General features: G+C 72.4%; 55 protein-coding genes and 1 pseudogene (1 of these 56 running past the window's edge). 18 read left to right on the top strand and 38 right to left on the bottom strand.

Annotated features, from left to right (window positions below; all coding sequences use genetic code 11):
- The first annotated feature begins 218 nt into the window (after window positions 1–218).
- The gene (locus ACFWJB_RS15880; protein ID WP_385473591.1) at window positions 219–1,136 is read left to right on the top strand and encodes an alpha/beta fold hydrolase; all 918 of its coding nucleotides are present in this window, start codon (window positions 219–221) and stop codon (window positions 1,134–1,136) included.
- On the opposite strand, the gene ACFWJB_RS15885 is transcribed toward ACFWJB_RS15880, so the two are convergent.
- On the bottom strand, window positions 1,133–2,029 hold the full coding sequence (locus ACFWJB_RS15885; RefSeq protein WP_386922807.1) for an NYN domain-containing protein: 897 nt from the start codon (window positions 2,027–2,029) through the stop codon (window positions 1,133–1,135). The genes ACFWJB_RS15880 and ACFWJB_RS15885 overlap by 4 nt on opposite strands.
- A gap of 245 nt (window positions 2,030–2,274) precedes the next feature.
- On the opposite strand from ACFWJB_RS15885, the gene ACFWJB_RS15890 reads away from it, so the two are divergent.
- Window positions 2,275–2,427 carry a hypothetical protein gene (locus ACFWJB_RS15890; RefSeq protein ID WP_385473596.1) on the top strand — a complete coding sequence of 51 codons (153 nt, stop codon included), beginning with the start codon at window positions 2,275–2,277 and terminating at the stop codon, window positions 2,425–2,427.
- 78 nt (window positions 2,428–2,505) lie between these two features.
- On the opposite strand, the gene ACFWJB_RS15895 is transcribed toward ACFWJB_RS15890, so the two are convergent.
- From ACFWJB_RS15895 to ACFWJB_RS15905, 3 genes are all read right to left on the bottom strand, one after another.
- Window positions 2,506–3,111 carry a MarC family protein gene (locus tag ACFWJB_RS15895; RefSeq protein ID WP_385469230.1) on the bottom strand — a complete coding sequence of 202 codons (606 nt, stop codon included), beginning with the start codon at window positions 3,109–3,111 and terminating at the stop codon, window positions 2,506–2,508.
- 72 nt (window positions 3,112–3,183) lie between these two features.
- Window positions 3,184–4,041: a PHP domain-containing protein gene (locus ACFWJB_RS15900; protein ID WP_386922810.1), complete on the bottom strand. Its 858-nt coding sequence runs from the start codon at window positions 4,039–4,041 to the stop codon at window positions 3,184–3,186.
- Between the two features lie 157 nt (window positions 4,042–4,198).
- On the bottom strand, window positions 4,199–4,840 hold the full coding sequence (locus ACFWJB_RS15905; RefSeq protein ID WP_385469233.1) for a DUF6758 family protein: 642 nt from the start codon (window positions 4,838–4,840) through the stop codon (window positions 4,199–4,201).
- Window positions 4,841–4,999: 159 nt separating this feature from the next.
- Between ACFWJB_RS15905 and ACFWJB_RS15910 the strand changes: the two genes are divergently transcribed.
- A complete protein-coding gene (locus ACFWJB_RS15910) occupies window positions 5,000–6,259 on the top strand; it encodes an MFS transporter (RefSeq protein WP_385469235.1) in 1,260 nt (419 codons plus the stop codon).
- A 30-nt stretch (window positions 6,260–6,289) separates the two neighbouring features.
- Here the strand turns inward: ACFWJB_RS15910 and ACFWJB_RS15915 are convergent, their stop codons facing one another.
- Window positions 6,290–6,886 carry a suppressor of fused domain protein gene (locus ACFWJB_RS15915; protein ID WP_385469237.1) on the bottom strand — a complete coding sequence of 199 codons (597 nt, stop codon included), beginning with the start codon at window positions 6,884–6,886 and terminating at the stop codon, window positions 6,290–6,292.
- 537 nt (window positions 6,887–7,423) lie between these two features.
- Between ACFWJB_RS15915 and ACFWJB_RS15920 the strand changes: the two genes are divergently transcribed.
- Entirely contained in the window at window positions 7,424–8,539 is a 1,116-nt protein-coding gene (locus tag ACFWJB_RS15920; RefSeq protein WP_385469239.1) for a magnesium and cobalt transport protein CorA, read from the top strand.
- A 33-nt stretch (window positions 8,540–8,572) separates the two neighbouring features.
- Window positions 8,573–9,100, top strand: coding sequence for a hypothetical protein (locus tag ACFWJB_RS15925; RefSeq protein ID WP_386922813.1), 528 nt, complete (start codon window positions 8,573–8,575; stop codon window positions 9,098–9,100).
- On the opposite strand, the gene ACFWJB_RS15930 is transcribed toward ACFWJB_RS15925, so the two are convergent.
- The gene (locus ACFWJB_RS15930) at window positions 9,097–9,834 is read right to left on the bottom strand and encodes a hypothetical protein (RefSeq protein WP_386922815.1); all 738 of its coding nucleotides are present in this window, start codon (window positions 9,832–9,834) and stop codon (window positions 9,097–9,099) included. The two genes, ACFWJB_RS15925 and ACFWJB_RS15930, sit on opposite strands and share 4 nt — an antisense overlap.
- A 212-nt stretch (window positions 9,835–10,046) precedes the next feature.
- On the opposite strand from ACFWJB_RS15930, the gene ACFWJB_RS15935 reads away from it, so the two are divergent.
- Genes ACFWJB_RS15935 through ACFWJB_RS15945 form a run of 3 tightly spaced genes read left to right on the top strand, consistent with a single transcriptional unit; the run spans window position 10,047 to window position 13,115 of the window.
- Entirely contained in the window at window positions 10,047–11,345 is a 1,299-nt protein-coding gene (locus ACFWJB_RS15935; protein WP_386922817.1) for a magnesium transporter MgtE N-terminal domain-containing protein, read from the top strand.
- Complete coding sequence (locus ACFWJB_RS15940; protein ID WP_385469247.1) at window positions 11,335–11,937, top strand: DUF1003 domain-containing protein; 603 nt, start codon at window positions 11,335–11,337, stop codon at window positions 11,935–11,937. Before ACFWJB_RS15935 ends, ACFWJB_RS15940 begins: the two co-directional genes overlap by 11 nt.
- 44 nt (window positions 11,938–11,981) lie before the next feature.
- Entirely contained in the window at window positions 11,982–13,115 is a 1,134-nt protein-coding gene (locus ACFWJB_RS15945) for an Mrp/NBP35 family ATP-binding protein (RefSeq protein WP_385469249.1), read from the top strand.
- Between the two features lie 66 nt (window positions 13,116–13,181).
- Here ACFWJB_RS15945 and ACFWJB_RS15950 read toward each other — a convergent pair whose 3' ends face one another.
- The 5 genes from ACFWJB_RS15950 to sigE all read right to left on the bottom strand — a co-directional run bounded on the left by ACFWJB_RS15950 (window position 13,182) and on the right by sigE (window position 18,311).
- Window positions 13,182–13,856 (bottom strand): hypothetical protein, encoded by a 675-nt coding sequence (locus tag ACFWJB_RS15950; RefSeq protein ID WP_385469251.1) that lies wholly within the window; start codon window positions 13,854–13,856, stop codon window positions 13,182–13,184.
- A 247-nt stretch (window positions 13,857–14,103) separates the two neighbouring features.
- Window positions 14,104–14,553: a sec-independent translocase gene (locus ACFWJB_RS15955; protein ID WP_385469253.1), complete on the bottom strand. Its 450-nt coding sequence runs from the start codon at window positions 14,551–14,553 to the stop codon at window positions 14,104–14,106.
- A 155-nt stretch (window positions 14,554–14,708) separates the two neighbouring features.
- Complete coding sequence (locus ACFWJB_RS15960) at window positions 14,709–16,571, bottom strand: trypsin-like peptidase domain-containing protein (RefSeq protein WP_386922820.1); 1,863 nt, start codon at window positions 16,569–16,571, stop codon at window positions 14,709–14,711.
- A 94-nt stretch (window positions 16,572–16,665) separates the two neighbouring features.
- Complete coding sequence (locus tag ACFWJB_RS15965) at window positions 16,666–17,643, bottom strand: zf-HC2 domain-containing protein (RefSeq protein ID WP_386922822.1); 978 nt, start codon at window positions 17,641–17,643, stop codon at window positions 16,666–16,668.
- On the bottom strand, window positions 17,640–18,311 hold the full coding sequence (gene sigE, locus ACFWJB_RS15970; protein ID WP_385469259.1) for an RNA polymerase sigma factor SigE: 672 nt from the start codon (window positions 18,309–18,311) through the stop codon (window positions 17,640–17,642). Before sigE ends, ACFWJB_RS15965 begins: the two co-directional genes overlap by 4 nt.
- Window positions 18,312–18,598: 287 nt before the next feature.
- Here sigE and ACFWJB_RS15975 point away from each other — a divergent pair, with 287 nt between their 5' ends.
- Complete coding sequence (locus tag ACFWJB_RS15975; protein ID WP_308032459.1) at window positions 18,599–19,297, top strand: O-methyltransferase; 699 nt, start codon at window positions 18,599–18,601, stop codon at window positions 19,295–19,297.
- Window positions 19,298–19,443: 146 nt separating this feature from the next.
- Here the strand turns inward: ACFWJB_RS15975 and ACFWJB_RS15980 are convergent, their stop codons facing one another.
- Complete coding sequence (locus ACFWJB_RS15980) at window positions 19,444–19,611, bottom strand: DUF3117 domain-containing protein (protein ID WP_003966491.1); 168 nt, start codon at window positions 19,609–19,611, stop codon at window positions 19,444–19,446.
- 351 nt (window positions 19,612–19,962) lie between these two features.
- Between ACFWJB_RS15980 and ACFWJB_RS15985 the strand changes: the two genes are divergently transcribed.
- Complete coding sequence (locus ACFWJB_RS15985; RefSeq protein WP_385469261.1) at window positions 19,963–20,766, top strand: enoyl-CoA hydratase/isomerase family protein; 804 nt, start codon at window positions 19,963–19,965, stop codon at window positions 20,764–20,766.
- A 43-nt stretch (window positions 20,767–20,809) separates the two neighbouring features.
- Here the strand turns inward: ACFWJB_RS15985 and ACFWJB_RS15990 are convergent, their stop codons facing one another.
- Together ACFWJB_RS15990 and ACFWJB_RS15995 are read right to left on the bottom strand one after the other, a co-directional pair.
- Window positions 20,810–21,394 (bottom strand): DNA-3-methyladenine glycosylase I, encoded by a 585-nt coding sequence (locus ACFWJB_RS15990; RefSeq protein ID WP_386922825.1) that lies wholly within the window; start codon window positions 21,392–21,394, stop codon window positions 20,810–20,812.
- Complete coding sequence (locus ACFWJB_RS15995) at window positions 21,391–21,738, bottom strand: DivIVA domain-containing protein (RefSeq protein WP_385469273.1); 348 nt, start codon at window positions 21,736–21,738, stop codon at window positions 21,391–21,393. The genes ACFWJB_RS15990 and ACFWJB_RS15995 overlap by 4 nt, the downstream gene beginning before the upstream one ends.
- 230 nt (window positions 21,739–21,968) lie before the next feature.
- On the opposite strand from ACFWJB_RS15995, the gene folP reads away from it, so the two are divergent.
- Window positions 21,969–22,829, top strand: coding sequence for a dihydropteroate synthase (folP, locus tag ACFWJB_RS16000; protein ID WP_385469275.1), 861 nt, complete (start codon window positions 21,969–21,971; stop codon window positions 22,827–22,829).
- Window positions 22,830–22,906: 77 nt separating this feature from the next.
- On the opposite strand, the gene ACFWJB_RS16005 is transcribed toward folP, so the two are convergent.
- Window positions 22,907–23,665 (bottom strand): TIGR00730 family Rossman fold protein, encoded by a 759-nt coding sequence (locus ACFWJB_RS16005; RefSeq protein WP_385469265.1) that lies wholly within the window; start codon window positions 23,663–23,665, stop codon window positions 22,907–22,909.
- Window positions 23,666–23,773: 108 nt separating this feature from the next.
- Window positions 23,774–24,853 (bottom strand): succinyl-diaminopimelate desuccinylase, encoded by a 1,080-nt coding sequence (gene dapE, locus ACFWJB_RS16010; RefSeq protein ID WP_386922827.1) that lies wholly within the window; start codon window positions 24,851–24,853, stop codon window positions 23,774–23,776.
- Between the two features lie 94 nt (window positions 24,854–24,947).
- Between dapE and ACFWJB_RS16015 the strand changes: the two genes are divergently transcribed.
- Window positions 24,948–25,922 carry a heavy metal transporter gene (locus ACFWJB_RS16015; RefSeq protein ID WP_385469269.1) on the top strand — a complete coding sequence of 325 codons (975 nt, stop codon included), beginning with the start codon at window positions 24,948–24,950 and terminating at the stop codon, window positions 25,920–25,922.
- Between the two features lie 308 nt (window positions 25,923–26,230).
- On the top strand, window positions 26,231–26,617 hold the full coding sequence (locus tag ACFWJB_RS16020; protein WP_385469271.1) for an ATP-binding protein: 387 nt from the start codon (window positions 26,231–26,233) through the stop codon (window positions 26,615–26,617).
- 519 nt (window positions 26,618–27,136) lie between these two features.
- Here the strand turns inward: ACFWJB_RS16020 and ACFWJB_RS16025 are convergent.
- Window positions 27,137–28,252, bottom strand: coding sequence for a bifunctional succinyldiaminopimelate transaminase/glutamate-prephenate aminotransferase (locus tag ACFWJB_RS16025; RefSeq protein WP_385472598.1), 1,116 nt, complete (start codon window positions 28,250–28,252; stop codon window positions 27,137–27,139).
- A 115-nt stretch (window positions 28,253–28,367) separates the two neighbouring features.
- Window positions 28,368–28,688 (bottom strand): ferredoxin, encoded by a 321-nt coding sequence (gene fdxA / locus ACFWJB_RS16030; protein WP_003973842.1) that lies wholly within the window; start codon window positions 28,686–28,688, stop codon window positions 28,368–28,370.
- Window positions 28,689–28,828: 140 nt separating this feature from the next.
- Between fdxA and ACFWJB_RS16035 the strand changes: the two genes are divergently transcribed.
- Both ACFWJB_RS16035 and ACFWJB_RS16040 read left to right on the top strand, forming a co-directional pair.
- A complete protein-coding gene (locus tag ACFWJB_RS16035) occupies window positions 28,829–29,842 on the top strand; it encodes a GNAT family N-acetyltransferase (protein ID WP_386922830.1) in 1,014 nt (337 codons plus the stop codon).
- Window positions 29,843–29,952: 110 nt separating this feature from the next.
- On the top strand, window positions 29,953–30,807 hold the full coding sequence (locus ACFWJB_RS16040) for a tetratricopeptide repeat protein (RefSeq protein WP_385472603.1): 855 nt from the start codon (window positions 29,953–29,955) through the stop codon (window positions 30,805–30,807).
- Between the two features lie 161 nt (window positions 30,808–30,968).
- Here ACFWJB_RS16040 and ACFWJB_RS16045 read toward each other — a convergent pair whose 3' ends face one another.
- The 9 genes and pseudogenes from ACFWJB_RS16045 to ACFWJB_RS16085 all read right to left on the bottom strand — a co-directional run bounded on the left by ACFWJB_RS16045 (window position 30,969) and on the right by ACFWJB_RS16085 (window position 39,935).
- Window positions 30,969–31,583, bottom strand: coding sequence for a response regulator transcription factor (locus ACFWJB_RS16045; RefSeq protein WP_386922833.1), 615 nt, complete (start codon window positions 31,581–31,583; stop codon window positions 30,969–30,971).
- Window positions 31,580–32,746: a sensor histidine kinase gene (locus ACFWJB_RS16050; protein ID WP_386922835.1), complete on the bottom strand. Its 1,167-nt coding sequence runs from the start codon at window positions 32,744–32,746 to the stop codon at window positions 31,580–31,582. The genes ACFWJB_RS16045 and ACFWJB_RS16050 overlap by 4 nt, the downstream gene beginning before the upstream one ends.
- Complete coding sequence (locus ACFWJB_RS16055) at window positions 32,743–33,483, bottom strand: ABC transporter permease (RefSeq protein WP_386922837.1); 741 nt, start codon at window positions 33,481–33,483, stop codon at window positions 32,743–32,745. The genes ACFWJB_RS16050 and ACFWJB_RS16055 overlap by 4 nt, the downstream gene beginning before the upstream one ends.
- Window positions 33,480–34,388 (bottom strand): ABC transporter ATP-binding protein, encoded by a 909-nt coding sequence (locus tag ACFWJB_RS16060; RefSeq protein WP_386922839.1) that lies wholly within the window; start codon window positions 34,386–34,388, stop codon window positions 33,480–33,482. Before ACFWJB_RS16060 ends, ACFWJB_RS16055 begins: the two co-directional genes overlap by 4 nt.
- A gap of 151 nt (window positions 34,389–34,539) precedes the next feature.
- Window positions 34,540–36,798: a hypothetical protein gene (locus tag ACFWJB_RS16065; protein WP_386922841.1), complete on the bottom strand. Its 2,259-nt coding sequence runs from the start codon at window positions 36,796–36,798 to the stop codon at window positions 34,540–34,542.
- A 156-nt stretch (window positions 36,799–36,954) separates the two neighbouring features.
- Window positions 36,955–37,377 (bottom strand): DUF6113 family protein, encoded by a 423-nt coding sequence (locus tag ACFWJB_RS16070; RefSeq protein ID WP_385470823.1) that lies wholly within the window; start codon window positions 37,375–37,377, stop codon window positions 36,955–36,957.
- Window positions 37,374–38,249, bottom strand: a complete 876-nt coding sequence (mshB, locus tag ACFWJB_RS16075) for an N-acetyl-1-D-myo-inositol-2-amino-2-deoxy-alpha-D-glucopyranoside deacetylase (RefSeq protein WP_386922843.1) — start codon at window positions 38,247–38,249, stop codon at window positions 37,374–37,376. Before mshB ends, ACFWJB_RS16070 begins: the two co-directional genes overlap by 4 nt.
- 138 nt (window positions 38,250–38,387) lie before the next feature.
- Window positions 38,388–39,026 (bottom strand): Uma2 family endonuclease, encoded by a 639-nt coding sequence (locus ACFWJB_RS16080; RefSeq protein WP_385470819.1) that lies wholly within the window; start codon window positions 39,024–39,026, stop codon window positions 38,388–38,390.
- Between the two features lie 52 nt (window positions 39,027–39,078).
- Window positions 39,079–39,935, bottom strand: a pseudogene (locus ACFWJB_RS16085) (helix-turn-helix domain-containing protein).
- Window positions 39,936–40,412: 477 nt separating this feature from the next.
- Here ACFWJB_RS16085 and ACFWJB_RS16090 point away from each other — a divergent pair.
- Complete coding sequence (locus ACFWJB_RS16090) at window positions 40,413–41,297, top strand: helix-turn-helix domain-containing protein (protein WP_386922846.1); 885 nt, start codon at window positions 40,413–40,415, stop codon at window positions 41,295–41,297.
- Window positions 41,294–41,503, top strand: a complete 210-nt coding sequence (locus ACFWJB_RS16095) for a DUF397 domain-containing protein (RefSeq protein ID WP_386922848.1) — start codon at window positions 41,294–41,296, stop codon at window positions 41,501–41,503. Before ACFWJB_RS16090 ends, ACFWJB_RS16095 begins: the two co-directional genes overlap by 4 nt.
- A gap of 11 nt (window positions 41,504–41,514) precedes the next feature.
- Here ACFWJB_RS16095 and ACFWJB_RS16100 read toward each other — a convergent pair whose 3' ends face one another.
- Together ACFWJB_RS16100 and ACFWJB_RS16105 are read right to left on the bottom strand one after the other, a co-directional pair.
- Entirely contained in the window at window positions 41,515–42,948 is a 1,434-nt protein-coding gene (locus tag ACFWJB_RS16100) for an amidase (protein WP_385470813.1), read from the bottom strand.
- Window positions 42,949–43,142: 194 nt separating this feature from the next.
- On the bottom strand, window positions 43,143–43,337 hold the full coding sequence (locus ACFWJB_RS16105) for a hypothetical protein (RefSeq protein ID WP_385470811.1): 195 nt from the start codon (window positions 43,335–43,337) through the stop codon (window positions 43,143–43,145).
- Between the two features lie 206 nt (window positions 43,338–43,543).
- Here ACFWJB_RS16105 and ACFWJB_RS16110 point away from each other — a divergent pair, with 206 nt between their 5' ends.
- Entirely contained in the window at window positions 43,544–45,658 is a 2,115-nt protein-coding gene (locus ACFWJB_RS16110) for a prolyl oligopeptidase family serine peptidase (RefSeq protein ID WP_385470809.1), read from the top strand.
- Window positions 45,659–45,788: 130 nt separating this feature from the next.
- On the opposite strand, the gene ACFWJB_RS16115 is transcribed toward ACFWJB_RS16110, so the two are convergent.
- The 9 genes from ACFWJB_RS16115 to ACFWJB_RS16155 all read right to left on the bottom strand — a co-directional run.
- Window positions 45,789–46,904, bottom strand: a complete 1,116-nt coding sequence (locus tag ACFWJB_RS16115; protein WP_385470807.1) for an ABC transporter ATP-binding protein — start codon at window positions 46,902–46,904, stop codon at window positions 45,789–45,791.
- The gene (locus ACFWJB_RS16120; RefSeq protein ID WP_385470805.1) at window positions 46,897–47,889 is read right to left on the bottom strand and encodes an ABC transporter ATP-binding protein; all 993 of its coding nucleotides are present in this window, start codon (window positions 47,887–47,889) and stop codon (window positions 46,897–46,899) included. The genes ACFWJB_RS16115 and ACFWJB_RS16120 overlap by 8 nt, the downstream gene beginning before the upstream one ends.
- A gap of 9 nt (window positions 47,890–47,898) precedes the next feature.
- Entirely contained in the window at window positions 47,899–48,882 is a 984-nt protein-coding gene (locus tag ACFWJB_RS16125; RefSeq protein ID WP_386922852.1) for an ABC transporter permease, read from the bottom strand.
- Entirely contained in the window at window positions 48,875–49,798 is a 924-nt protein-coding gene (locus tag ACFWJB_RS16130; protein ID WP_386922854.1) for an ABC transporter permease, read from the bottom strand. The genes ACFWJB_RS16125 and ACFWJB_RS16130 overlap by 8 nt, the downstream gene beginning before the upstream one ends.
- Before the next feature lie 9 nt (window positions 49,799–49,807).
- Entirely contained in the window at window positions 49,808–51,439 is a 1,632-nt protein-coding gene (locus ACFWJB_RS16135) for an ABC transporter substrate-binding protein (protein WP_386922856.1), read from the bottom strand.
- A gap of 267 nt (window positions 51,440–51,706) precedes the next feature.
- Window positions 51,707–52,852 carry an ABC transporter ATP-binding protein gene (locus ACFWJB_RS16140; protein WP_385472974.1) on the bottom strand — a complete coding sequence of 382 codons (1,146 nt, stop codon included), beginning with the start codon at window positions 52,850–52,852 and terminating at the stop codon, window positions 51,707–51,709.
- 27 nt (window positions 52,853–52,879) lie between these two features.
- Window positions 52,880–53,941, bottom strand: coding sequence for an ABC transporter ATP-binding protein (locus tag ACFWJB_RS16145; RefSeq protein ID WP_385472977.1), 1,062 nt, complete (start codon window positions 53,939–53,941; stop codon window positions 52,880–52,882).
- Between the two features lie 10 nt (window positions 53,942–53,951).
- Entirely contained in the window at window positions 53,952–54,929 is a 978-nt protein-coding gene (locus tag ACFWJB_RS16150; RefSeq protein WP_385472980.1) for an ABC transporter permease, read from the bottom strand.
- 113 nt (window positions 54,930–55,042) lie between these two features.
- Window positions 55,043–55,199, bottom strand: the 3' end of a protein-coding gene (locus ACFWJB_RS16155) for an ABC transporter substrate-binding protein (protein WP_385472983.1). The gene runs 1,646 nt beyond the window's last position; the window shows 157 of its 1,803 coding nt (coding positions 1,647–1,803); its start codon lies beyond the right edge, outside the window; it ends in the stop codon at window positions 55,043–55,045.

A 55,199-nucleotide genomic window follows, 5' to 3' on the forward strand; every position in this document is an offset into this window, starting at 1 on the left:
CCTCCCTCGGCTGGGTGGTGGGTTTTTTTCCCCCGCGGCGCCCCCCGCGCGGGGCGCCCGGCCCCCCCGGGGGGGGGGGGCGCCCCCCACGGCGTGTCCGCGCCGGTATGCGGGCGTGCGGTGGGGTGGGCGGGCACGGCAGCGCGCGACTGCCCGCAGGCTGGGCCGGTGGGGTGGGCAGGGTGGGGCGGGGTCGGGGGCGCGGATAGTCTCTGGTCGTGAGCACGAACGCCCGCTTCACCCCGCCGCCCGACGCCCGCACGTACCGGCTGCGTACCGCGCGCGGTGAGTTCGCCGTCGTCGATTCGCCCGCGGCGGGCGACGTCGTGCCGAGGGGCGTCGTGCTGATGCTGCCCGGGTTCACGGGCAGCAAGGAGGACTTCACCCTGCTCCACGAGCCGCTCGCCGCCCGCGGGTACCGCACGGTCGCGGTGGACGGGCGGGGACAGTACGAGTCCGACGGCCCCGAGCACGACGAGTACGGCTACGCGCAGCCCGAGCTGGCCCGGGACGTCCACGCACAGGTCGCCGCGCTCGGAACGCCCGTGCATCTCCTCGGGCACTCGCTCGGCGGCCAGATCGCCCGTGCCGCCGTGCTGCTGGACCACTCCCCCTTCGTCTCCCTCACGCTGATGTCGTCGGGGCCGGCGCGGATCTCCGTCTCGCAGCAGCAGCGCGTGAAGCTCCTGCGGGACGCGCTCGACACCATGACGATGGCGCAGGTCTGGGAGGTGATGCAGGCGATGGGTCCGCCCGAGGAGGCCGGTGCCCCGGTCCCCGCGCACGGCCCGGACGGCCCGGAACGGCTGCGCGAGCGCTGGCTGGGCACCAGGCCCGCCCAACTGCTGGCCACGGGGCGCCAGTTGTGCACCGAGCCGGACCGTGTCGCCGAGCTCGCCGCCGTCCCGCTGCCGTTCCATGTGCTGTCGGGCGCCTACGACGACACCTGGCCCGTCCCCCTCCTGGACGAGATGGCCGTACGGCTGGACGCGCGCCGGACCGTCGTCCCGGGGGCCGAGCACTCCCCCAACACGGACCAGCCGCTGCCGACCGCCCGGGCCCTGGCCGACTTCTGGGACGCCGTCCCCGCGCCACACCCGGACGGCGGGCCGGACCGGTCCCGGGGCCCGGCCTAGTACTGCGAGCGGAGGTGCTCCCAGAAGCCGTCCCGCAGCGCCCGGCGCAGGTCGGCCTGGCCGCGCAGTGAGTACTGCAGCAGCCCCTCGGCCTCCACCAGCAGGTCCTGGTCGACCGAGCCGGGGAGGTAGGGGTGGCCGGGGAGCAGCTCCAGCAGGGTGTCGCGCCCCCGGGCCGCCAGCCACTTCGCCGCGATCTGGGCGCCCACGAAGCGGACGTCCTCGCGGGCCGGCCGGACCGTGCCGGCCGCTTCGTAGGCGTGGGCCGTGCGCCGGGAGACGTACGGCTTGAAGTAGTCCAGCTCGAAGGTGCGCTGGCTGTCGACCTCCCAGAGCAGCGGGTCGGCCTGGTTGCGGCCCTCGGGGGCCTCGATGCCCCACAGGTGGACGCGGGCGCCGTACCCCTGGGCGGCCTCGACCGCCGACACCAGGTCCTCGTCGCCGCCGAGCAGCGCCGCGTCGCTGATGGCGCGGTGCCGGGCGAGGGACTCCAGGTCGGAGCGGATGAGGGAGTCGACGCCCTTCTGCTGGTTGTTGGCATTGAGGTTGCCCAGGCGGACCTTGACGTCGGGCAGCTCGGCGATGGACTGCTGCTCGGCGGTGTGGATGCGGCGCCGCGCGCCGTCGTACCAGTAGACCCGGAGCAGGCGGCTGTCCGCGAAGATCGTGCGGGCCGTGTCGATGAGTGCCTCGATCAGCCCCTCGGCGTCCAGGTCGAAGGCCCTGCGGTCCTCGGTGCCGGCGACCAGCCGGCCCGCCGCCGCGTACAGGTAGCCGGCGTCGACGAAGATCGCGTGGGTGGAGGGCGTCTTCGCCACCTCGACGAGCATGCGCTGCAGCAGCTCGTTGGTGCGGTCGATGCGGGCGTTCAGGGCCGCGAGGTCGTCGTTCATCACCTCCATTGTCCCGGCGGTCACGCTGCGAACACAACCGGTCCCGGTCAGTCTTGTGCCGTACACGGATCGCCTGGGCTCGATCTTCTTACGTGTCAGTAATTAGTTGTTCGAAAAATTTCCTTAGCGTAGGGAATGTTCGTAACACCCAGCCCGTTGACTCGTATGGACGCCCGGGCACCGACGACCCGGGGCCCACACCAGTAGTTCTCCTCAGGAGGATGACCAGATCAAGGGAGAGGCCCATGCGCTTTGAAGTCATGCGACTCGACGACAACGACGGAACGCCCGTCGACACCACCGTCGTGGACGCCGCCTCCGTGAACCGCATCGTTCAGCAGGCCGCCGCCATCGGGCAGCGCCTGTGGATCCGCCCCGCCGACACCTCGGCCTTGTAACGCGGACCGTTCGTACGCCGCGAGCCCCCGTGCGGCACCGTCACCGGTGCCGTACGGGGGCTCTGCCGTCTCCGGGGCTCACGCGCCCTGGATCACCTGCGTCACGCCGTTGATGATCTGCTGCACGGCGATCGCGGAGAGCATCATGCCCGCGAGGCGGGTGACCAGGACGACACCGCCGTCCTTGATGACGCGGATGATCAGCAGCGAGTACCGCATCACCAGCCACAGCACCACATGGATGGCGAGGATCGCCGACCAGACCGACACCTGCGAGGTCACGCTGCCGGCCTTCTGCACCGCCAGGATGACCGACACGATGGCACCGGGTCCCGCCAGCAGCGGCATGCCCAGGGGCACCAGCGCGACGTTGACGTCCTTGGTCTGCTTGGGCTCGTCCGTCTTGCCGGTGAGCAGGTCGAGCGCGATCAGCAGGAGCAGCAGTCCGCCGGCGATCATCAGCGCGGGCACGGACACGTGCAGGTAGTCCAGGATCTGGTGCCCGAGCAGTCCGAACACCGTGATCACACCGCCGGCCACGCAGACGGCCTGGAAGGCCATCCGCTTCTGCACCTTGGCGGGCCGGCCGGCGGTCAGCGCGAGGAAGATCGGGGTGATCCCGGGGGGATCCATGATGACAAAAAGGGTCAGGAAGAGGGAGCCGAAGACGGCGAGGTCGAACATGAGCGTGCCAAAGCCTTGCGCTGAACAGGAACAACGAACGGGGATGTGAGGCGGGAGCGGCCCGCGCGGGCCTCAGGCTCCGCCGGCGCCCGGCACGGGGAACGCCCCGAACGCCCGCCGCGTGATCTCCCCGTAGACCTCGGGGTCGGTGGTGTACTCGCCCAGCTCGCAGGTCTTGCGGCTGCCGTGGTAGTCGCTGGAGCCGGTCACCAGGAGGCCGAGCTCGGCGGCGAGTCCGCGCAGCCGCGCCCGCGTCGGCGCGTCGTGGTCCATGTGGTCGACCTCGATGCCGTCCAGCCCGGCGGCGGCCAGCTCGGCGATGGCGGCCTCCGGCACCGTACGGCCCCGCTTGGCGGCGGCCGGGTGGGCGAACACCGCGACGCCACCGGCGCCCTTGATCAGCCGGATCGCCTCGAAGGGGTCGGTCTCGTGCTTCGCCACGTGGGCCCGGCCGCCGTCGGCCAGCCACTCCTCGGTGAAGGCGTCGCTCACGGTCGGCACGACGCCGAGCTCCACGAGCGCGGAGGCCACGTGCGGGCGCCCGACGGAGCCGTCTCCGGCGATCCGGGCGACCTGCTCCCAGGTGACGGGGACGCCCAGCTCGTTGAGCTTGGCGACCATGCCCCGCGCCCGCGGCACCCGGTCGTCCCGGACCAGCTCGCGCTCGGCGAGCAGGGCGGGCTCCTCGGGGTCGAAGAGGTAGGCCAGCATGTGCATGCTGACGCCGTCGAGGCGGCAGGAGAGTTCGGCGCCGGTGACCAGCGTCAGTCCCTCGGGCAGCGCGGCGACGGCCTCGGCGTGGCCGCGGGTGGTGTCGTGGTCGGTCAGCGCGACGACGTCCAGTCCGGCCTTCGCGGCGTTGCGCACCAGCTCGGCCGGGGTGTCCGTGCCGTCGGACGCGGTGGAGTGGGTGTGCAGATCGATGCGCACGACGCTGACTCCAGGCGGTGACGGGACGGAAGGGGACGCTCAAGGATAACCGGCGCTCCGCCTTCCGGTGTCACACCCGAAGCGGCCTCGCGCCCCCTACGCACAGCGCGCCCACCGCCCCGCGGACGCGGTGCGTGCCGCGGCCTCCGGGCCGGGCCTACGGCTGGAGGAGCCGCGGCGACAGGGCGCCGCACGGCACCAGGTCCACCTCGGCACCGGCGTCCCGGAGATCGGTCAGCACCAGCTCGTCGTACATGAGCAGCCCCGACTGCTCGGGCCAGAGCACGGCCCACAGCCACACCCCGAGGGCCTCTCCGGCGAACACGGCCCGGTCGACCGGGGCGCCGGAGACGTGCCAGAGCGGGGTCGGCCGGCCGGCGGCGAGGACCTTGGCCTGGGGCGGCTTCCCGACGTCCAGGTAGGGGCCGGGGTCCGGCGCTTCGATCCCCGCGTACCAGGCGCCGAGTCCGACACCCAGCTCCTCGGCCACCAGGATCAGCTCGCCGGCGCCTCCGAGCGGGCCGGGTCCCGAGCAGGCCACGGCGGTGGCCCGGCCGCCGCTGCGGTCGTCGCCCGCGCAGGCCACGCCGGTGAACAGCCAGCCCACCGGAAGGGGCCACGGCATCCACACCGGCACCTGGGTGCGGTGCACCACGACGCCGAGCGCCTCGACGCTGGGCGGTATCACGGGCTGCAGCGGGTGCACCGGCCCGTGCACGTCGCACTGCCATGAATCGGCGAAGAGACCGGGAGCCCTGACCCGGCCACCACACTTCGGGCAACTGGGTTCGCCCCTCATACAGCCCCACGGTCCTACCCTCGCTCCCCCACGTCAAGGACGATCACCCATCCGGACCGAGGGCCTGACCAGGAGGAAGTAGATGCGTATTGCATTAATTAGCCACGCTAACTTACTATGTGCAAACACCAACCATCTACTGTCGGCATTGGAGCAACCATGGACCCCTTCGACGCGGGTGCGGGCGGCATCCTGCGCCAGCCCAAGGCCGTGTGGGCGACCGCCGGCGCGTCCGTCGTCGCCTTCATGGGCATCGGGCTCGTCGACCCGATCCTGCCGTCCATCGCCAAGGGCCTGGACGCGAGCGCCAGCCAGGTCTCCCTGCTGTTCACCTCGTACTTCCTGATCACGGCCGTCGCGATGCTGGTCACCGGCTTCGTCTCCAGCCGCATCGGCGGCCGGAAGACCCTGCTGCTCGGGCTCGCCTTCGTCGTGGTCTTCGCCGGCCTCGCGGGCACCTCCGACAGCGTCGGCCAGCTCGTCGGCTACCGGGCGGGCTGGGGCCTCGGCAACGCCCTGTTCGTCTCGACGGCCCTCGCGGTCATCGTCGGCGCGGCGGCCGGCGGCAGCGCCGCGGCGATCCTGCTGTACGAGTCCGCCCTCGGCCTCGGCATGGCCTGCGGCCCGCTGCTGGGCGCGCTGCTGGGTGACGCCAGCTGGCGCTACCCGTTCTTCGGCACCGCGTTCCTGATGGCGATCGGCTTCCTGTGCATCACGGTGTTCCTGAAGGAGCAGCCGAGGCCGGCCCGCAAGACCTCGCTGCTGGACCCGATCAGGGCGCTGGGCCACGGCGGCCTCGCCTCCGCCGCGGTCTCGGCCTTCTTCTACAACTACACGTTCTTCACCGTGCTGGCCTTCACGCCGTTCGTGCTGAACATGACGCCGTACAAGTCCGGTGCGGTGTTCTTCGCGTGGGGCGTGCTGCTCGCGGTCTTCTCGGTCCTCGTGGCGCCGCGCATGCAGAGGCGGTTCGGCTCGCTGAAGGTGCTCGGCGGCTCACTGGTGCTGCTCGCGGCCGACGTCCTGGTCCTCGGGTACGGCAACCACACCGCGGCGATCGTCTGCACCATCCTGTCCGGCGCCTTCATCGGCGTGAACAACACCGTGTACACCGAGCTGGCCCTCGGCGTGTCGGACGCGCCGCGCCCGGTGGCGAGCGCCGGTTACAACTTCGTGCGCTGGTTCGCGGCGGCCGCCGCCCCGTACTTCGCGCCGAAGATCGAGGAGTGGACCGACATCCACATCCCGTTCGTGGTGGCCGCGGTCACCGCCGTGCTGGGCGCGGTCGTGGTCGCCGTACGCCGCCGCGCCCTCACCCTCCCCCACTCTCGGCTTCGCTCGAGCGGGGGGACCCCCACTGCCGAGGAGCAGCAGCCGGCGCACGCGACCGAGGACGGGGTCACCGTCTTCGCCAACTGAGCCACGTCCGAAAGGCGTTGGTGACTTCGGTCACTCCAGTGGCACGGACCTGCGGGACGGATCCCGCAGGTCCGTCCCGTGCGTCAGCCAGCGCTCCTGGAGGGCCTGGGCGCCGTGCACCCGCTTCCAGGCGGCCTCGTTCGGTGTCATCGGCAGCAGCGGCAGGAACCGTACGGGGTCCAGCGGCGCGTCCAGCTCCAGGTCCTCCACCAGACCGCCCGGCTCGGCCACCAGCACCGAGGTGAAGGGGGCGCCGGGCCACAGCGGCTCACCGACGTCCAGGGAGGCGCCGGGCGCCACGACGACGCCCTCCACCTGCGGGGACGCGCCCAGCACGGCCAGCGGGCGGAGCACCTTGCCGGTGTCGGCGCGGCCCGCCCGGACGGAGAGGACCAACTCGGCGCGGGGGCCCTTCACCGGATCGGCGAGCACGGCCGTGGGGTCCGCCATGGGCTGCGCGGACATGCCGAGCGTGGCGTAGCGGACGATGTCGCCCTCCGGACCGCCGCCGGGGAAGCGCAGCACCTCGATGCGGTCGGCGCCGAGGAAGGTGACCGCCGCGCGCGCGTCCGGTTCGCCCAGTGCCGTACGCAACCGGGCTTCGACCAGAGGAAGAACATCAGCCATGCGGCGAGCATAGAACTCGTCAGTACGCGGCAAAGCGGCACCTTGACACGTCGAGTCACTGATACTCTGGGCCAGCGGTTTTGGGGCAGCACGCAGCTGGGGGTACCTCCCTGGCCCTCCAGGCACTGGGGGAGGCGTGATCATGACCCCGACGCTATGAACACTCCCCTACGGGGAACCCCTTCAAACGGGGTATGGATCGTCCCTCACGAGGGACCGGCCGGAGGAGGTGGGCGGCATGGACCGAAGTCGACCGTGCAGTACCACTCGCTCTTCCGGACGCTGACGCAGCTGCTCCGGTTCTTCCCGCCGCCGCTTCCTGCTCGCGCGCCTCTCCTCGGAAGAGCACTTCGTCTCGTTTTGCCTGATCTGCCTGCCTGCAACAGCAGTGCTGCATCAGCAGTGAAGCCGGCCACCGCGACGGTGCGGTGCCCCCCGCTTTGTGGACGCGCCGAGCACGCGTGATCTGGACGTCCTCATTCCGGGTGGTTCCACCCCTCGCCGGCACGCTCGCTGCCCGTCGCGAAGGAGCCTGCCATGTCGATGATCCGTGACCTGCGCGCCGCGGTCCGCCCGTCCCGCGTCTCACTGCGCAAGGACAACGGCGTCTACGACACCACCCGCGACCCGGGGACCGCCTCCGCCGTCGTCGACTGCGCCGTCTACCGCGACGGCACGCGCGTCGTGACCGACGCACCGCTGAGCCCGCACCAGGCGATGCGGCAGGTGCGCCGCGACGGCGGGTTCGTGTGGATCGGTCTGCACGAGCCCACCGAGGACGAATTCGCCGGTATCGCCCGGGAGTTCGGGCTGCACCCGCTGGCCGTGGAGGACGCCGTCCAGGCCCACCAGAGGCCCAAGCTGGAGCGCTACGACGACTCCCTGTTCACGGTCTTCAAGACGATCCACTACGTCGACCACGACGAGCTGACCGCGAACAGCGAGGTCGTCGAGACCGGCGAGGTCATGTGCTTCACCGGACGGGACTTCTTCATCACCGTCCGGCACGGCGGGCAGGGCTCGCTGCGGGCCCTGCGGTGCCGGCTGCAGGACGAGCCCGAGCTGCTGCTGAAGGGCCCCTCCGCGGTGCTGCACGCCATCGCCGACCACGTCGTCGACGGCTACATCGCGGTCGCCGACGCGGTGCAGGACGACATCGACGAGGTCGAGACCGAGGTGTTCTCGCCGGGCCGCAAGGGCAGCCCGCGCGGCACCGACGCCAGCCGGATCTACCAACTCAAGCGCGAGGTACTGGAGTTCAAGCGGGCCGTGGCACCGCTGCTGCGGCCCATGCAGCTGCTCAGCGAGCGTCCCATGCGGCTGATCGACCCGGAGATCCAGAAGTACTTCCGGGACGTCGCCGACCACGTGGCGCGGGTGCAGGAGCAGGTCATCGGCTTCGACGAGCTGCTGAACTCCATCCTCCAGGCCAACCTCGCCCAGGCGTCCGTCGCGCAGAACGAGGACATGCGCAAGATCACCTCGTGGGCGGCGATCATCGCCGTGCCGACGATGGTGTGCGGGGTGTACGGCATGAACTTCGACTACATGCCGGAGACGCACTGGAAGTTCGGCTACCCGCTGGTCCTGTCGATCACGGTCGGCATCTGCCTCGGCATCCACCGCACGCTCAAGCGCAACGGCTGGCTCTGAACCGGCCCGCGGGCTCGTGGATAGGCTGACCGCATGACACGCGAGCTGCTCGACCAGGCCCTCGTCGAGGAGGCCACGAAGAAGTCCGGCCTCATCTGGGTCAAGGGCCCCGGGGTGCCCGCCCGTGCGCTGTGGCACGTCTGGCACGAGGGCTCGGCCTGCGTCGTCGGCGACGGACCCGGTGAGCAGCCGCTGCCGGGCCTGGCCGACGGGGCGGTGGCCGAGGTGACGGTGCGCAGCAAGGACAAGGGGGGCCGGCTGGTCTCCTGGGCGGCGAGGGTCGTTCAGCTGCCGTCCGGCTCCGAGGCGTGGCAGGCCGCGGTCGCCGACCTCAAGGGCAAGCGGCTGAACGCCCCGGACGGCGAGGCGATGACCGGCCGCTGGGCCCGTGAGTGCCGGGTGCTGCGTCTGGAGCCGACGGGGACGCTCGCGCCGCTGCCCGACGGTTCGCTGGCCGAGGCGCCGCTGCCGAGCCCCGCGACGACGCGTGAACCGCTCCCGGAGGGCCTGCCGCGCCTGCTGCTGAAGCGCCGCGGGAAGAGCCGGCGGGGCCGGAGCTAGGACGTCGGCAGCTGCTTGCCGTAGTCCAGGGTGTCGTCCTTGGCCGGCGCCGTGAGCGCGAAGTCCTTGTTCCAGTCGGAGAAGCTGAGCGTGCCCGCGCTGCCCGCCCGCACCAGGCGCAGCGGATAGGGCGCGCCCTCCAGGGAGACGTCCAGCGAGCCGCCCGAGCCCTCGTCGCCGGTGACGCGGACGGTGCGGACGCCCGCCTGCTCGTGCCGCCCGTCGGTCTCCACCGTGCCGTGCAGGGTCAGCAGGCCGTCGAGGAGGACGTCCTTGTCCGTGAAGCCGCTGAACTTCTGGTACGCGGGGTCGCCCTCCGGCACCTTCACGTACTTGCCGGCGAGCTTGTCGGCGGCCGCGGCGTCGCCGCCGTCGTGGGTCCAGAACCCGGCGTCGGCCTTGAGGAAGAGCTGGTCGCCGACGCGCAGCAGCCGGAAGGTCGTCCCCTCGGCGGCGACCGACCCGGTGCCGCCGTCGGACTTCAGGCGCATGTCGAGGGTGTACGTGGCGCCGCCGGCGGCCACCGTCCCGTGCAGCCGGACCGCGCGGGCGGACGAGGCGGCCGCGCGCGTCTTGGCGTGGATCTTCGCGGCCGGGAGCTTGCCCACCCCGTTGGTGCCCGCGTCGGGGTCCTCGCTGCTGCATCCCGTCAGCCCCGCCCCCGTCACGGCCAGGGCGCACACCGCGCCCAGCCAGGCGGCCCTGCGGATTCGGCGCCGGGGAGTCACGGTCACAGGTGGGGCTGCCTTTCTGACGGGGGTCCAAGCGGCGTACGGCAGCGTACCGGGGCCTGGCACCATGATCGGAGCCAGTCCGTCCGGACCGGCCGCCAGGGCGGACCTCTTCGGGACGGGCTAGCCTGAAGGCCGTCCGAGTGGGCAATTCGGAAAAGAGACACAGTACGAAACACCTCTCACGGACTGACTGACGAAAAGGAGCCGCGGCCATGGCAGCGGGCGCCCCCCGGATCTTCGTCTCGCACCTCTCCGGCATCGCCGTCTTCGACCCGGCCGGCGACCAGGTGGGACGGGTGCGCGACCTGGTCGTCATGCTCCGCGTCGGCCGCAAGCCCCCGCGGGTGCTGGGTCTGGTCGTCGAACTGTCCACCCGCCGCCGCATCTTCCTGCCGATGACCCGGGTCACCGGGATCGAGTCCGGGCAGGTCATCACGACCGGGGTGCTCAATGTGCGGCGCTTCGAGCAGCGGCCCACCGAGCGCCTCGTCTTCGGCGAGCTCCTCGACCGGCGGGTGACGCTCGTCGAGGACGGCGAGGAGGCCACGGTCCTGGACCTGTCGGTGCAGCAGCTCCCGGCCCGCCGGGACTGGGAGATCGACAAGGTGTTCGTCCGCAAGGGCCGCAGGAGCAGCGCCTTCCGGCGCAACAAGGGCGAGACGCTGACCGTCGAGTGGTCCGGCGTCACCGGCTTCTCCCTGGAGGAGCAGGGGCAGGGCGCCGAGAACCTCCTCGCCACCTTCGAGCAGCTCCGCCCCGCCGACCTCGCCAACGTGCTGCACCACCTGTCCGCCAAGCGCCGCGCCGAGGTCGCCGCCGCCCTCGACGACGACCGCCTGGCCGACGTGCTGGAGGAGCTGCCCGAGGACGACCAGATCGAGATCCTCGGCAAGCTCAAGGAGGAGCGCGCCGCCGACGTGCTGGAGGCGATGGACCCGGACGACGCGGCCGACCTGCTCGGCGAGCTGCCGGAGGCGGACAAGGAACGCCTGCTGAGCCTGATGCAGCCCTCCGACGCGGCGGACATGCGGCGCCTGATGGCGTACGAGGAGCACACGGCCGGCGGCCTGATGACGACCGAGCCGATCGTGCTGCGTCCCGACGCCACCGTCGCCGACGCCCTGGCCCGCATCCGCAACCCGGACCTGTCGCCGGCACACGCCGCCCAGGTCTACGTGTGCCGTCCGCCCGAGGAGACGCCGACCGGCAAGTACCTGGGCACGGTCCACTTCCAGCGCCTGCTGCGCGACCCCCCGTACACGCTGGTCGGGGCGATGCTCGACGACGACCTCCAGCCCCTGGAACCGGACGCCGCGCTGCCCGTGGTGGCCGGCTTCTTCGCCACCTACGACATGGTGGCGGCGCCTGTCGTCGACGACTCCGGGTCGCTGCTCGGCGCGATCACCGTGGACGACGTACTGGACCACATGCTGCCCGAGGACTGGCGGGAGACCGAGTACCACCTCGACGAGACGGACGAGGGAAGGGAGGTGGGTGCCGATGGCGCCTGAGCGCGAGACGACGGCCCGTGAGCGCGCGGTGTCGGGGGCCACGGCGGCCTCCCGGCCCCGCGGTGCCCGCCTGGACCAGCCCCGGCCGCCCCGGCGCCGGCTCCTGCCCGAGTGGGACCCGGAGGCCTTCGGGCGGCTGTCGGAGCGCATCGCGCGCTTCCTGGGCACCGGGCGGTTCATCGTCTGGATGACGGTCGTCATCATCGTCTGGGTGCTGTGGAACGTGTCCGTGCCGGGCAGTCTGCGGTTCGACGAGTACCCGTTCATCTTCCTGACGCTGGCCCTGTCCCTCCAGGCCTCCTACGCGGCCCCGCTGATCCTGCTCGCGCAGAACCGGCAGGACGACCGGGACCGGGTCAATCTGGAGCAGGACCGCAAGCAGAACGAGCGGTCGATCGCCGACACCGAGTACCTGACCCGGGAGATCGCGGCCCTGCGCATCGGGCTCGGCGAGGTCGCCACCCGGGACTGGATCCGCTCCGAGCTCCAGGATCTGATCAAGGAGATGGAGGAGCGGCAGGACGGCCACCGCCACCGGGACGGGGTATTCCCGGCGGATCGGTCCACCGGGCGTGACGTACACGACCGCTGACGGGGCTTTCCGCGTCCCCCGTGCGGCGCCGTACCATCGTCTCTATGGCTACGGAAGACGCGGTGCGCGAGGCACTGGCGACGGTGAACGACCCCGAGATCAACCGGCCCATCACCGAGCTCGGGATGGTCAAGTCGGTGGAGATCGGCGCGGACGGAGCGGTCGCGGTCGCGGTGTACCTGACGGTCTCCGGGTGTCCCATGCGGGACACCATCACGCAGCGGGTGACCGACGCCGTCTCGCGGGTCGAGGGCGTCACGCGGGTCGACGTCGAGCTGGACGTGATGAGCGACGAGCAGCGCCGTGAGCTGGCCTCCGCGCTGCGCGGCGGCCAGACCGAGCGCGAGGTGCCCTTCGCCAAGCCGGGCAGCCTGACCCGGGTGTACGCGGTCGCCTCCGGCAAGGGCGGCGTCGGAAAGTCGTCCGTGACGGTGAACCTGGCGGCGGCGATGGCGGCCGACGGCCTGAAGGTCGGTGTCGTCGACGCCGACATCTACGGCCACTCCGTGCCGCGCATGCTGGGCGCCGACGGGCGGCCCACCCAGGTCGAGAACATGATCATGCCGCCGTCGGCCAACGGCGTGAAGGTCATCTCGATCGGCATGTTCACCCCGGGCAACGCGCCGGTCGTCTGGCGCGGCCCGATGCTGCACCGCGCGCTCCAGCAGTTCCTGGCGGACGTGTACTGGGGCGACCTGGACGTCCTGCTGCTCGACCTGCCGCCCGGCACCGGCGACATCGCGATCTCCGTCGCGCAGCTCGTCCCGAACGCCGAGATCCTCGTCGTGACGACGCCTCAGCAGGCCGCCGCCGAGGTGGCGGAGCGGGCCGGCGCGATCGCCGTGCAGACCCACCAGAAGATCGTCGGCGTGGTCGAGAACATGTCCGGCCTGCCCTGCCCGCACTGCGGCGAGATGGTCGACGTGTTCGGCACGGGCGGCGGCCAGGCGGTCGCCGACGGCCTGACCCGCACGACCGGCGCCTCGGTCCCGGTCCTCGGCTCCATCCCGATCGACGTCCGCCTGCGCGAGGGCGGCGACGAGGGCAGGCCCGTGGTCCTGTCCGACCCGGAGTCCCCGGCGGGCGCGGCCCTGCGGTCGATCGCGGGCAAGCTGGGCGGCCGTCAGCGCGGCCTGTCGGGGCTGTCGCTGGGGATCACGCCCAGGAACAAGTTCTGACGTCCCGTACGGACCTGGGGCGCTGTCCTGAGGGACGGCGCCCCGTGTCGTACGCCCGGCCGCCGGTCAGGCGTCGTAGGCGGTGATGTCCTTGACCACGGAGAAGGCGAGCCCGTAGGCGCTCATGCCCCGGCCGTACGCCCCGAGGTGGACGCCCCGGTCGGTGGAGCCGGCGAGCACCCAGCCGAACTCGGACTCCCGGTAGTGGAAGGACGTCGGCACACCGTCCACGGGCAGGGAGAGCGTCGTCCAGTCCTCCCCGTCGAGGTCGTCGGCCAGCACCCACGCGGTCTCGGTCTGCTGCTCCAGCCAGTTGTCCCGCAGGGAGTGGTCCATCTGTCCGGGCCAGGTGAAGGACAGCAGCCCCACACCGGCGAGCCACGCCGCCGAGGACACCGAGGTGGCCTCCAGCAGCCCCGTGCCGTCGGCGCTGTGCCGGTCGGGGTTGGCGGCCACCGTCACGACCACCGCGAACTTCTCCCTGGCGTCCTGCTCGTCGCCCGCCACGTGCTCGTTGCGCACCGACGGTTCGTCGCCGTGCCCGATGGAGCCGTGTTCCACGGCCCCGTCGGCCGCGGTGCCGACCTGCATCAGCCACCGCCGGCCCGTGAACGCCTCGTCGAGGCCGTACCACGGGAAGTGCGCCCGCAGATAGCCGTCGACCGTACGCCGGGCGGAGGGGACCGGTGGTCCGTCCTCCGCGGCCGGCGCCTGCGCGACCGCCGCGTTCGTCGTCTCCATGTGCCCGGACGCCTCCTCGCTCTCGTCGGAGCGGATCGGCCCGCCCCCCTTCGGGCGCACTCGTCCGCTCCGCACAACAACTCGGCAGCATAGCCACACGATTGCGGACAGCCGAGAAAGCGCCCGGCGCGTGGGGCGCACCGGCACCGTGATCAGGCCGCACGCGACCGGTTCGGAGTATGAGACGCGTCACGTTCGGCGGTGGGGAGGGTGCCCTTCCCCCTGTACGGCGGGGGGTGTGCCGGGCTCAGGTGGCGTCGGCGTCGAACGGCGGGCGGTCGTCCCGGGCGGGGGCCTCGGGCTTCTTGGCCATGTCGATCTTCTTGGTCATGTCGATGGCCCCGCCGGAGGAGGTGGACGGCGACGTCTCCGACTCGCGGCCGTGGACCGCGTCGGTGACCTCGGCCATCTCCTTCTTCAGGTCGAAGGTGTTGCGGATCTCCTTGAGACCCAGCTCGTCGTTGTCGAGCTGCTTGCGGATGAACGTCTTGGGGTTGAGGTCCTCGAACTCGAAGTCCTTGAACTCGGGGCCCAGCTCCTCCCGGATGTCCCGCTTGGCGCTGTCCGAGAACTCCCGGATCTTCCGGATGGTCCGCGTCACGTCCTGGATGACCTTGGGGAGCTTGTCCGGACCGAACACGAGCACGGCGAGGACGACGAGCGTCACCAGCTCGAGTGCGCCTATGTCATTGAACACCTGAAGCTCCTTGCGATGTCCGGGCCGCAACCACGGTACCCGCCGATCCTGCCCTGCCGGTACCGTCCCGTGACCGTCGGCTGTGCGTATGCGAGCGCTTTCCCGATTGTTTGCCTTCCGGGCCCCTCTCCCGGCCTCGCGCCGGTCCGTCCGTCTCAGCCTCCGCCGGAGGAGCCGAGCACCAACGAGACGTTCGTCTCCCTGCCCTCGCGCTCCACGGTCAGCTCCAGGCGGTCGCCGGGGCGGTGGGCGCGGGTCCTGACGATGAGTTCCTCACCGGAGTGCACGCGCCGGCCGTCGACCTCCGTGATCACGTCGCCGGCCCTGAGGCCGGCGTCGGCGCCGGGTCCGCCCGGGGTGACCGGGGAACCTCCGTCGCCGCCCCGCGTGCCCACGCGGGCGCCGTCGCCGGCGTAGCTCATGTCGAGGGTGATGCCGATGACCGGGTGCGTCGCCCGGCCCGTGCTGATCAGCTCCTCGGCGACGCGCTTGCCCTGGTTGATGGGGATGGCGAAGCCCAGTCCTATGGAGCCGGCCTGGCCGCCGCCGGACTCGGTGCCGCCGGCATCGGCGGACCGGATGGCGGAGTTGATGCCGATGGCGCGGCCCCGGGAGTCGAGGAGGGGGCCGCCGGAGTTGCCGGGGTTGATGGGCGCGTCGGTCTGCAGCGCGTCGACGTACGACACGTCGCTGCCGTCGCTCTCCTCGCCGCCCGCGGTGATGGGCCGCTCCCTGGCGCTGATGATGCCGGAGGTGACCGTGCCGGCCAGGTCGAAGGGGGCGCCGATGGCGACGACGGGGTCGCCCACCTGCACGTTGTCGGAGTTGCCGAGGGGCAGGGGGGTGAGTCCTTCGACGCCCTTCACCTTCACCACGGCGAGGTCGTATCCGCTGTCGCGGCCGACGACCGTGGCTTCGGCGGTGTCACCGCTGTTGAAGGTCACAGTGATCTCGCCGCCGTTCCCCGCGGGCTCGACGACGTGGTTGTTGGTGAGGATGTGGCCGCGCCCGTCGAGGACGAAGCCGGTGCCGGTGCCCGCCGCGTCGCTGCCGCTCACGTGCAGCGTCACCACGCTGGGCAGGGCCCGCGCGGCGATCCCGGCGACGCTGTCCGCCGCCCGGTCGGCCGGTTCCCTGCCGGCCTGGGGCAGCTCCACGCTCCCCATGCCGCCGTTGCGCTCCAGATAGGTCCCCACGGCGCCGCCGATGCCGCCGGAGACGAGGGCCACCAGCACGATGCCGACGGCGAGCGTGCGCCGGGTCCGCTTGCGCGGCCGCTCCGGCGTGCCGACGGCGCCGCCGGCCTGCTGGAGCGGCCCGGCGGCGGCCCACGGGTCGTAGCGCCGCCAGGGGTCGGGCACGGGGGCGCCCGGGGGCGGGGTGCCGCCGGGGGGCGGGGACGCGGCGGGTGCGGTGGGCGTGCCCGTGGCGGGCGTGCCTGCGGTGGGCGCGGGGGGTGCCGGGTGCTGGAGCGGCGGGGCGGGGGGCGGGGCGTCCGCGTAGGCGGGGTCGGGCACCGGGGTGCCGGGGGGCGGCGCGGAAGCCGGGGGCGCCGGCGGGCCGTGGGGCGGTGTGGTGGTGCCGTGGGGTGGCGTGGTCGCCGGATGCTGGACCGGCGGGGCGGGGGCCCAGGGGCCGGGCTCGCCGTACGGCGGGGTGCTGTACGGGTCGGGATCGTGCAGCGGCCGGGGGCGCTCGGCGGCGTCCGGCGCGTCCGTCGTGGCGGGGCGGGGGTCCGGGACGGTGGCGGGGCTGTCCGGGGCGGCGTCGGGGTGCGTCGCCGGTGCCTGGGAGCGGGGCGCGGGACCGTCCAGCTCGTAGTCGCCGTCGTGCCGCCGCTCGTCGCCTGCCAGGGGTGCCGCGGGGCGCTCCAGCCGGAAGTCGCCCCCGTCGCGCTCGTCGTCGCCGCTGCCGTGGGCGGCGCGAGGACGTGCCAGTTCGAAGTCTCCGTCGGAGCCGTCCCCGGACGGTCGAGGACGGCTCCACCACTTCGCCTTCGTGGGTTTCCCCTCGTTCATGCTCTCCCCGCACCTGGCCGCGAATCGTCGGCTCCAAGGGCTCTGGCGCCATCCCGGATTCAATCAGGTCCGCGACCCGGCGCGCAGATCCTTGTCAGGGGAGGGGACGGTGGGGCACGGCGGGCAGCGCCGTGGCCCGGGGGGCGGAGACCGGGTCGGGGGCGGGTGCGGAGAAGAGGCCCGGGGGCTCGGTCACGGGCGGCGACGGCAAGGCGGCCAGGGCGAGCGGCGGGACCGCGTCCAGCGGCCGTATCAGCGGGGACACCGCGACCGCGCCGACCGTCACCGGCGTGGTCAGCGCACGCACGGACGGGTGCCGCGGGTCGGCGGCCGCGGGGGCCGGCAGGCCGGGCAGCAGCGGCGCGGTCACCTCGGTCGGGGCCACGGGGGTCTCCCCGGGCGTCCGGTGGCCCTGGGTCTGCCCGAGCAGTGGCCCGGCCGAGCGGCGGCGCTGGTTCTCCGGGTTCTTGGCCGCTCCCGTGCCCTGGCTGCCCAGCGGCGTCACATTGCTGCCGGCGCCCGAGCCCCGGGCCTCCGTCGCCGTGTCGGGCGTGCCGAGGGTGACACCGCCCAGCGCGATCGCGGCCAGCGACACCGCTCCCGCGGCGACGAACGCGAAGCGCATCCCGCGCGAGGCGGAGCGCTCCGACTCGTGCCGGCTCACGTCGTGGATCCGGAAGCCCCGGTCCGCCGAAGAGGAGGGCAGCAGAGAGGAGTGCGGGCGGGCGGGGACGTAGCCGAACTCGAACCTCCCGGGCATGCCGGGCATCGGGTCGGAGAAGTCCCCGCCGGTCAGCGGCGAGTCGCGGCCGTCCGTGTCACCGCCGCCCGGAAGCCCCTGGAGGCGGGCCAGGAAGCTCTCGGACGGGGCCGGCGGGGCGGCCGCCGCGAAGACGTTCTTCAGGCGGCGCTGCGCGTCGACCTCCGCCTTGCACTTCGGGCAGGTCGCCACGTGCGCCAGCACGCGCTCACGCGCGTCATGACCGAGCTCTCCGTCCACCAGGGCGGAGAGTCGGTCTCCCAGGTGCTGCTCCGCGAGGTGTCCCTCCGGTTTCGGCCGTGACCCACTCACGCGCTCGTGCCCCCTCCTCCCAGTGCGGGAACGCGGGCCACGAAGGAGCGGCGCTCCGCGCGGGCCTGGGGGGAACGGTGCGCGAGGGCCTTGCGCAGCTGGGAGCGGCCGCGGTGGATCCGCGAGCGGACGGTGCCGAGCTTGACGCCGAGGGTCGCGGCGATCTCCTCGTACGACAGTCCCTCGATGTCGCACAGGACGACGGCGGCGCGGAACTCGGGGGCGAGCGTGTCCAGCGCCTGCTGGACGTCCGCGTCGAAGTGGGCGTCGTGGAAGAGCTGCTGCGGGGTGGGCTCCTTGCTGGGCAGCCGCTCGGCCGCGTCGTCGCCGAGCGCGTCGAAACGGATGCGCTGCTTGCGGCGCACCATGTCCAGGAACAGGTTCGTGGTGATGCGGTGCAGCCAGCCCTCGAAGGTGCCGGGGGTGTAGGTCGACAGGGACCGGAAGACGCGGACGAAGACCTCCTGGGTGAGGTCCTCGGCGTCGTGCTGGTTACCGGTGAGCCGGTAGGCGAGGCGATAGACCCGGCCGCTGTGCGTGCTGACGATCTCCTCCCAGGTGGGCGGAGTCCACGCCTGCCCGTCCGCGTCGCTGGTGAAGGTCGCGGTCTGGGTGGGCCCTGAGGCAGGACCGGTGGCGTGGCTGTGGTCAGCAGCGGTGTCGTTCACGGATTTCGGCCTGCCCGCCGATCCGAGAAAGCGCCGCAGCACTCCTCCCCGATCCACAGGTGCGGCCGCACCTCCCCTGTCGGCTCTGGTGGTGTCCAGTGGAGCCCCTACCATAGCCACCTCGCCCGTTAGCTCCGGATAAGCGGTTTTACGAGAATTTGATCTGAGCTCGCACCGCTCGTACGGCTGCGTCAGCACTTGCTCGGTGCCCTGGCCCATCCGCCGCCCCCTCCGCAGTGCCGATCGCTCCGTCGTGTCTTCCCGTATCCCTTTAAACGACCGGTCCCATCTGCGGGTTCCCGACGCCAACGGATACAGTCACGCCGAGGCAACGACGGGGACAGGAGAGGGTCATTACCGGCAACCGGCAGACGAGCTGGGCGTTCGCCGACGCCTATGTCGCCGAGGACGACGCGCTGCGCTGGGCGCGCGACCGGGCCTGCGAGGCGGGCCTGCGCTCGGTGACGCCCGGCACGGGGTCGGCGCTCGGGTTGCTCGCCGCCGCCGTGGACGCCAAGGCGGTCGCGGAGATCGGTACCGGCTGCGGCGTGTCGGGGATCCATCTGCTGCAGGGGATGCGGCCGGACGGCGTGCTGACCACCGTCGACCCGGAGCCTGAGCACCAGCAGTTCGCCCGGCAGGCCTTCCGGGCCGCGGGCTTCGCCAGCAACCGGGCCCGTTTCATCCCGGGCCGGGCCCTGGACGTCCTGCCCCGGCTGGCGGACGCCGGCTACGACCTCGTGTTCTGCGACGGCGACCGGCTGGAGTACCTGGACTACCTCGCCGAATCGTTGCGCCTGCTCCGTCCGGGGGGTCTCGTCGCCTTCGAGGGCGTCTTCGGCACCGGCAGGACGATCGACTCCGGACCTCAGCCCACCGAGGTGCTGCGGCTGCGGGAGGTGCTGCGCGCGGTGCGGGAGAGCCAGGAGCTGGTGCCGTCGCTGCTGCCGGTGGGCGACGGGCTGCTGTGCGCGGTGAAGCGGTAGCCGGCCCGGAGAAGCCGCCGCCGGCTACGGGAGAACCCGGCGGACCGGTCCGGGGAATGCCGGAGAACCGCGGGAAACGGGGAGAACAATCGCCCCGGCACCAGGTACGGCACCGGGGCGACTGAACGGGTATGGTCGCTTGCGCGTCAGCCGACGACCTTCTTGAGGGCGTCGCCGAGCGCGTCGGCCTCGTCGGGGGTCAGCTCGACGACGAGTCGACCGCCGCCTTCGAGCGGAACGCGCATGACGATGCCCCGCCCCTCCTTGGTCACCTCGAGCGGGCCATCGCCCGTCCGCGGCTTCATGGCCGCCATGCTCGTTCCCCTTCCTGATACCAGCTCACCGTCACCGCCGACGGCCCGTGAGGGCACGCGCAGTCCGGCACGGGACGCGCGACACCGGCATCGAACACATTGCTTCCCAGCCATTATCCCGCATCCCAGGACCCGATGACCAACATCAGTCGGCATCGCTTGGGCAACGCGCGCGAGCAAAACCACTCAATTCGGCGATGTGGCTGCGATACTGCGCGCCCCGCCCCACTCCCACCGAATCGATACGGACCGGAATTCTTTGACGCAGGTCACATCCCCGCGGCGGTCCGCGGCCGGTGATCTCCGTCATGCTGTCCTGCAGACACAAGCCGCGACGCGGAGGGGATATCCATGGCCGACACCGTGCTCTACGAGGTGAGCGACGGGCTCGCGACGATCACGCTGAACCGCCCCGAGGCGATGAACGCGCTGAACATCGAGACCAAGGTCGCGCTCCGGGACGTGGTGCGGTCCGCCGCGGCGGACGAGGCCGTACGGGCCGTGCTGCTGACGGCGGCCGGAGAGCGGGCGTTCTGCGTGGGCCAGGACCTCAAGGAGCACATCGGGCTGCTGGCCTCCGACCGCGAGACGGGCGAGGGCCGGACCATGAGCACGGTCCGCGAGCACTACAACCCGATCGTGCGGGCGCTGGCCGAGGCGCCGAAGCCGGTGGTCGCCGCCGTGAACGGGGTGGCGGCCGGGGCCGGCTTCGGGTTCGCGCTCGCCGCGGACTACCGGGTCGTCGCGGAGACGGCGGCGTTCAACACGTCCTTCGCGGGCGTGGCCCTCACCGCCGACTCGGGCATCTCCTGGACGCTGCCGCGGGTCGTCGGCCCCGGGCGCGCCGCCGACCTGCTGCTGTTCCCACGGAGCATCGGCGCCCAGGAGGCGTACGAACTCGGCATCGCGAGCCGGGTCGTCCCGGCCGCCGAGCTGCGCGCCGAGGCCGAGCGGACGGCACGGGCCCTGGCCGAGGGGCCGACGGTGGCCTACGCGGCGCTGAAGGAGTCGATGGCGTACGGGCTGACGCACTCGCTCTCCGAGACGCTGGAGAAGGAGGACGAGCTGCAGACGCGGGCGGGCTCCTCGGAGGACCACGGGATCGCGGTGCGGGCGTTCGTCGACAAGGAGAAGCCGGTGTACCTGGGGCGCTGAGTCCGGTGCGGGCGGGCGGCGCGGGCGTGGTCCGCGCCGCCGCTCACGCCCGCCGGGTCGCGCAGGCCGCCAGGTGGTCGTCGACCAGTCCGCACGCCTGCATCAGGGCGTACGCCGTCGTGGGGCCGACGAAGCGCAGGCCGCGCTTCTTCAGGGCCTTCGACAGGGCCGTCGACTCCGGTGTGACGGCCGGGACGTCGGCGAGGGTCTTCGGCACCGGGCGCCCGTCCGGGTCGGGGGCGTGGGACCAGATGAGCTCGTCCAGCTCGCCGGGGGCCCACCCGGTGAGCACGCGCGCGTTGGCGAGGGTCGCGTCGACCTTGGCGCGGTTGCGGATGATGCCCGGGTCGGCGAGCAGCCGTTCGCGGTCCTCGTCGGTGAACCGGGCGACCTCGGCGATCTCGAAGTCCGCGAAGGCGGCGCGGAAGCCGGGGCGGCGGCGCAGGATGGTGATCCAGGACAGGCCGGACTGGAAGGCTTCCAGGCTGAGCCGCTCGAACAGGGCGTCGTCGCCGTGGACCGGGCGCCCCCACTCCTCGTCGTGGTACGTCACGTAGTCCGCGGTGGACAGGGCCCAGGGGCAGCGCGGCACGCCGTCCGGGCCGGCGACGGCCTCGCCGGCGCTCACTGCCGCTCCTCCGGGGCCGGCTTCTCCATGGAGACGTGGTGGGCGGCGGCCCGGGCGCCCGCCAGCGCGGACTCCAGGTCGGCGATGCGGGCGTCGCGCTCGGAGAGCTCGGCGCCGAGCCGGCCGAGGGCGTCGTCGACGTCCGCCATGCGGTAGCCGCGGACGACGAGCGGGAAGCGGAGCCGCTCCACGTCCGCGCGGGCCACCGGGCGGTCCGGGGGCAGCGAGTCCCGCAGCTGCTCGGGGGCGGCCTCGGGCAACGGCCCGCTGTCGCCGCCGCTCACCACGGCGAGCGTCACCGCGGCGACCACGACGGCGAGCGCGACGACGAGGAAGAGGAACATGACCACCGCTGGGGCCCCCATGGTCGGATCGAGCGCTGCGATCCCATTGTCCATCGATGGGTCGCGTCGGCTGGTTGGATCGGAGTCGTTGTGTCGGGTCCGATCGTGCCATGCGAGTCTGACAGCCGGGATCGCAGGCGGTCGAGGGACCCGGGCGGACGCCGAAGGGCGGGACGCCGGAGCCGGAGCGGGACGTGAGGGACGAAATGGGCGAGGAGATGTCACAGGGGATGCTCAGGCTGGGCAGGCGTGAGTTCGCGGCGCACGAGCCGGTGATCATGGCGATCGTGAACCGGACCCCGGACTCCTTCTACGACCAGGGCGCCACCTTCCGCGACGAGCCGGCGCTCGCCCGCGTGGAGCGGGCCGTGGCCGAGGGGGCCGCGATCATCGACATCGGCGGGGTGAAGGCCGGGCCCGGGGACGAGGTGTCGGCCGAGGAGGAGGCGCGGCGGACCGTGGGGTTCGTCGCGGAGGTGCGGCGGCGTTTCCCGGACGTCGTGATCAGCGTGGACACCTGGCGGCACGAGGTCGGCGAGGCCGTGTGCGAGGCGGGCGCGGACCTGCTGAACGACGCGTGGGGCGGTGTCGACCCGAAGCTCGCGGAGGTCGCGGCGCGGTACGGGGTGGGGCTGGTGTGCACGCACGCCGGCGGCGCGGAGCCGCGGACGCGGCCGCACCGGGTGACGTACGACGACGTCATGGCGGACATCCTCGACGTGACGGTGGGGCTGGCCGAGCGGGCGGTGGCGCTGGGCGTGCCGCGGGAGTCGGTGCTGATCGATCCCGGGCACGACTTCGGGAAGAACACGCGGCACAGCCTGGAGGCGACGCGGCGGCTCGGGGAGATGACGGCGACGGGGTGGCCGGTGCTGGTGTCCCTGTCCAACAAGGACTTCGTCGGGGAGACGCTGGACCGGCCGGTGAAGGAACGGGTGCTGGGGACGCTGGCGACGACCGCGGTGTCGGCGTGGCTGGGCGCGCGGGTGTACCGGGTGCACGAGGTGGCGGAGACGCGGCAGGTGCTGGACATGGTGGCGACGATCGCCGGGCACCGGGAGCCCGCGGTCGCCCGGCGGGGGCTGGCGTAGGGAGCGGGGCGTGGCGGCGCGTCGGACGCCGACGCCCCCGCCGCCCCTGCCCACTCGTCTCCCGCTGCCGCCGGGTCCTAGCGGCCGGCCTCCTTGGAGACCAGGGCCACGGCCTCGTCCACGTCGTCCGTGACGTGGAACAGGAGCAGATCCTTCTCCGCGGCCTTGCCCTGGGCGACCAGGGTGTTGCGCAGCCAGTCGACCAGGCCGCCCCAGTAATCGGAGCCGAACAGGACGATGGGGAACCGGGTGACCTTCTGGGTCTGCACCAGGGTGAGCGCCTCGAAGAGCTCGTCCAGGGTGCCGAGGCCGCCGGGCAGGACCACGAAGCCCTGGGCGTACTTCACGAACATCATCTTGCGGACGAAGAAGTAACGGAAGTTCAGCCCGATGTCGACGTACGGGTTGAGGCCCTGCTCGAAGGGCAGTTCGATGCCGAGGCCGACCGAGATGCCCTTCGCCTCCAGGGCGCCCTTGTTGGCGGCCTCCATCGCCCCCGGGCCGCCGCCGGTGATGACCGCGAAGCCCGCGTCGACCAGGCCGCGGCCCAGCTGGACGCCCGCGTCGTACTCCGGCGAGTCGACCGGCGTGCGCGCGGAGCCGAAGACGCTGATCGCGGGCGGGAGTTCGGCGAGCGTGCCGAAGCCCTCGATGAACTCCGACTGGATCCGCAGGACGCGCCAGGGGTCGGTGTGGACCCAGTCCGTCGGGGCGCGCTCGTCCAGCAGACGCTGGTCCGTGGTGCTCCCCTGGACCTGGTCCCGCCGCCGGAGGACCGGGCCCAGGCGCTGCTCCTCCGGTGGCCGCTTCTTGCCCTCGGGGTTGCCGGTGGCCATGTGCGCTCCCTCCGTTTGCTGGTGGTTCCACCTCAGCGTAGATCTACGCGGGTTACGTACGGGGGACCTCAGCATGTCCGGCACGCAGCGGCGTAAACCCGGGCGGGATCACGCCGTCAGCCAGGACCGCAGCCGCTCCTCGCCCGCGAGGACCTTCGCCGTCTCGACCCGCTCGTCCCGCTTGTGCGCCAAGTGCGGATTGCCCGGGCCGTAGTTGACGGCGGGGACGCCGAGCGCGGAGAAGCGCGAGACGTCCGTCCAGCCGTACTTGGGCTGCGGGGTGCCGCCGACCGCCTCGATGAAGGCCACCGCGGCCGGATGGGACAGGCCCGGCAGGGCCGCGCCGCTGTGGTCGTCGACCACGAACTCGGCCACCCCGCAGTCCGCGAAGACCTCGCGGACGTGGGCGAGGGCCTCCTCGGGGCTGCGGTCCGGGGCGTAGCGGAAGTTGACGGTGACCACGCACTCGTCCGGGATGACGTTGCCGGCCACACCGCCGGTGATGCCGACCGCGTTGAGGCCCTCGCGGTACTCCAGACCGTCGATCACGGGGTAGCGCGGCTCGTACGCCGCCAGGCGCGCGAGGATCGGGGCGGCGGCGTGGACGGCGTTGGAGCCCATCCAGCCGCGGGCGGAGTGCGCACGCTCCCCCGTGGTCTTCAGAAGGACCCGCAGGGTGCCCTGGCAGCCGCCCTCCACCTGGCCGTCCGACGGCTCCAGGAGCACCGCGAAGTCGCCCTCCAGCCACTCCGGGTGGGCCTCGGCGACGTGCTTGAGACCGTTGAGGTCGGCGGCGACCTCCTCGTTGTCGTAGAAGACGAAGGTCAGGTCGCGGTTGGGGGCCGGCACCGTGGCCGCGATGCGCAGCTGCACGGCGACGCCCGCCTTCATGTCGCAGGTGCCGCAGCCCCACAGGACGCCGTCCTCGTCCAGCCGGGAGGGGACGTTGCCGGCGATCGGCACGGTGTCGATGTGGCCGGCGAGGATCACGCGTTCCGTCCGGCCCAGGTCCGTGCGGGCCACGACGTTGTTGCCGTACCGGTCGACCGTCAGGTGCGGCAGGGCGCGCAGCGCGTGCTCGATCGCGTCCGCCAGCGGCTTCTCGGAGCCGCTCTCGGAGGGGAAGTCGACGAGCCGCGCGGTGAGCTCCGCGGCGTCCAGCGTGAGGTCAAGCGGGGTATCGGCCATGCCCTCGACCCTACCCGCCGGGTCGTCCGCGGCCTTCTCGCACATCATCCGCACCAGCCGCCCCAGGAGTCCTACTCTCCAGTACCTTGTACGCGTGCCTGAGCCGTCCCCCCTCCGCAAACGCCGCGGCCGCCTCCTCCGTGCCGGGGCCGCCTCCGCGGTCCTGCTCGCGGTCGCCGGTTACCTCACGGTCCAGTACGTCACCGGCGGCACCGCGCCGGGCTGCAAGGTCGTCTCGGGCGAGGACGGCCGCACGGCCTACGAGTTCACGCCGGAGCAGGCGGTGAACGCGGCGACGATCACCGCCGTGGGCACCGCGCGCGAGCTGCCCGAACGGGCGGTGACGATCGCCCTGGCGACCGCGTTGCAGGAGTCCGCGCTGCGCAACATCGACTACGGCGACCGCGACTCGCTCGGCCTGTTCCAGCAGCGGCCCTCGCAGGGCTGGGGCACCACGAAGGAGATCATGGACCCGGCGTACTCGGCGGGCATGTTCTACGACCACCTGGTCAAGGTGCCCGACTACCCGCGGCTGCCCCTCACGGTCGCCGCGCAGCGCGTGCAGCGCAGCGGCTTCCCCGACGCGTACGCCAAGCACGAGCCGGACGCCGAGCTGCTGGCGGCGGCCCTGACCGGGCGGTCCGCGGCGACGCTGACCTGCCAGGGGCGTCCCGGCGCGCACCGCGCCGAGGGGCCGGACGCGGTACGCGCGGCGCTGGTGCGGGACTTCGGACGCGACGTGCTCCAGCCGGCCGGCGCGGAGGTGGGCCCGTCGGCGCGGCCGGCTCCGTCCGCGTCCCCGGGCGCCGGCGGCTCCGACGGGCGGACCGTGACGCTGCCCGTGGGCGCCGGCTCCGGCCCGGGCGCGGACCGCAACGCCGCGCGGCGCGGCTGGCAGCTGGCGCACTGGGCGGTGGCCAACGCGTCCGCGCTGCGCATCGAGCGGGTCGACTACGCCGGGCGGCAGTGGACCGCGGGGAACACCGACAGCAAGTGGCACGCGACGGGGGCCGGCGCCCACGGTGCGGGACAGGGCACGGGGCCGGTCCGGATCACGACCGCGCGGTAGTGCGAGCCGTCACCCGTGAGGGGTGAACCTGGCCGGTGTGCGGCGAGCGGATGCGGGGTGCCGCGTCGTCGTCGCCGGATGCCCCGGAACCCGGGAGAGCCAAGGGCCGTGAGGGCTGCGCGGGCTTGTCGTGCGGCGACCTTTTGCCCGCTTTTCCGGGCACCTGATAATGCGACGTATTGCCAACTCTTTACGTCGGCACGCCGCAACCTTCGACGCCCTCGAGCGGTAGTCACTGCGTCCGAGCCCGGCGATCACCCGCCGGGACGGGCCGGAACCTCATCGTTGTCTTGCGTCGAAGGAGCATCATGTCCCTCCCCCTGACCCGCCGGATCGCCCGTGCCGCGCTGCTCGTCGCTGCGGGAGCGGCTGCCGGGGTCGGTGCGGCCGGCTCCGCCAGTGCGGCTCCCGAGCTCCCGGCCACCCCGAACCTCGGCGGGCTGACCGCGCTGGACGCGGCGAACGTCGGCGCGTCCGTCGACGGCGCCGCCCGGAGCGTCACCGCGGTCGCGGGAGGCGCCGGCAGCGGGGCCCTCAAGGAGACGGTGCCCGCCGCGGGCAGGGCCGGCGGCTCGGTCGTCAGGAAGGCCACGCCGGCGGCGCAGAAGACCACCGGGAACGCGGCGGACTCGGCTACGGGGCTCGTGGGTGACACGGCGGCGACGGCCATGAAGGGTGGGCTGCCGCTGCGCTGACGGTCGGCTGCCGCCGGCTGTACGGCGACGGGGTCCGGGGGTGCCTCCCCGGGCCCCGTCGCTTTTGCTGTGCCGGTGCCGGTGCCGGTGCCGGTGCCTGCGTCCGTGCGGCGGGCGTCCCGTCGATCCGTGCCCGGCGCCGGTGGCTGTGCCCACCCGTTCCGCCCTGCGGAACGACTGCCCACAGCGGGAGCGGGGGCGGAAGCGCACGCACGCCCCGGCGGGAGGGGGCGGTGGTGCGTGCACGCCCCGGCGGGAGGGGGCGGTGGTGCGTGCACGCCCCGGCTGGAGGGGGCGGTGGTGCGTGCACGCCCCGGCTGGAGGGGGCGGTGGTGCGTGCACGCCCCGGCTGGAGCGGGAGCGGCACCGCATACCCGCCCCGGCGGGAGCGGGAGCGGCACCGCATACCCGCCCCGGCGGGAGCGGGAGCGGCACCGCATACCCGCCCCGGCTGGAGCGGGAGCGGGAGCGCCGCGCCCGCCCCGGTGGGAGCGGGCGGGGCTGTCGGGGCGGCGGGGGTTACAGGCGGGCCACTGCTGCCGCCACGCGGGCGTCCGTTGCCGTGAAGGCGACTCGGACGTGGTTCTCTCCCGCCGGGCCGTAGAAGTCGCCGGGGGCCACGAGGATGCCGCGTTCGGCCAGGTGGGCGACCGTGTCCCAGCAGGACTCGTCGCGGGTGGCCCACAGGTAGAGGCTGGCCTCGCTGTGCTCGATGCGGAAGCCGTGGCCGAGGAGCGCCTCGCGCAGGGCCGCGCGTCGGGCCGCGTACCGCTCGCGCTGGACGCGCACGTGCTCGTCGTCGCCGAGGGCCGCCACCACGGCCGCCTGCGTGGGCGCCGATGTCATCATGCCGCCGTGCTTGCGGATCTCCAGGAGCGGACCCAGGACGGCCGGGTCGCCGGCCAGGAAGGCCGCGCGGTAGCCCGCGAGGTTGGACCGCTTGGAGAGGGAGTGGACGGCGACGAGGCCGTCGTAGGAGCCGCCGTTGACGTCCGGGTGCAGGACCGAGACCGGGTCGGCCTCCCAGCCCAGCTCGAGGTAGCACTCGTCGGAGACGACCAGGACGCCGTGCTCGCGCGCCCAGGCGACGATCCGCGTCAGGTCGCCCTTCGAGAGGACCTGGCCGGTCGGGTTGGACGGGGAGTTGAGCCAGAGGAGCTTCAGGCCCGCCGGGTCCAGGTCGGTCGGGCCCGGCGCGTCGGCGCCCGGTGTCAGCGTGTACGCCTCGTACTCGGCCCGGGCCAGGCGCGCGCCGACCTCGTACGTCGGGTAGGCGAGGCGCGGGAAGGCCACCCGGTCGCCGGGGCCGAGGCCGAGCTGGGTCGGGAGCCAGGCGACGAGTTCCTTGGAGCCGACGATCGGCAGGACGTGGCGGTGGGTGACGTCGCGGGCGCCGAGGCGCCGCTCGACCCAGCCGGTGATCGCGTCGCGCAGTGCCGGGGTGCCCCAGACGGTGGGGTAGCCCGGGGAGTCCGCCGCGTCGATCAGGGCCTTCTGGATCAGCTCGGGGACCGGGTCGACCGGGGTGCCGACGGAGAGGTCGACGATGCCGTCCGGGTGCGCGGCGGCCGTCTTCTTGTACGGCTCCAGCTTGTCCCAGGGGAAGGTGGGCAGGCGGTCGGAGACTGCGGACACGTTACTGGCTCACTTTCGTCGTGGCCGCCCGGTACGGCAAACGCCTCGGTCCCGTGCGGCGCCGATCGGGTGACCGGGCCGTACGGGACCGAGGCGGCGCGCGTGCGGGCCGCCGTTACTGGTTCTGCGGCGGCAGCGCGGCGACGAAGGGGTGGTCGCGCTCGATCAGACCCAGCTTGCTGGCGCCGCCGGGCGAGCCGAGCTCGTCGAAGAACTCGACGTTCGCCTTGTAGTAGTCCTTCCACTCCTCCGGAGTGTCGTCCTCGTAGAAGATCGCCTCGACCGGGCAGACCGGCTCACAGGCACCACAGTCGACGCATTCGTCCGGGTGGATGTACAAGGACCGCTGGCCCTCGTAGATGCAGTCGACCGGGCACTCCTCGATGCACGCCTTGTCCTTCACGTCGACACAAGGCTGCGCGATGACGTAGGTCACGCTGTCGTTCCTCCTCGATTGGGCGCTGGCGGGCCTCCTCAGGCTCCGCCGCCTGGCGCGCGGGAGCGCGGCGTCGTCGATGCCCGCCCCTAGTATCTCCGTTCTTGGGCATGATCCGAACAGGAGGGGTGGACCGACCCGTGGAAATCTCTGCCGCCGGCCGACTGGAGGTCCGCATCACGGCCGCTGACGTGGGCAAACGAGTATCCGTCCGGCGCTTGAGCGAACCTGGTGTCGCAGGTGAGAAGTTCACCGACACGGTCGGCGTTCTCACATCATGGGACAATGGTGTGCTCCAGATCACACGGAGGGGCGGCGAGTCGGTCCGGATCGCGGAGTCCACGCTGGTCGCGGGCAAGCTCGTGCCGGCCGCCCCGGCGCGTCGCCGCGGACCCGCCACGTCCTACGAGGAGCTGGCGCGGGTCGCCGCGCGGGCCTGGCGGCCGGTGGAGAGCGAGCGGCTCGGCGCGTGGGAGCTGCGGGCGGCGTCCGGGTTCACCCGGCGGGCCAACTCCGTGCTGCCGCTCGGCGATCCGGGGATGCCGCTCGACGACGCGCTGACCGCCGTACGCCGCTGGTACGGCGCGCGGGGACTGCCCGCGTACGTCCAGACCGCCACCGGGGCCGAGGGCACGCAGGAGCTGCTGTGCGCCGAGCTGGAGCGGCGGGGCTGGGTGCGGGAGGTGACGGCCGAGCTGTGGACCGGAGGGCTCGCACCGGTCGCCGACCGGGCCGAGGGGACCGGCGTGGTGCTGTCCCGGGAGGCCGACGAGGCGTGGCTGGCACGGTACGGGCGCAAGGGCGCGAGCGACGTGGCGCTGCGGGTGCTGCACAGCGGACCGTCGGTGTGGTTCGCGACGGTGCCCGGTCCCGGGGCGCCGGCCGCGATCGGCCGGTGTGTCGTGGACGGGCGGTGGGCCTCCTTCGCGGCCGTCGAGGTCGATCCCGGACAGCGGCGGCGGGGGCTCGCCACCGCCGTCATGGCCGCGCTGGCCCGGCGGGCGCTCGACGAGGGTGCCTCGGCGGCCTGGCTCCAGGTCGAGGCGGACAACGCGGGGGCGCGGGCGCTGTACGCCGGGACGGGGTTCTCGGCGCATCACGCGTACCACCACTACCGCGCGCCCGACGGTGCCGACGGGGCGGGGCGGGACTGAGCACGGGCGCCGCCGCGCCGGTCGCCGGTCGCCGGTCGCCGGTCGCCGGTCGCCGGTCGCCGGTCATTCTTCATCGTTCGCCGATTGCCGTGAGAGGGCACGAGCCTGATATGCGTCACCTCCCCCACCCGCCGCCGCCCGGGCGTTCCGCCGAGGTGCGGCGCCGGTTCGCCGAAGAGGCGCGGTCCGAGCGCCCCGATCTGTCGACGCTGTGCCTCCTGGTGGGCGCCGAGGCCGACGGGGCGCTGGACGAGGCGGGCATGGACGCCGCCCAGATGGAACTCGACCGGCTGGCCGGGCAGGTGCCGTTCCGGCCCGGTTCGCCCCGGGCCTGGGCGGTCGCGCTGCGGGACCTGCTCGGCGAGCGGTACGGGTTCCACGGGGCCGCGGCGGACTACCGGCGCCTGGAGTCGTCGTTGCTGCACGAGGTGCTGCGGCGCCGGCGGGGGCTGCCGATCCTGCTGTCGGTGGTGTGGCTGGAGGTGGCCCGGCGTGCGGGGGCGCCGGTGTACGGGGTCGGGCTGCCGGGGCACTTCGTGGTCGGGTTCGGGCCGGAGGGGGAGCGGGTGCTCGCCGACCCGTTCGACGGGGGCCGGGTGCTCAGCGGGGACGACGCGGAGGTGCTGGTGTCGGGGGCGACGGGGGCGGGGCTGCGTCCCTCGATGCTGGAGCCCGCGGAGCCGCTGGACGTGGTGGCGCGGATTCTCAACAACGTCCGGGTGTGGGCGGCGGCTCGGCCGGAGCGGTCGGACGTGGGGTTGTGGGCGATCGATCTGGCGCTGCTGCTGCCGTCGCACGCGGCGCGGTTGCGGTACGAGCGGGCGCAGTTGCTGGTCCAGCGCGGGGAGTTCGTGGCGGGGGCGGAGGAGTTGGACGCGTACGCCGACGTGGTCGGGGCGGTGGACGAGGGGGCGGCCGAGCGGGTGCGGGGGGAGGCGCGGGCGGCTCGGGCGTTGCTGAACTGAACGCCGGTGCGGCGGGTGGGGGACGGTGGGGTGCGGCCCTGCGCCGCGGGGTGCCGCCTGCGCCCACCCGTGCCGCCCCAGCGGCACGACTGCCCGCAGGCTGGGTGGGTGGGGCGGGTGGAGGTGGAGTGCGACTGCCCGCAGGCTGGGTGGGCGGGGTGCTAGAGCCAGCCTTTTTCTCTTGCTATGCGGACCGCTTCCGCCCTGTTGCGGGCGGCCAGTTTCTGGATGGCCGTGGAGAGGTAGTTGCGGACCGTGCCCTGGGAGAGGTGGAGGGTCTTGGCGAGTTCCGCGTTGGTTGAGCCGTCGGACGCGGCGCGCAGGATCTCGCGTTCGCGGTCGGTGAGGGGGTTGGCGCCCTCGGCGAGGGCGGCTGCCGCGAGGGTCGGGTCGATGACCCGCTCGCCCGCCAGCACCTTCCGCACGGCCTGCGCGAGTTGGGCCGCCGGGGCGTCCTTGACCAGGAAGGCGTCCGCGCCGGACTCCATGGCGCTGCGCAGGTAGCCGGGCCGGCCGAAGGTGGTGAGGACGATCAGCTTCACCGCCGGGAGTTCGCGGTGCAGCAGGGCCGCCGCCTCGATGCCGGTCGCGCCGGGCATCTCGATGTCCATCAGCGCCACGTCCACGCCGTGCGCGCGGGCGGCCTCCAGTACCTCGTCGCCGCGCGCCACCTGGGCGACGACCTCGATGTCCTCCTCCAGGCCGAGCAGGGCGGCCAGTGCCTCGCGGACCATGGCCTGGTCCTCCGCCAGCAGGACCTTGATCGTTCGGCTCATGCCCCGGATCCTACGTCCGCGGCGGCGCCGACCGGCACGCGGGCGACCAGCCGGAATCCGCGCCGGGTCCGGCCGGCCTCCAGCTCGCCGCCCGCCTTGCCGAGGCGCTCGGTGAGTCCGGTCAGGCCGTTGCCGGGGGCGGCCGCGGATCCGGGGCCGCCGGAGCCGTCGTCCTCCACCGACAGTTCGAGCACCCGCCCGTCCAGGGTCTGTCGCCCGAGGAGCTCCACCGTGCAGCGCCGGGCGCCGCTGTGCCGTACGACGTTGGTGACCGCCTCGCGCAGGGCCCAGGCGAGGGCCGACTCGGACTCCTCGGGGACCCCGGTGAGGTCGGGTTCGGCGGGCAGCTCGGGGACCACCCCGGCGGCCGTCAGCGCCACCTGCGCACCGGCGAGTTCGGCGTTCAGCCGGGCGCGCCGGTAGCCGGTGACGGCCTCCCGGACGTCGACGAGGGCCTGCCGGCTGACCTGCTCGATGTCGGCGACCTGCTGGGCGGCCTTGTCCGGGTGGCCGGGGAGCATGCGGCCGGCCAGTTCGCTCTTCAGCGTGATCAGGGACAGCGAGTGGCCGAGCAGGTCGTGCAGGTCGCGGGCGAGCCGCAGCCGCTCCTCGTTGGCGGCGAGGTGGGCGACGGTGGCGCGGGCCTCGCGCAGGGCGATCGTCGTCCGGATCAGCTCGCGTACGCCGGTCATGGCGAAGCCGCCCAGCAGCGCCGGTATGAGCAGGCCGCCGAGGAAGCTCCTCGCGTCCGGCACGACGAACGCCAGGGCCGTCATCAGCGCGGACGCGCCGGGAATCGTCCAGCGGGCCTGGCGCAGCGGCAGGGTGGCGCCGGAGGCGATGGAGACGTACACGAACAGGACCAGCCACTCCCGGCCCAGCGTGAGGGCGAGGAGCGTCGACTCGGCCGCCAGGACGGCGAGGGAGACGAGGACCGCGTCGGTGCCGTCGCCGCGTCCGGTGCGGAAGAGCAGCAGCATGTACCAGACGACGAAGACGACGAGGCCGGCCCAGCCGAGGATGCGCGCGGCCGTGCCGTGGCCCCCGTTCAGCAGGTCGGCGACGGGAGCGCTCAGGTAGACCAGCCAGATGCCGGCCCACAGTGACTTGATGACCTTCTGCCTGCGGTTCTCCGGGCGTTGCCCGATGCCGACGCCGCTCACGCCTTCAGCGTGTCCTTCCGGTAGAGCCATGCCGCGCCGCCGGTGAAGAGCACGAACGAGACGGCGAGGACGGCGAGATCCTGTGGGTGCGGGGCGTGACTCTGTTCGATCGCCTGCCCCAGGGCAGCGTACGCGTGGGTGGGCAGCCACTCGGCGACGTCCTGGAGCCGGCCGGGGAAGGTGGTCGTGGGCATCCACAGGCCGCCGAGCACGGACAGGCCGAAGTACACGATCATCGTGACCGGGCGGACGGCGTCGCCCGACGCCAGGTAGCCGATGGCGACGCCGAGGGCGGCGAAGACCAGGCTGCCGGCCCAGATCGCGCCGGTCAGGGCGAGCCACTGCCAGGCGTCCAGGCGTACGTCCTTCACGGCCGCGGCCACCACGAAGACGATCACGATGGAGGGCAGGCTGACGACGGCGGCGCTCGCGGTCTTGGCGAGGACGTAGCCGCGGCCCGGGAGCGCGGTCAGCCGCAGCTGCCGTACCCAGCCGCTCTCGCGCTCCTTGGCGATGCGTTCGCTGTTGCCCATCAGTACGGCGGTCAGGGCGCCGAAGGAGGCCATGGAGACCATGAAGAAGGCCGGCAGGGTCAGGCCGGTGCCGTCGACCTCGGTGGTGGGGTCGGCGCTGCCCGCGACGAGCAGGAACAGGGCCGACGGATAGATCACCGAGAAGAACAGGAACCTGCGGTTGCGCAGGGCGCGGGTGAGCTCCAGCTTGATGAGACCGTTCACGGCTGCTTGGCCTCCTCGGCGGCGGTGATGGCGACGAAGGCCTGCTCCAGTCCTAGGCCGGCGACTTCGAGGTTGCGGGGGTACAGGCCGAGGCCGTACGCGGCGTGGACGGTGGCGTCTGCGTCGGAGGACCGGATGCGGACGGTCCGGCCGGAGACGGCGAGCGAGGTGAGGAAGGGCAGGCCGCGCAGCGCCCGTTCGTCGATCGTGCCCTCGAGGTCGAAGGAGATCCTGCGGGCCCCGGCCCTGGCCTTGATCTCGGCGGCGGTGCCGTCGGCCAGCAGCCGGCCCCGGTGCAGGACGAGCACCCGGTCGGCGACGGCGTCGGCCTCCTCCAGGTAGTGCGTGGCGAACAGGACCGTGCGGCCCCGGTCTGCCTGTTCGCGCAGGGTGGCCCAGAAGGCCTGGCGGGCGGTGACGTCCATGCCGGTGGTGGGCTCGTCCAGGACGATCAGGTCGCTGTCGCCCGCGGTGGCGAGCGCGAAGCGGACACGCTGGGCCTGGCCGCCGGAGAGCTTGTCGACCCTGCGGTCGGCGATCTTCGTGAGGCCGGCCCGCGCCAGGACGTCGGCGACCGGGTGGGGCCTCGGGTGCAGCACGCAGCCGAGCCGGACGAGCTCGGCGACGGTGATCCCGTCCATCAGCCCGCCGCTCTGGAGCATCGCGCCCACCCGCCCGGCGACGATGGCCTCGCGCGGGGCGGTGCCGAGGACCCGGACGGTGCCGCTGTCGGGCCTTCCGAGGCCGAGCAGCAGGTCGAGCGTGGTCGACTTGCCCGCCCCGTTCGGTCCCAGCAGGGCCACGGTCTCCCCGGGGCGCAGGGTGAGCGTCAGGCCGTCGACGGCGCGGACGTCCCCGTAGCTCTTGGTGACCCGGTCGAACCCGACCGCCTCTGTCGTCGTCATGGCAGCCATCGTGGCCGCCGCGGCCGGGTGGGCGGCAGTGTCGCCGGTCCCGGGTGACGCATGACGGATGTCATGCGTCACCCACCCCGCGGGGGTGCGGCGAGGGGGCGTCCGGTGTCCGCCGGGCGCCCCCTCGTGTGCGATCCGGGTGTCAGCTGGGGTCGGTGTCGATGACCCCGACGCGGTTGCTCCTGCTCGTCAGCGCCGGGCGCAGGGCGCCGATCACGTCCTGGACGGTGACCGGGGTCTTCTGGCCGGTGGCGCGGGTGATGAGCACGCCGTCGAAGGTGTCGCCGTACAGCTCCTTCAGGGCGGCCTGGTCGTAGTACTCGACCAGCTTGCCGTTCTGCGGCTTGACGGCGAGGAACTTCCACAGCGACTTGCCGGGGCTGAAGGAGACCGAGTGCGCGGCGTCGGTCTGGACCGTGACCAGGCCCGACATCGCCGGCTCTGCGAACTCCTTCATCATCCGGTCGACCTCGGCGTCGGAGACGGTCGGCTGCCGTTCGGTGGTCGGCACGTTCACCGCGGTGGAGGTGCCCGTCTCCACCTGGCTGCGGTACGCCGCCTCCACCGCCTCGGTGGACTTGGCGACGTCGATTCCCTTGCCCGCCTTGCCGTACACCGGGACGGCCTTGCCGGACTGGAACGTGATTGTTCCCTCGGTCACCCCGCCGGCGCCGCCCGCCGCGTCCTTCAGGGCGGCGTGCAGCTTCTCCTCGTCGACGGGCATGACCGGGTCGACGACACGGTGGTTGCCGAAGAGCGAGCCGATCACGGAGACCGGGTTGTAGTCGCTCTGCGCCGCGTCGCTGGCCGTGGCCTGGGTGTCGAACTGGAGCCCAGCCTGGTCCGGCTTCAGGGAGACGCTGTCGCCGCCCACCGTGAGCTTCAGCGGCTTGTTCACCCGGGCACCGAGGGCGCTGTCCAGCTTCTCGACGGCGTCGTCGCGGGTGCCGCCGCCGATGTCCACGCCGAGCACGGTGGTGCCCTTGGGCACGTCGGAGTGGTTCATCAGCAGGCCGGCGCCGTAGGCGCCGCCGACGACGACGATCAGGACGCCGACGAGCAGCGGGAGCTTCTTCCGCCCCTTCTTCTTGGCCGGCTTGGCGGAGCTCGCCGGCGCGGGCGCCGGTGCGGGCGCCTTGGGGGGCGTGTGCGGACGCGGTCCGTCGGGGGACGCGCTGGGGAACGGGGTGTCGCGCCCGCCCGGTACGACGGGGATGCCGCTGGTGACGGTGTTCCCGGAGACGTTGTCCGGGTTGCCGTAACGGGCGCCGCCCGGCGGTTCGGGGGCGGGCCGCTGCGGGGTGAGGATCGCGGTGTCGTCGCTCAGCCCGCCGCCGGGGCCGGGACGGGCGGTGCCGGGGCCCTGGCCGGGTCCCTGGGGTCCGGCGGGAACGCCGGGCACGGCGAGGCCGCCGGGGCCGCGCGGGCCGGCGGGGCCGCGCTGTCCGTCGGGCCGTCCCGGCGCGCCCGGTCCGCCGGCGGCGGGCGGCACCCGCGGGCCGTCCCCGGTGACCGGGCCGGTCGTCGGGCCGGTGGGCGTCTTCGGGCCGCCGAAGACGAGCTGTCCGTCGCGGACCGGGCCGCTCTGCTCGCCGGGGCCGTCGGGCGTGTTCCGGTCGCGCCCGTCCTCGGAGGGGAAGGAACGGCCGGGTTCGGTGGCGCCGTTGCCGCCGGGGCGCGTCCCGTTGCCGCCGAGCGGTCCCGCGGCCAGCGCCTCGGTCACGTCGAAGGAACCGGTGCCGCCGCCGTGTCCGGGCGCCACGGGGCCACCGGTCGCGCCGGGCAGGCCGGCGCCGTTGGTGGAGCCGGGACGGGGGCCGCCGGGAGCGCTCATCGAGCCGACCACGCCACCGGGCCGGCCACTCCCGCCGCCCGGTCGCGCACCGCCGGACGCGCCGGCGCCCGGGGCCGCCGGAGCCGGGCCGGTACCCGCGCCGGGGGTGCCGGCGGCGGAACCACCGGGCAGACCGGCACCGTTGGTGGAGCCACCGCCCTGACCGCCCTTGCCCGGCGCCGACTTGCGGGGCGCGAACCAGTCGCTGGTCGGCTTGTCCTCGGCCTGCTGGGCGGGATCGGCGGGAGTCTCGACGGTGCCCGTGGGCGCGGTGGCGCCCGGCCCGGAGTGCTCGGCCGTCTCCGTGTCCGCGGCCTCGCCGTCGGCGTCCGCGACGGGCTTGCGCACGACGACCGGCGGAATGGGCCGCGACCCGGGGATGTTGATCCGGATCCGGGTCGTCAGCGTCGTCTCGGTCTTGCGCTCTTCCGGCCGCGCGGCCGAACGGCCCGCGTCCGCGCCGGCTCCGGGGACCACGGGGGTCCCGTAGGGCGGGGTGCCCGACGGGTACGCGGCTCCACCGCGCCCGTGGGGCCCGGAGGACGGACTGTCAGTTTCACGACTCAAGGCAGGTTCTCCCGGTTGGCTCCGCCGCCCGGCACACCAGAAAGCGGGCGGCCCGGCGGCGCGCACCACCATACTGGCCACTTCTCACGCGTATCCCATGACTGCCTGGGAAACCCACACCGGACTCGCACGCCCGCGCCACGGCGAAGTAGTACGTCATTTCCCAAGTCGGGCGCCGCCGCCGTCCGGTTGCCGTACCGGCGCGAGGGTGGCGCACATCACAGCCACGGCGATTCCGCCGAGGAGGAAGAGATAGGATCCGCTGCCCGCGGCGAAGACGAAGTCCCCCTCCGGGCGGCTGGTGGTGAGCAGCACGACGGCGACCGCCCAGCCGACGGCCGGCGCCACGGCCCCGCCGCGGCGGCCCAGGGCACGTCCGGCGCCGAGGCACAGGCCCGCCTCGGCGGCCAGCGCGAGCAGCAGCCCGCCGGGGAACCAGGCGCCCTGCACGAGCGCGCCCGCCACGCCGGTCAGCGCGCCGAGGACGAGCAGCCCGAGGTAGACGGCGGCCCGCCCGGGGGACGGCGGTCGCAGCGGCCTGGCCAGGGCGGAGGCCGGCGGCTCGGTACGCCCGCTCACGACGCTCCCCCGGTCCCGGTCCCGGCGAACAGGTCGCTCTCCCGCCGCGCGGGGCGGTCCCCGCGCACCAACTCGTAGTACTCGGTGGTGAAGAGCGGCTGCGCGAGTTCGTTGGAGAGCACGAAGTACGGTTCGGCCACCGTGATCTGCGTGGCGTGCGCCCGCATCGCCGCGGCCTTGGCGGCGGCGTACGGGGTGCCGTCGATCTCGGTGGTGATCCGCTCGTCGGCGACGACACCCGGTACGTCACCGACGGCGGCCGCCTTCTCGAAGGGCAGGCCGGGCAGGTCGCGCTCGAGGCGGGCGAAGGACTCCTCGGCGACGGACCGGGGCACGCGGTTCCAGTAGACCTTGGGGACGTCCCAGCCCTGTTCGGCGGCCAGCTCGACGGCGCGCATGGCGACGCGGTGGGCCTGGATGTGGTCGGGGTGACCGTAGCCGCCGTCGTCGTCGTAGGTGACGACGACCTGGGGGCGGGTCTCGAGGATCACCTCGGCGAGCAGCCCTGCGGCCCGGTCGACGTCGGCCTGCCAGAAGCAGCCGGGGTCGTCGTTGTCGGGCAGCCCCATCATCCCGGAGTCGCTGTACCGCCCGGCCCCGCCGAGCAGCCGGAAGTCCTCGACGCCGAGCGCGCGCATCGCCTCCTTCAGCTCCCCGAGCCGGTGCCCGCCGAGGGCGGCCCCGCTCAGGTGCCCCAGCTCGGGCGGGATGACCTCGCCCCGCTCACCGAGCGTGCAGGTGACCAGCGTCACATGGGCACCTTCGGCGACGTACCGGGCCATGGTCGCGCCGTTGTTGATCGACTCGTCGTCCGGGTGAGCGTGCACCAGCAGCAGACGCCGGCCGGAGCGGGAGGGGGGCTGTTCCGTCATGGGGCCAGCCTATGAGGCGCCCGGCCGGTCCGCGGGCCCGGCGCCGCGGATCGCGTCCCTCGCGGGTGTCGCAGCCCACCGTGGCCGAGGCGGGTCCCGGCGCATGCCCCCGCCGGGGCCCTCCGTCGCCGGGTACGCTCACCGGCCCCGCCCCGCCGGACCGTCCTGCACCGCGCCGTCGTCCGGGTAGCGCGGCAGGCCGCTCGTGGAGATGGTCCACTCGCCGATGGTGATGTCCTCGCCGTAGACGAAGTCCTTGCGCACTGCGTAGCGGGGACCGTCCGGGGTCGAGTGGATGTCGGTGAGCACGGCGCCGCTGCCGGTGCGGGGGTCGAAGACCGCGTAGACCGGTACGCCCATCAGCGGGTAGTCGCCCATCTTGCCCACCCAGTCGTTGTCCGGGTTGGACCGCGAGACGACCTCGATGGCGGCGATGAGCGTCCGGGGATCGAAGCTGGCCGGCACGTCCATGTCCGACAAGGCGATCACCATGACGTCGGGGCGTCGCATGATGCCCTCGTACTCGTCCTCGACATCGGGCTCCCCCGTGTGAGCGACGATCTCCTCCGGCATCACTTTCTCGAGGCGTCTACGCAGGTGCAGGGTGGTCAGCTCGTGCGGGCCGATGGGCGCCATCATGTCGTGGACGATTCCCTTGCTGGTGATCTCGAATTTGCCCGGGAGCGTGTCGGTGTCGTCCAAGGACTGAACGACGTCCCGCATGGCCCGGTAGACGTGGGAGCCGCCACCCTGCGCGTCGTGGGGTGCGATGGTCATGGCGCTCGCTCCTCGTCGTCTGTGCCCAGGGGCAAGGATCGTCACGTTCATGCTAGGCGGCTCCCTGGAGCTCGGTTCGGCAGGCGCGGCAGTGGCCGGGGCGGGGGGCGCGGAACGCGTGGTCGCAGCCGTCGCAGTTCTGGAGGGGGTGTCGTACGGGCGGCGGCGGGGCGGCGGCATGCGCGTGGAACGGGGGCGGGGGCGGGAGCTGGTCGGCGAGGCGGTGGGCCAGAAAGGCCGCGGGCCGCCGTCCCGCTCCAGCCAGGCGGCGACCCCGGGGGTCAGGTGGGCCGTGTCACTGGCGGAGAGGAGCAGCCGGGGCTCGTGGCGGTGGAGGTCCGCGAGGAGGTCGGTGGCGGCCCCGAACAACGCGGGCACGTTGCACTCGGGTCGGGGTACGGCGGGAAGCGGTTTGCGCGGTGCCCGTTGCTCGCGCGTTTCCCATGGAGCGCGTTCCTCGCAGGTCTCCTGCGGCTGCGGTTTCGCCGCCGGCCGGGCGGGTGCCTCGGCGGGGTGGCGGGCGGCCGGCGGCTGGTTGCACGAGATCGTGCGGGTCACGATGCGGCCGGCGGAGGTGCGGACGCGTTCGCGGCGCAGGTAGCCGTGGGTCTCCAGCTCGCGCAGGGCGGCGGCGATTCGGGCGGTGCCCTCGGGGAAACGGGCGGCGAGGGTCTTGATGTCCGCCGGGGCGCCCATCGGCAGCGACTGGAGGTGCGTGCCGAGCCCGATGGCGAGGAGCGAGAGCTCCCGGTGCTGGGCCAGGTGGTTGCCGATCACCACGAAGCGAGTGGTATGGCGGGTGTTGTCGTGCTGGAGCCCGCCGCCGGTGCGGTGGACCCGGTTCGGGTGCTTGTTGCCCGCAACGCGGGCCTGGGCGCGCGGGGGCACGCTAGGGTTCGGGATACCCATCGGGAAGCCTCTATCTTCCTCGGTGGTCAGGCCCTCGCAGTGGGATTGCAGTCCCGGCGGGGGCCGTCTCATGTCTGCGGTTGTGTGGTGGTGCGTTGTGCTGAGCGTCGGGCCTGGGGGCTCGCGAATTCCAGCCGGTTCGGGGATGTTCACTCGCCCGAGTGAGTGCGACCACGGACGGGAGGGGTGGGGTTCGGCGGGGTGCTTTCGCCCGGAGTTCTTTGTCTTTCAGTCGCCGACGGCACCGGAGCGCGAAAGTGCGGGTTCCGGTGGTGTGAAGCTCAGTCAGGCCCGGACGGATCTTGCGCGGGAACCGCCCGTCGGTAGTGCCCCCGTGCTCGGCGAATTACTGATTCACGTCACCGAGCGTGGCCGGCCGCACGTACCGTGACATGTGATCGCCCTGTTACGCAGAGCCACGGTCCGTGCCTGCGAGCGGAGCGGGACGGTACGTGGCAGCACTACGGAGGGGCGCGCATGTCGGTGAACGGTGAGGCGGTGCGGGTCGGGGCCGGGACGGACCGGACGGACGAGCCGGGCTGGGAGGTGGACCCGGACGACGACTGGGCGCTCGCCGTGGTCGCCACGGTGGGACGCCAGTTGAGGCTCCGGCGGGAAGCGGCGGGGCTGCGGGTCGGCGAGTTCGCGGTGGCCGTCGGATACGGCGAGGACCTCGTCTACAAGATCGAGACCGGCAAGCGGATCCCCCGGCCCGAGTACCTGCTCATGGCCGACGAGGTGCTGCGCGCCGGTGGTCTCGTCGCGGCGATGCAGGAGGACGTGAGGAAGGTCCGGTACCCGAAGAAGGTGCGGGACCTGGCGCAGTTGGAGGCGCGGGCGGTTGAGATGGGGATCTACGAGTGCAGCAGCATCGCTGGTCTGCTGCAGACGCCTGCGTACGCACGTGCCCTGTTCGAAGTACGCCAGCCTCCGTATCCGGCCGACGAGGTGGACCGTCTGGTGGCCGCCCGTATGGCGCGGCTGTCAGTCTTCGATCGCTCACCTGCGCCCTCCCTCAGTTTTGTCCTTGAGGAGGCGATCCTCAGCCGCCGAGTCGGGGGCACAATGGTGCGCAAGGAGCAGTTCGAACGGCTCCTGGAAGTAGGCCGGTTGAACAATGTGTCGCTCCAGGTCATGCCGATGAACAGCGTGGCCCATCCCGGCATGAGCGGCAGGATCGAGTTGCTGAAGTTCGAGGACGGGACAGCGGTAGGACGCTCCGACGGTGCGTTCAACGGCCGTCCGACCTCCGACCCACGGCAGCTACGCATTCTCGAACTGCGCTATGGCACCGTCCGGGCGCAGGCTCTTACGCCCGGGGAGACACTGGCCCTCATCGAGAAACTGCTGGGAGAGACATGATCCGCAAGACATCCTCCAGGGGCACCACCTCCCTGGAGTGGTTCAAGAGCAGCTACAGCAGCGGCCCCGAGGGCGACTCCTGCGTCGAGGTCGCCACCGAACCCGGCATCGTTCACGTCCGTGACTCGAAGAACGTCGAAGGCCCCCGTCTGGTCTTCGCCCCCGCCGCCTGGACCGGCTTCGTGCCGTACGCCGTCGAGGGCTGAGCCGGCGACTCCTACCGGAGCCGCCGGAACGGCCGGTCCGCCTCCAGTTCGAACGCCAGCTCCAGCAGCGTCCGTTCGGCTCCCGGGCGGCCCGAGAGCATGACGCCGATCGGCAGCCCGTCCGCCGTCGCGCTCGCGGCCGGTACCGACATCGACGGGGTGCCGACGACGTTGTCGACCGGGGTGAACGCCACGTAGGCGAGGATCCGTTCGATCAGCGTGGCGTAGGGGACGGCCGGGCTGAGGTGGCCGATCGGCGGGGTGGTGTGGGCCAGGACCGGGGAGAGGATCACGTCCAGGCCCCGGAAGCCCGCCGCGTACGCCTCCCGCGTGCGCTTCAGCCTGCGCACGACGCCCGGCGTCCGCTGCCACTTCCGCACGTACGTCTCGCGCAGGCCCCGGCTCAGGCCGTCCATGCGGCTCCGGTCGAAGTCCGCGCCCAGCGTTCTGCCGCTGACGCCGAGCAGGAACGACAGCATGCCCCAGTAGGTGAGGAAGTCGTCGGTGAAGTGCGGGTCGAGGGGCAGCTCCACCGGTTCCACGGTGTGACCGAGCCGCTCGAGGCGCTCGGCCGTCTCCGTGACGGCCGCCCGGGTGCCGGCGTCGGCCCGGACGCCGTTCGGGGAGTCCACCAGGAGGCCGATGCGCAGGCGGCGGTCCGAGGGGCCCTCGACGAGGCCCACGGGCGGCAGCCCCGGGTTCCGCCAGTGCTGCTCCGCGGCGGCCAGGAACGCCGCGCTGTCGCGCACCGAGCGGCTCACGACGCCGTCGGCGACGAGGTCGATGGGGAGCCTGCGGCCCTGCGCGTTCGCCACCACCCGGCCGCGGCTCGGCTTCAGGCCGACGAGTCCGCACGCGGCGGCGGGGATGCGGATCGAGCCGCCGCCGTCGTTGGCGTGGGCGATCGGCACGGCACCGGCGGCGACCAGGGCCGCGCTGCCGCCCGAGGAACCGCCCGCCGAGTGGCCCGTGTGCCACGGGTTGCGGACGGGCTCGGCCCCCTCGAACTCCGTGGAGGGGCTGAACCCGAACTCGGGCAGCCGGGTCTTGCCGAGCACCGTGACACCGGTGCTCAGGAACTGGCGGGTGAACGGGGCGTGCCGCCGGGCCGTCCGGGGCGCGAAGGCGGCGCTGCCGTGGCCGGTGGGCAGGCCCCGGTAGTCGGTGTTGTCCTTGACGAAGGTCGGCACCCCGGCGAAGGCGCCGTCGGGCGCGGAGGCGTGGGCCGGGAGGTCGAGGCGGACCTGGACGGCGTTCAGCCGGGACTCGACGGCCCTGACCCGGGCCCTGGCGTCGCGGGCGGCCTCGGCGGCGCCGACCTCGCCCCGGCGGATCGCGCGGGCGAGGCCGACCGCGTCGTGGTCGCCGAGGGCGTCGTCCCGGAAGGCGTGCACCCTCGTCCGCGACCCGTCGCGTTCCTCGCTCTGTTCCTCGGAAGTCGTCACCGTCGGCTCCGCCCTGCACGCGTGGATGATGGCCCCGCCATCATTGCCTACCGGCGGGTAACACGCGAGGGGCCGGTGGGCGCGCGTCGGAACGATCACCCGTTCCGGCCGTCGTCGACGGCCGGCTCACGGACGGGACCTGGACTCCGGCCGGGCCCCGGGACGCGCCACGGGTCCCGGCCGGGAGACGGTGCTCAGAAGTTGATGCTTCCGATCATCCCCGCGATGTTCGTCGTCACCTCACTGATCGTGGGGGCGACGGTCGAAGAGGCCAGGTAGAAGCCGAGCAGCATGCAGACGACTGCGTGCCCGGCCTTCAGTCCTGACTTCTTGACCAGCAGGAAGACGACGATCGCCAGCAGCACCACCGCCGAAATCGAGAGTGCCACGGCGGATCACCTCCAAAGAACCCAGGGACATGGGAAGGTCGGACGCGGTCGGACTATCGGAACACTGTGGAACGCACGAGCAGATAAATCCACGCAGCAGGCACCCAGTTGATACCCACTGTGCGCTAGTGATCATAACTATCCGTACGCGCGCATCGATCGGCGCACGGCCGCACAAGGGGGCGCATGGCCAATATGGTCAGGGCATGACGACCGAGTCCGACTCCTTCCCCAAACGGCACGCCCGCACCCAGCGGTTCACGCTCGGCGCGCCGCGTTCGTTCACCGTGGCACCCGACGGTTCACGGGTCGCCTTCCTGCGTTCCGGCTCCGGTACGGACCGGGCCAACGCCCTGTGGGTCCTCGACGTCGGCGACGGCGGGGAGCGCGTCGCCGCCGACCCGCGCGCCCTCCTGGGCGGCGCAGAGGAGCGCCTGTCGCCCGAGGAGAGGGCACGGCGCGAACGCAGCCGCGAGGGCGGCGCCGGCATCGTCGGGTACGCCACCGACGCGGCCGTCGAGCTGGCCTCCTTCGCCCTGTCGGGGCGCCTCTTCACGGCCGAGCTGCGCGCGGGCACGGCCCGCGAACTGCCCGTCCCCGGCCCGGTGATCGACCCGCGCCCCTCCCCCGACGGACGGCACGTCGCGTACGTCGCCCGGGGTGCCCTGCGGGTCGTGGGCGCCGAGGGCGACGGGGACAGGGCGCTGGCCGAGCCGGACGCCGAGGGCGTCTCCTACGGGCTCGCCGAGTTCATCGCCGCCGAGGAGATGAGCCGGACGCGGGGCTTCTGGTGGGGCCCGGAGTCCGACCGGCTGCTGGTCGCGCGGGTGGACGACACGCCGGTCAGGCGGTGGTGGATCTCCGACCCGGCCCACCCCGGACGTGATCCACAACACGTCCCGTATCCGGCTGCGGGCACCGCCAACGCGGACGTGCGGCTGTTCGCGATCGGCCTGGACGGCGGGCGCACCGAGGTTCTCTGGGACCGGGCGCGGTACCCGTATCTGGCCCGAGTGCACTGGTCAGCGGCGGGCGCGCCGCTGCTCCTCGTACAGGCGCGCGACCAGCGCAGTCAGCTGTTCCTGGCCGTGGACCTCGCGTCCGGGACGACCCGGATGGTGCACGCGGACGAAGATCCAGTTTGGCTTGAACTGTTCCCCGGCGTGCCCTGCTGGAGCCCGTCCGGGCAGCTCGTCCGGATCGCCGACGAGGGCGGGGCGCGGGTGCTTGCGGTCGGGGAACGCCCGCTCACCGGTGCCCAGTTGCACCTGCGGGCGGTGCTGGACGTCTCCGACGAGGACGTGCTGGTCTCCGCGTCGGCGGGCGAGGAGGCGGCCGCCCCGGAGACCGGCGAGGTCCACGTGTACCGGGTGAACGAGCTCGGCGTGGAGCGCGTCTCGCAGGAGCCGGGCGTGCACTCGGCGGTGCGTGCCGGGGGCGTGACCGTACTCGTCTCCGCGACCCTGGACCGGCCGGGGGCCCGGGTCCAGGTGCTGCGGGACGGGAAGGTCGCGGCCACCGTCGCCTCGTACGCGGAACACCCCGGTTTGTCCCCGCGCGTGACGCTCACCCAGGGGGGCGCACGCCGTGTCCCGTGCGCCGTGCTTATGCCAACGGACTACCACGGTGACACCCTCCTCCCCGTCCTCCTGGACCCGTACGGTGGCCCGCACGGCCAGCGGGTGGTGGCCGCGCACAACGCCCACCTGACCTCCCAGTGGTTCGCCGACCAGGGATTCGCGGTGGTCGTCGCCGACGGACGGGGCACGCCGGGGCGCTCGCCCGCCTGGGAGAAGGCCGTCAAGGACGACGTGGCCGCCGTCGTCCTCCAGGACCAGGTCGACGCGCTCCAGGCCCTCGCCGCCGACTTCCCGCTCGACCTGGACCGGGTGGCCATCCGCGGCTGGTCCTTCGGCGGCTATCTGGCGGCGCTGGCGGCACTGCGCCGGCCGGACGTGTTCCACGCGGCGGTCGTGGGCGCCCCGGTGACGGACCTGCGGCTCTACGACACCCACTATCAGGAGCGTTACATCGGCCACCCGGACGAGCAGCCGGAGGTCTACCGCCGCAACTCGGTGATCGACGACGACGGCCTGGTCGACGCCGCCGAGCCGCACCGCCCGATGATGATCATCCACGGGCTGGCGGACGACAACGTGGTGGTGGCGCACTCCCTGCGCCTGTCCTCGGCCCTGCTGGCGGCCGGACGCCCGCACGAGGTGCTCCCGCTGTCCGGCGTCACGCACATGACCCCGCAGGAGGCGGTGGCCGAGAATCTGCTGCTTCTCCAGGTGGACTTCCTCAAGCGGTCCCTCGCCTGAGGCCGCGGCCACGAGGGCACCAACCGCTTTAACACGCGGGCAACTTCGCCGAAGCGGCACCGATATACGGACGCGCGACACTGAACGTCGTACGGCCGTGCGGGTGCCGTAGGCGGGCCGGGGGACCTTGTCACCCCGGCCCGCCGCCGTGCTCGCCCGGGTCCTCGGCGTCCTCCCGGTGCGCCCCGTGCGGGTGCCGAGGGGCGGTCTCCTCCGGCGGGACCACCTGCTTCTCCTCCGCGAAGTGGCACGCCGAGTCGTGTGCCGCGGGGCCGGAGACGCCCCGGAAGCCGGCGGGCACCGCCAGCGCCGGCACCTCCAGGGCGCACCGCTCCCGCGCCTTCCAGCAGCGGGTGCGGAAGCGGCAGCCGGAGGGGATGTCGGTCGGGGAGGGCACGTCACCGGCCAGGATGATCCGTTCGCGGTGCTCCCGGGCGTCCGGGTCGGGCACCGGCACGGCGGACAGCAGTGCCTGGGTGTAGGGGTGCGTGGGATGGTCGTAGATCTCGGCGTCGCGGCCGGTCTCCACGATGCGGCCCAGGTACATCACACCGACCCGGTCCGAGATGTGCCGGACGATCGACAGGTCGTGGGCGATGAAGATGTACGACAGCTCGAACTCCTCCTGGAGCCGGCCCATCAGGTTGATGACCTGCGCCTGGACGGAGACGTCGAGGGCGGAGACCGGCTCGTCCGCGACGATGATCTCCGGGCGCAGGGCGAGCCCGCGCGCGATGCCGATGCGCTGGCGCTGTCCCCCGGAGAACTGGTGCGGATAGCGGTTGATGTACTCCGGGTTCAGGCCGACCACGTCCAGCAGGTGCTGCACCCGCCGGCGCCGGTCGCCCTTCGGGGCCACCTCCGGGTGGATGTCGTACGCCTCGCCGACGATGTCGCCCACGGTCATCCGGGGGTTGAGGGAGGTGTAGGGGTCCTGGAAGACCATCTGGATGTTGCGGCGCACGGCCTTGAGGGCCCTGCCCGACAGGCGGGTGATGTCCTCGCCCTTGTAGCGGATCTCCCCCGCCGTCGGCCGCTCCAGGTTCACCAGCATCCTGGCGACCGTGGACTTGCCGCAGCCGGACTCGCCGACGATGCCCAGGGTCTCGCCGCGTCCGAGTTCGAAGTCCACGCCGTCGACCGCCTTGACCGCGCCGACGTGCTTCCTGAAGAGGATGCCGGAGGTCAGCGGGTAGTGCTTGACGAGGCCGCGGACCTCGAGGATCGGTGCGGTGGCCTCAGCCATGCAGGCACTCCCTCCAGAAGTGGCAGGCGCTCCCGCGTTCCGCGCCGGTCCACTCCGGGGGCGTCACCCCGTACAGCGGCGGTACGTCGGTGCGGCAGACGTCCCGGGCCATCGGGCAGCGGGGGTGGAAGGCGCAGCCGGGCGGGATGCGGCTGAGGTTGGGCGGCAGGCCCTTGATGGCGTAGAGCTCCCGGCCCTTCTGGTCCAGGCGCGGGATCGACTCCAGCAGGCCGCGGGTGTACGGGTGCGCCGGGGCCTTGTAGATGTCGTGCACGGGGGCCGTCTCCACGATCCGGCCGGCGTACATCACCGCGATCCTGTCGGCGACGTCGGCGACCACGCCCAGGTCGTGGGTGATGAGGATCAGGCCCATGTGCAGCTCGCGCCGGAGTTCCGCGAGCAGCTCCATGACCTGGGCCTGGACGGTGACGTCGAGGGCGGTGGTCGGCTCGTCGGCGATGATCAGCTTCGGTTCGAGGGCCATCGCCATGGCGATCATGATGCGCTGGCGCATGCCGCCGGAGAACTGGTGCGGGTACTGCCTCACCCGCTCCCTCGCGGCCGGGATGCGCACCCGGTCCATCAGCTCGACGGCCTTGGCGCGGGCGTCCTTGCGGGACATGCCCCGGTGCACGGTGAACATCTCGCCGAGCTGGTCGCCGACGGTGAGGACCGGGTTGAGGGAGGACAGCGCGTCCTGGAAGATCATCGCCATCCCGGCGCCGCGGACCTTCCGGCGCTCCTGCTCCTTCAGCTTCAGCAGGTCCCGGCCCTCGAAGAGGACCTCGCCCCCGGTGACCCGGCCGGGCGGGACGTCGAGGATGCCCATGATCGTCTGGGCGGTGACGGACTTGCCGGAGCCGGACTCGCCGAGGACGGCCAGGGTCTCGCCCGCGTCGACGCCGTAGCTGACGCCGTTGACGGCCCTGGCGACGCCGTCCCGGGTGTGGAACTCCACGTGCAGGTCGCGCACTTCGAGCAGCATGGCGGCGGCTCACCTCAGCTTCGGGTCGAGGGCGTCGCGCACCGCGTCACCGAGCATGATGAACGCGAGGACGGTGATGGCCAGGGCTCCGGAGGGCCAGAGCAGCGCGTGCGGGGCGTTGCGGACGTAGGGGGCGGCGGCGGAGATGTCGATGCCCCAGGAGACGCTGGGCGGCTTCAGGCCGACGCCGAGGAAGGACAGGGTCGCCTCCAGGGAGATGTAGGTGCCGAGCGCGATGGTCGCCACGACGATGACCGGGGCGACGGCGTTGGGCGCGATGTGCCGCAGCAGCAGCCGGGAGTTGGAGGCGCCGAGCGCGCGGGCGGCCTGGACGTAGTCGTTCTGCTTGGCGGTGATGACGGAGCCGCGGGCGATGCGGGAGATCTGGGGCCAGCCGAGCAGCACGATGAAGCCGATGACCGGCCAGACGGTGTTGCTGGTGATCACGGAGAGCAGCACCAGCCCGCCGAGGACGACCGGGATCGCGAAGAAGACGTCGGTGATCCGGGACAGGACCGCGTCGCCCCCGCCGCCGAAGAAGCCGGCGAGCCCGCCGAGCACGCTGCCGAGGAGGGCGACCCCGAGCGTGGCGAGGACGCCGACCTCCACCGACGTGCGGGCGCCGTAGACGGTGCGGGTGTAGACGTCGCAGCCCTGGCCGTTGTAACCGAAGGGGTGGCCGGGCTGGGAGCCCTCCTGGGCCTTGGCCAGGTCGCACTGGAGGGGGTTGCCGGAGGTGATCAGGGACGGCCAGACGGAGATGACGATCAGGAAGAGGATCACCAGGCCCGAGACGATGAAGACGGGGTTGCGGCGCAGGTCGTGCCAGGCGTCGGACCAGAGGCTGCGGGGCTTGTCCCGGGGCCCGGTGCCGTCGGGGCTCTCCGGGGGCCTCTCCAGGGTGATGGCCTCGCTGGTGCCGAGGTCCATCGTGCCGCCCATCCCGGTCCCGGCGATCGCGCGTTCGGGTTCGTAGGGCTCCTGCTCAGGCATAGCGGATCCTCGGGTCGAGTACGGCGTACAGGAGGTCGACGACGAGGTTGGCGACCAGGAAGACGAGGACCAGGACGGTGACGAAGCCGACGACGGTCTGCGTGTTCTGGCGCAGGATGCCCTGGTAGAGCTGGAAGCCGACGCCGTGGATGTTGAAGATCCGCTCGGTGACGATGGCGCCGCCCATCAGGGCGCCGATGTCGGTGCCGATGAAGGTGACGACCGGGATGAGGGAGTTGCGCAGCAGGTGCCGGGTGATGACCCGGTGGCGGGGCAGGCCCTTGGCGATGGCCGTGCGGACGTAGTCGGAGCGCCGGTTCTCCGCGATGGAGGTGCGGGTGAGCCGGGTGACGTACGCGAGGGACACGGAGGCGAGGACCAGGCCGGGGACGATCAGCTCGTCGAAGGGGGCCGCCGTGGAGACCGCCGGGTCGATCCAGCCCCACTTGACGCCGAGGAGGAGCTGGAGCAGCAGGCCGGTGACGAAGGTGGGGACCGAGATGACGACGAGGGTGAGCAGCAGCGCCCCGGTGTCGACGGGGCGTCCGCGGCGCAGGCCGGTGACGACGCCGAGCACGATGCCGACGACGATCTCGAAGAGGATGGCGACGAGGGTCAGCCGGATGGTCACCGGGAACGCGGTGCCCATCAGCTCGGTCACCGGCTGGCCGTTGAAGGCGGTGCCGAAGTCGCCGGTGAAGACGTTGTCCATGTAGGTGAGGTATTGCTGCCACACGGGCTTGTCGAGGCCGAACTCCTTCCTCAGCTGTGCCGCGGTCGCCGGGTCGCACTCCCGGTCCCCGCACAGGCCCGCGATGGGGTCGCCCATCACGTTGACCATCAGGAAGATCAGCAGCGTGGCCCCGATGAAGACCGGGATCATCTGGAGCAGCCGCCGGACGACGTACCGTCCCATGGCGCCTCCTCAGCTGACCTTGATCTCGTTGTAGACGGGGACGCTGAAGGGGTTGAGCTCGACGTTGGACAGCCGCTGCGAGTAGCCGGCGCTGCCGTTCTGGTACCAGAGCGGGATGGCGGCCATGTTGTCCCGGACGACCTCCTCGGCCTGCTGGAAGGTCTGGACGGCCTTGGCGGTGTCGGACTCGCCGTTCGCCTGGTCGACGAGGCCGTCGAACTTCTTGTCCGACCACTTGCCGTCGTTGGAGGAGGCGTTGGTGTAGTAGAGCGGCTGGAGGAAGTTCTGGATGAGCGGGTAGTCCATCTGCCAGCCGGCGCGGAAGGGACCGCTCATCTTCCGGTCGGTGATCTGGTTGCGGAAGTCGGCGAAGGTGCCGACCGGGTTCCCGACACAGGCGCGGTCGTTGTCCAGGGCGTTGTTGATGGAGTTGCAGACGGCGTCGACCCACTGCCCGTGGGAACCGGTGTCGGCGTTGTAGGTGATCTTGACCTGGCCGCCGGGCAGACCGCCGCCTTCCTTGATCAGCTTCTTGGCCTGGGCGGGGTCGTACGAGCAGGCGTCCCCGCACAGGCCGGCCTTGTAGCCGCCGTCCGCGCCGAGGACGGGCGAGGTCCAGTCGGTGGCCGGGGTGCGGGTCTGCTGGAAGATCGTGTCGGTGATCTGCTTGCGGTCGATCGCCATGGACAGGCCCGTGCGGACCTTGTCCGAGCCGGGCTTGTTCCAGTCCTTGTCGTAGTACGGGAAGGCGAGGGTCTGGATGATGCCGGCGGGGGTGTTGATGTAGCGGTCGCCGAGGTCGCTCCTGACGTTCTTGAGCTGGGCGGCGGGGATGTCGTCGGCGAGGTCGAGGTTGCCTGCCATCAGGTCGGTGTAGGCGGTGTTGTTGTCGGTGTAGACCTTCAGGTCGACGCCGCCGTTGACGGCCTTGTCCGGGCCGGGGTACCGGTCCCACGTCCGCAGGGACATCTGGGAGCCCCGGGTGTAGTTGTCGACCTGGTAGGGCCCGTTCCCGACCGGCTTCTTCACCCAGGCGTCGTGGTCGTCGAAGAACGCGGTGGGCAGCGGGGCGAAGGCGGGGTAGCCGAGGGTGTCGGGGAAGGTCGAGAACTTCTGGCTGAGCTTGACCGTGAAGGTGCGGGGGCCGGTGACCTTCAGCCCGGAGAGCGTGTCGGCGCTCTGCCCGCTCCCGTCCTCGGGGTGCACCTTGTCGTAGCCGTCGATGTAGGCGAAGAAGTAGGCGTTGCGCTGGTTGTTCCGCAGGCTCGCGCCGTAGTTCCAGGCGTCCACGAAGGACTGTGCGGTCACCTTCTCGCCGTTGCTGAAGGTCCAGCCGTCCTTGACCGTGATGGTGTAGTTCTGCGAGTCGGAGGTGTCGATCTTCTCGGCGAGCATGTCCTTCGCCTCGCCGGTCTTCGGGTCGTACTTCTTCAGCCCCCGGAAGATCATGTCGAGGACCTTGCCGCCCTGCACCTCGTTGGTGTTGGCCGGCTCCAGCGGGTTCTGGGGGTCGCCCCAGGAGGAACTGAGCACGGCCCCGCTGTCCGAGCCGCCGCCCCCGCCCCCGCCCCCGCAGGCCGTCGCCGTGAGGGCGACCGCCACCGCACAAGCGGCCCCTTTGGCGTGCGTGGCTCCGCGCATGGCCTGCCTCCCAGTGCCCGACTCGTCCGCTGTCCGTTCCGGCCAGCATCGGGGGGCGGGGCACCCGGCGCACATTCGTCCGGTCCGTACGGGTTCGGGGCGTCCTCCGGATGGACGTACGGCGAACGGCGCACCGGCACGGCGATCGGGTGGCCGGCCGAAGTGCCCGGCGGCACGCGAAGGACCGGGGGCGGGAGAGTCGTCCTCCCGCCCCCGGTCCTCGGGCCGTCGGGTGGCCGGCCCCTGCCGGGGCCGGACCCCGCCGGGTCAGCTCTTCGAGACGTCGGCCCCGCCCTCGGGGCCGTCCTCCAGGGCCGCGAGGGCCGGGTCGAGGACGATGTCCTCGGCGCGCGCCTCGACGGTCGGCTCCTCCGGGAAGTGGCAGGCCGTCAGGTGGCCTGCCTTGCTGCCCTCGATGCGGACGAGCGGCGGCTCCTCGGTCGCGCACTTGTCCTGCGCCTTCCAGCACCGCGTACGGAAGCGGCAGCCGGACGGCGGGGCGATCGGCGAGGGCACGTCGCCCTGGAGGCGGATGCGCTCCTTCTTCACCGCGTCGATGTCCGCGTCCGGCACGGCCGACAGCAGCGCGTGCGTGTACGGGTGGCGGGGCCGCTCGTACAGGGAGTCGCGGTCCGCGATCTCCACGATCTTGCCCAGGTACATCACCGCGACGCGCTGCGAGAAGTGCCGCACGATCGACAGGTCGTGGGCGATGAAGACGAACGCGATCCCCATCTCCCGCTGCACCTCCTGCAGCAGGTTCACCACCTGGGCCTGGATCGACACGTCGAGGGCCGAGACCGGCTCGTCGGCGATGATCAGCTTCGGCTGGAGCGCGACGGCGCGCGCGACGCCGATGCGCTGGCGCTGACCGCCGGAGAACTCGTGCGGGAAGCGGTTGTAGTGCTCCGGGTTGAGACCCACGATCTCCAGGAGCTCCCGGACCCGCTTCTCGCGGCCGCCGGGCGGGTTGATCCCGTTGATCTCCATCGGGCCCGAGATGATCGTGCCCACGGTCTGCCGCGGGTTCAGCGACGCGTACGGGTCCTGGAAGATCATCTGGATCTCGGACCTGATCGGCGCGAGCTGCGCCCGGTTCGCCTTGGTGATGTCCTGCCCGTTGTACTCGATGGTGCCCTCGGTGGGCTCGTACAGACGGGTGATCAGCCGGCCGGTCGTCGACTTGCCGCAGCCGGACTCGCCGACGAGGCCGAGGCTCTCCCCCGCGAAGACCTCGAAGTCGATGCCGTCGACGGCCTTGACCGCGCCGACGGTGCGCCGGATCGGGAAGCCGCCCTTGATCGGGAAGTGCTTCTTCAGGCCCTTGACCCGCATGAGGGGTGCGCCGTCACCGTCCCGCTGCTGCGGGATCGAGTCGGCGACCGCCGTGTTCGTCTTGCTGTTGTCGCTCATGGTGATGCCCCAGTCGCCGGTTTCCGCTCAGCCCAGCCGGGGCTGAATCGTCTCGATGAACACCTGCTGCCGCTGGTCCCCCGTCATGTGACAGGCGGCCGCGCGACCCACGCCGAGCTCCGGACGCTCCAGCGAGCAGCGCTCGCCGGACACCTTGTCGGTGAACGCGCACCGCGGGTGGAAGGCGCAGCCCGAGGGCGGGTTGAGCAGCGAGGGCGGCGATCCGGGGATCGGCATCAGCGGCTCGTCGACGTCGGAGGCGAGCCTCGGCATCGATCCCAGCAGGCCCCAGGTGTACGGGTGCTGAGGCGACTTGAGCACCTCGCGCACCGTGCCGCGCTCGACGGCACGCCCGGCGTACATCACCAGGATGTCGTCGGCCATGTTGGCGACGACGCCCAGGTCGTGGGTGATCATGATGATCGAGGAGCCGAACTCCTGCTGCAGGTCCTTGAGCAGGTCGAGGATCTGCGCCTGCACCGTCACGTCGAGCGCGGTGGTCGGCTCGTCGGCGATGAGCAGGTCCGGGTCGCACGCCAGCGCCATGGCGATCATGGCGCGCTGGCGCATACCGCCGGAGAACTGGTGCGGGTAGTCGTCGACCCGCTGCTGCGGGTGCGGGATGCCCACCTTCTCCAGCAGGTCGATGGCGCGCACCCGGGCGTCCTTCTTGGAGGCGCCGGTGTGCTTCATGAACGGCTCGCCGATCTGACGGCCGATCGTGTAGTACGGCGACAGCGCGGTGAGGGCGTCCTGGAAGATCATCGCCATCTTGTTGCCGCGCAGCTTTTCCATCTGCTTCTCACTGGCGTCGGTCAGCTCCTGACCGTCCAGTGTGATCGACCCGTCGATGGCGGTCTTCTTGCGGTTGTGCAGGCCGAGGACGGCCAGGTTGGTCACCGACTTGCCGGAGCCGGACTCGCCCACGATGCCGAGCGTCCTGCCGCGCTCCAGATCGAAGGAGAGCCCGTCCACCGCCTTGACGATGCCGCCCTCGGTGGAGAAGTGGACCTTGAGGTCGCGCACCGACAGGAAGGCGTCCCCCGCGGCGGCGGCCGCGGCCTCTTCGGGCTTGGTCTGAGTGGTCACGGTGGTTCTCCTAGGACAGGCGCACGCGCGGGTCGATGACGGCGTACAGGGCGTCCACGATCAGGTTGAAGACGATGATGAGCGCGGCGCTGACCAGCATGACGCCCATCAGCATCGGCAGGTCCTTGTTGGTGACGGAGTCGAGCGCCAGCCGGCCGAGACCGGCCAGGCCGAACGTCAGCTCGGTCACCATGCCGCCGGACAGCAGCGAGGACAGGTCGATACCGAGGATGGTGACGATGGGGATGAGGGAGCCGCGCCAGGCGTAGCGGAAGAAGACGTAGTTGCCCGACATGCCCTTGGCGCGGGCCGCCTTCACGTGCTCTTCCTGGAGCTGCTCGATCATCGACGACCGGCTCATACGGGTGTAGTTGGCGGTGAAGATCGTCGCCATGACGAGCCAGGGGATCAGCAGCCCCATGAACCAGCCGCCGAGGTCGTCGGAGAACGGCACGTACTTGGGCTTGTCCAGCCAGCCGGTGTTGTAGACGAAGAGCAGCAGGACCAGCGGGCCGAGGAAGTAGATCTGCATGGAGCTGATCACCAGGGAACCCGAGCTGAACGTCTTGTCCAGCCAGGTACCGCGGTTCTTCGCGGCCAGCATGCCGGCGCCGAGACCGACGATGAGGAAGACCAGGAGGCTGCCGACGGTCAGCGAGAGCGTCAGCGGGAAGCGGTCGACGATCGTGTCCCAGACGTTCTGGTTGTTCGCGAAGGAGACACCGAAGCAAGGCGCGGCGCAGTGACCGACGGCGAAGTCACGGCCGGCGAAGATGCCGACGATGAAGTTCCAGTACTGAACGGGGACCGGCGAGTCGAGGCCGAGGTTCTTGTGGATGATCGCCAGCGCGTCCGGGGTGCAGTTCTTGCCACAGGCCAGCATGGCCGGGTCCTGCGGGATCGCGAAGAACATGAAGAACGTGAACGCACTGATCAACAGCAGAATCAGCGCCGCGCCGAACGTCCGGCGAATGAGGAATTGAAGCATGGCAGGCAGCTGCTCTCAGGACGGCGGCAATCGGTTGGGAGGTCTGAAGGGATCCGGGCCCCGGTGGTGGGCGCTCCGCCGCGCGCCCACCACCGGTTTCCCGACAGGGCGGGTTACTTCTTGAGGAAGACCCGGGTGACGTCCACGTAGCTCGAGTCGGAGCTGTAGCGGATGCCGCCGATGTTCGAACCGAAGATCTGGAAGACCTTGGTGTAGTAGATCGGCGCGGCCGGGTTGATCTTCTCGGTGATGTAGGTGCTCAGCTCACCC

Source organism: Streptomyces sp. NPDC127100 (assembly GCF_042724095.1).
Classification (GTDB): domain Bacteria; phylum Actinomycetota; class Actinomycetes; order Streptomycetales; family Streptomycetaceae; genus Streptomyces.

Bases quoted from the DNA above. Each gene is read 5' to 3' on its own strand.
- ACFWJB_RS15885 (WP_386922807.1), bottom strand. From the start codon at position 2,029: ATGAACGACGACCTCGCGGCCCTGAACGCCCGCATCGACCGCACCAAC.
- ACFWJB_RS15890 (WP_385473596.1), top strand. From the start codon at position 2,275: ATGCGCTTTGAAGTCATGCGACTCGACGACAACGACGGAACGCCCGTC.
- ACFWJB_RS15895 (WP_385469230.1), bottom strand. From the start codon at position 3,111: ATGTTCGACCTCGCCGTCTTCGGCTCCCTCTTCCTGACCCTTTTTGTC.
- ACFWJB_RS15905 (WP_385469233.1), bottom strand. From the start codon at position 4,840: ATGAGGGGCGAACCCAGTTGCCCGAAGTGTGGTGGCCGGGTCAGGGCT.
- ACFWJB_RS15910 (WP_385469235.1), top strand. From the start codon at position 5,000: ATGGACCCCTTCGACGCGGGTGCGGGCGGCATCCTGCGCCAGCCCAAG.
- ACFWJB_RS15915 (WP_385469237.1), bottom strand. From the start codon at position 6,886: ATGGCTGATGTTCTTCCTCTGGTCGAAGCCCGGTTGCGTACGGCACTG.
- ACFWJB_RS15920 (WP_385469239.1), top strand. From the start codon at position 7,424: ATGTCGATGATCCGTGACCTGCGCGCCGCGGTCCGCCCGTCCCGCGTC.
- ACFWJB_RS15925 (WP_386922813.1), top strand. From the start codon at position 8,573: ATGACACGCGAGCTGCTCGACCAGGCCCTCGTCGAGGAGGCCACGAAG.
- ACFWJB_RS15935 (WP_386922817.1), top strand. From the start codon at position 10,047: ATGGCAGCGGGCGCCCCCCGGATCTTCGTCTCGCACCTCTCCGGCATC.
- ACFWJB_RS15940 (WP_385469247.1), top strand. From the start codon at position 11,335: ATGGCGCCTGAGCGCGAGACGACGGCCCGTGAGCGCGCGGTGTCGGGG.
- ACFWJB_RS15945 (WP_385469249.1), top strand. From the start codon at position 11,982: ATGGCTACGGAAGACGCGGTGCGCGAGGCACTGGCGACGGTGAACGAC.
- ACFWJB_RS15950 (WP_385469251.1), bottom strand. From the start codon at position 13,856: ATGGAGACGACGAACGCGGCGGTCGCGCAGGCGCCGGCCGCGGAGGAC.
- ACFWJB_RS15960 (WP_386922820.1), bottom strand. From the start codon at position 16,571: ATGAACGAGGGGAAACCCACGAAGGCGAAGTGGTGGAGCCGTCCTCGA.
- ACFWJB_RS15980 (WP_003966491.1), bottom strand. From the start codon at position 19,611: ATGGCGGCCATGAAGCCGCGGACGGGCGATGGCCCGCTCGAGGTGACC.
- ACFWJB_RS15985 (WP_385469261.1), top strand. From the start codon at position 19,963: ATGGCCGACACCGTGCTCTACGAGGTGAGCGACGGGCTCGCGACGATC.
- ACFWJB_RS15995 (WP_385469273.1), bottom strand. From the start codon at position 21,738: ATGTTCCTCTTCCTCGTCGTCGCGCTCGCCGTCGTGGTCGCCGCGGTG.
- folP (WP_385469275.1), top strand. From the start codon at position 21,969: ATGCTCAGGCTGGGCAGGCGTGAGTTCGCGGCGCACGAGCCGGTGATC.
- ACFWJB_RS16005 (WP_385469265.1), bottom strand. From the start codon at position 23,665: ATGGCCACCGGCAACCCCGAGGGCAAGAAGCGGCCACCGGAGGAGCAG.
- dapE (WP_386922827.1), bottom strand. From the start codon at position 24,853: ATGGCCGATACCCCGCTTGACCTCACGCTGGACGCCGCGGAGCTCACC.
- ACFWJB_RS16020 (WP_385469271.1), top strand. From the start codon at position 26,231: ATGTCCCTCCCCCTGACCCGCCGGATCGCCCGTGCCGCGCTGCTCGTC.
- ACFWJB_RS16040 (WP_385472603.1), top strand. From the start codon at position 29,953: ATGCGTCACCTCCCCCACCCGCCGCCGCCCGGGCGTTCCGCCGAGGTG.
- ACFWJB_RS16045 (WP_386922833.1), bottom strand. From the start codon at position 31,583: ATGAGCCGAACGATCAAGGTCCTGCTGGCGGAGGACCAGGCCATGGTC.
- ACFWJB_RS16060 (WP_386922839.1), bottom strand. From the start codon at position 34,388: ATGACGACGACAGAGGCGGTCGGGTTCGACCGGGTCACCAAGAGCTAC.
- mshB (WP_386922843.1), bottom strand. From the start codon at position 38,249: ATGACGGAACAGCCCCCCTCCCGCTCCGGCCGGCGTCTGCTGCTGGTG.
- ACFWJB_RS16080 (WP_385470819.1), bottom strand. From the start codon at position 39,026: ATGACCATCGCACCCCACGACGCGCAGGGTGGCGGCTCCCACGTCTAC.
- ACFWJB_RS16090 (WP_386922846.1), top strand. From the start codon at position 40,413: ATGTCGGTGAACGGTGAGGCGGTGCGGGTCGGGGCCGGGACGGACCGG.
- ACFWJB_RS16095 (WP_386922848.1), top strand. From the start codon at position 41,294: ATGATCCGCAAGACATCCTCCAGGGGCACCACCTCCCTGGAGTGGTTC.
- ACFWJB_RS16110 (WP_385470809.1), top strand. From the start codon at position 43,544: ATGACGACCGAGTCCGACTCCTTCCCCAAACGGCACGCCCGCACCCAG.
- ACFWJB_RS16115 (WP_385470807.1), bottom strand. From the start codon at position 46,904: ATGGCTGAGGCCACCGCACCGATCCTCGAGGTCCGCGGCCTCGTCAAG.
- ACFWJB_RS16120 (WP_385470805.1), bottom strand. From the start codon at position 47,889: ATGCTGCTCGAAGTGCGCGACCTGCACGTGGAGTTCCACACCCGGGAC.
- ACFWJB_RS16125 (WP_386922852.1), bottom strand. From the start codon at position 48,882: ATGCCTGAGCAGGAGCCCTACGAACCCGAACGCGCGATCGCCGGGACC.
- ACFWJB_RS16130 (WP_386922854.1), bottom strand. From the start codon at position 49,798: ATGGGACGGTACGTCGTCCGGCGGCTGCTCCAGATGATCCCGGTCTTC.
- ACFWJB_RS16135 (WP_386922856.1), bottom strand. From the start codon at position 51,439: ATGCGCGGAGCCACGCACGCCAAAGGGGCCGCTTGTGCGGTGGCGGTC.
- ACFWJB_RS16140 (WP_385472974.1), bottom strand. From the start codon at position 52,852: ATGAGCGACAACAGCAAGACGAACACGGCGGTCGCCGACTCGATCCCG.
- ACFWJB_RS16150 (WP_385472980.1), bottom strand. From the start codon at position 54,929: ATGCTTCAATTCCTCATTCGCCGGACGTTCGGCGCGGCGCTGATTCTG.